Below are 57671 nucleotides of genomic sequence, written 5' to 3' on the forward strand. Positions count from 1 at the left end.
TCGGACAACACCTGCACCTGCGCAAAGCCGGTCTTGGCATCTTCGTCGGCCAGGGTGGCGCCGGCGGCCTTGAGACCACGCCGCAGCAACTTGGCCAGCTCGCTGTACTGCACTGCGGACTGCACCTTCACCGCGGGCGTGTCCGGCGGCAGCGCCAGCGAGTTGCGCAGATGGAAGCCGCAGGCGGTAAGGCTCGAGACGAGCACGAGGGACGCAGCGAAGGCAGTAGGAAATCGAATCATGGGCACAGTCTGGATGAGCGCCCCGGCGGCGGCAACAGGCGGCTAGCCTGCCCGACACCGCGTGAACGGGGCTTGAGAGGGCGCCGCGAAAAAACGCGGCGCCCAGAAATGAAAAACGCGTCGCCACGCGCCGGTGCAACACGTTGCCAACATCGCCGCAGCGACCTCGCACCGCGTCGCCACGCCGCTCCAGGACACTACCCGAACCGGCAATGGCGACCTAGCCGATCAGCGACGATCAACCCGCCACGATATTCACGATCTTGCCGGGCACGATGATGATCTTGCGCACGCTCAGCCCTTCCAGGAACTTGGCCGCGTTCGGCTCGGCCTGGGCCAGCGCTTCGATCTGCTCGCGTCCGACATCGGCGGCCACCTCGATGGTGCCGCGCAACTTGCCGTTGACCTGCACCGCCAGGGTCAGCGCGTCGCGCACCAGCGCAGCGGCATCGACCTGCGGAAACGCGACATCTTCCAGCAGCGTCTCGCCGTGGCCCAGCACCTGCCACAGGGCGTGGCTGGCGTGCGGGGTGATCGGGTTGAGCAACAGCACCATCGCCTCCAGGGCTTCCTGGCGCACCGCACGGCCCTGCGCACTGGCATCGTCGAACTTGGCCAGCGCGTTGGACAGTTCCATCACCGCAGCGATCGCGGTGTTGAAGCTGTGGCGGCGGCCATAGTCGTCGCTGACCTTGCCGATGGTTTCGTGGGTCTTGCGGCGGATCGCCTTCTGCTCGGCGCTCAGCGCGGCGGCGTCCAGTGCAGTGGCGACGCCCTCGCCCACATGCTTGTGCACCTGCACCCACAGCCGGCGCATGAAGCGCGCCATGCCATCGACGCCGGCCTCGTTCCATTCCAGCGACTGCTCCGGCGGGGCGGCGAACATCGAGAACAGCCGCACCGTATCGGCGCCGTACTTGGCCACCATCGACTGCGGGTCCACGCCGTTGTTCTTGGACTTGGACATCTTCTCGGTGCCGCCGATGTGCACCGGCTGGCCGTCGGCAATCAGTACCGCGCCGGTGACGCGGCCGCGCTCGTCGCGCTGGATCTCCACGTCGGCCGGATTGATCCAGTCCTTGCCGCCGTTATCGGCATCGCGATAGAAGGTGTCGGCGATGACCATGCCCTGGGTGAGCAGGTTGGTCACCGGCTCGTCGCTGTCCACCAGCCGCGCGTCGCGCATGAGCTTGTGATAGAAGCGGAAGTACATCAGGTGCAGGATCGCGTGCTCGATGCCGCCCACGTACAGGTCGGCCGGCATCCAGTAGTTGGCGCGGCGGTCGACCATGTCGCGTGCGTTCGGGCTGGTGTAACGCGCCACGTACCAGCTCGACTCCATGAAGGTGTCGAAGGTGTCGGTCTCGCGCTCGGCCGGGCCGCCGCAGTCCGGGCAGGTGGTCTGGCGCCAGGTCGGGTCGGTCTTGATCGGCGAACCGGTGCCGGCAAATTCCACGTTCTCCGGCAGCACCACCGGCAACTGGTCTTCCGGCACCGGCACCGCGCCGCACTTGGCGCAATAGATCACCGGAATCGGGCAGCCCCAATAGCGCTGGCGGCTCACGCCCCAGTCGCGCAGGCGGTAATTGACCCGGCGCTGGCCCTGGCCCTTGCGCTCGAAACGCTCGGCCAGTGCCTCGAAGGCGCCGCCGAAATCCAGCCCGTCGAACTCGGCCGAATTGATCAGCTCCAGCGGGCGGCTCTTGTCGGTGTACCAGTCGCGCCACTGGCTGGCCTCCCAGCTCTGCTCGTCGTCGTTGCGCGGCTCGCGCAGCTTGACCACCTGCACGATCGGCAACTTGTACTTGTTGGCGAATTCGAAATCGCGCTGGTCGTGGCCGGGCACCGCCATCACCGCGCCGGTGCCGTAGCCCATCAGCACGAAGTTGGCCACCCACACCGGCACCTGCTCGCCGCTGATCGGATGCACCGCGGTCAGGCCGGTGGCCATGCCGCGTTTTTCCTGGGTTTCCAGCTCGGCTTCGGAGACGCCGCCGTGCTTGAGCGTTTCCAGCAGCGCCGCCAGTTCCGGATTGGACCTGGCCGCATGCAACGCCAGCGGATGCTCGGCGGCGATCGACACAAAGGTCACGCCCATCAGCGTGTCCGGGCGGGTGGTGAACACGCGCAGCGGATCCAGCGCGGTGCCGTCGGTGTCGCGCACGTCGAACTGGATCTCCAGCCCTTCCGAGCGGCCGATCCAGTTGCGCTGCATGGTCTTGACCGAGTCCGGCCAACCCTCCAGCTGGTCCAGGCCGTCGAGCAGTTCCTGCGCGTAATCGGTGATGCGCAGGAACCACTGCGGAATCTCGCGTTTTTCCACCAGCGCGCCGGAGCGCCAGCCGCGGCCGTCGATGACCTGCTCGTTGGCCAGCACGGTCTGATCGATCGGGTCCCAGTTCACCACCGCATTGCGGCGATAGGCCAGGCCCTTGCGCATCAGCCGGGTGAACATGCGCTGCTCGTGCACGTAGTACTCGGGCGTGCAGGTGGCGAACTCGCGCGACCAGTCGATTGCGTAGCCCAGCGATTTGAGCTGGCCGCGCATGTGGTCGATGTTGGCGTAGGTCCACTTGGCCGGCGCGGTCTTGTTCTTGATCGCCGCGTTTTCCGCCGGCAACCCGAACGCATCCCAGCCCATCGGCTGCAGCACGTTGTGGCCGGTCATGCGCTTGTAGCGGCTGACCACATCGGAGATGGTGTAGTTGCGCACATGGCCCATGTGCAGCGCACCGGACGGGTACGGCAGCATCGACAGGCAATAGAACTTCGGCTTGTCCGAAGTTTCGTCGACCTGGAAGGCGCGGGTGGCATCCCAGAACTGCTGGGCGGAGGTTTCGACCTGCTGCGGGTCGTAGGCGTTCGGTTCGACGGTGGACATTGGGAGCGGATGCTCGGGCGGTGCAAAGCGGCACAGGGTACCGCAGTGCAGCAGGTGCTCCAAACGCTGGTCTCAGGTGGCGGGTCTGGCCGGCCAGCGCCAGGCCGCCACGGCCAGCCAGCCGACCCAGGCCAGGAATGCAAGGCGCTGGGCGATCGCCTGCCGCAGCAGGCCCGGCGGGCCGAACGCCAGCACCGCCACCAGCAGCCCCGCCGCCAGGCTCAGCCACGCCAGGACGCGGGTGTGGGGCTGGTTGAGCAGCGCGGCGGCGAGCAACAGCATGCCGGGCACGAAGGCCACCGCCCACAACAGCCAGGCGGTGGCGTGGGCCTGGCTGGCGCGCCCGTCCAGATCGGTGGGATCCAGCGGCAGCGCGCCCATGCCGAGAAAGGCCAGCCCGGCCAGCACGATCAACTGCCCGCCCACGCGCAGGCTCCAGCTGGACCTGGCCGGCATGCGCGCCAGCAGGCTGACCCCGGTGGCCATGCCGAGCGCACCGACCAGCACGAACGCCAGCAGGTTGAAGCCCAGCGCATGCGGCACGCCGTTGGCACCCAGCAATGCCACCGGATGGCTGGCCTGCAGGTAACCGGGCAGTGCCACCCCGAAGCCGGCCACCGCCAGCACGAACACGGTTGCCGCGACCAGGCCCAGGTAGCGCTGGGTGCCATCGATGCGTGTCATTGCCTTGCTCCAACGCCGGGCGCAGGCTGCGCCGCCAAGACGCGGCATTGTCGTGCCGGGCGCGCGTGGCGTGAACCCCTGCCGGCGTGACGGCCGGCCACGCGCCGTGCGCCCGGGCCGGCCAGCCTTGTGTCGGCCCGGTTTGCCACCACTACCTCCCACTGTTGCCGCAATCACTTCTGGAAGCCCATGTCCGACAAGCCGCACGTATTCGATGCCACCACCGACACCTTCGAGACCGAGGTCCTGCAGAAATCGTTGACGACACCGGTACTGGTGGACTTCTGGGCCACCTGGTGCGGCCCCTGCAAGTCGTTGACGCCGATCCTGGAAAAGCTCGCCGCCGACTACAACGGCGCCTTCGAGCTGGCCAAGGTCGATGTGGACAAGGAGCAGCAGATCGCCGCCGCGTTCCAGATCCGCTCGGTGCCGACGGTGTTCCTGGTCAAGGGCGGCGAGCTGGTCGACGGCTTCCCGGGTGCGATGCCGGAAGGCCAGGTGCGCGAATTCCTCACCCAGCACGGCGTGCTGCCGGCTGAGCCACAGGTTGCCGAAGAACTGCCGCCGGCGCCGCTCGAGCCGCAGGACCAGGTTGCCGCGCTGCGTGAGGCGATCGCCGCCGAGCCGGACAAGGACGAGCTCAAGCTGGATCTGGCACTGGCGCTGCTGAAGACCGGCGACACCACCAAAGCCGAGCAGTTGATCGACGCCCTGCCCGCCAACCTGGCCACCGACGACCGTGCGGTGCGCGCCAAGGCCCGGCTGGGCTTTGCCAATGTTCTCAAGGACGCGCCGGATGCCGACGCGCTGCAGGCCGCTGTTGCCACCAATGGCGCCGACCTGCGCGCGCGCCATCTGCTTGGCGTGCGTCACCTGCTCGACGGCAATGACGAGGCCGCGCTGGAACAGTTCCTGGAAATGCTGCGGCAGGACCGCGCCTTCGACGACAACCTGCCGCGGCGTAGCCTGATCGATGCGTTCCGGGTGATCGAAGACGAAGACCTGGTGGGCCGCTACCGCCGCAAGATGTCGTCGCTGGTGTTCTAAGCGCCGCCGGCACCACGGCGCCCGGTCTGCAGACCGGCCGGGCGCTGCCGTCACCGGCACAAGCTCCATACGCATGCGAATGGTATGCTGCAGGCCCGCCCTGCCATGGACCCTGGCCGCATGCGTGCTTCCCTGTTCAAGCTCGGTATCAACCTGTGGCCGCCGTACCTGTTCGCCGGTATCCACGTCACCATGTTGTCGGCAGATTACCGCCATGCACGCGTGGAGCTGCGCCAGCGGCCGTGGAATCGCAATTACGTCGGCACCCATTTCGGCGGCAGCCTGTTCGCGATGACCGATCCGTTCTGGATGCTGCTGACCATGCAGAACCTGGGGCGCGACTACTACGTGTGGGACAAGGCCGGCAGCATCGAGTTCGTCAAACCCGGGCGCGGCACGGTGAGCGCGGAGTTCGTCATCGAAGACAGTGTGCTGGCCGAGTTGCGCGCGGCCACCGCCAATGGCGAAAAACATCTGCGCTGGTTCGAAAACGCGGTGCACGACCACGAGGGCGAGGTGGTGGCGCGGGTGCGCAAGCAGTTGTACCTCAAGCGCAAACCGGCGCGCTGAACTGCGCCGCAGTGCATTGCCGGGTGGCCAGAACACTGCATCGGTTCGATGCGCGTCGGCTGGATGTGATCGCGGCGTGCGCAAGCCCGTCATCGTCACGCGCACGCTCACGCTCACGAGGCGTTGCGCGCGGCATGCGGACTCTGGGTCTCCCAACCCACACGGACTGTCTTCATGAAAACGATCAACGTCATCACCCTGGTGCTTCTTATCGTCGGCGGCTTGAACTGGGGGCTGGTCGGCCTGTTCCAGTTCGACCTGGTCGCCACGCTGTTCGGCGGCCAGGATGCCCTGCTGTCGCGTGTGGTCTACACGCTGGTCGGCATCTGCGCGTTGTGGCAGTTGGTCCCGCTGTTCCGCAACGACCATGGCGCCAACGTGCACCACACCAGCCCGCACGTGCGCAACACCCCGTAAGCGCGCAGCTGCGGCAGGCACGCGCGTGACCGCAGGACGCCGGCGCATTCCGCTGGCGTCCTGCTGTGCGTACATGCACGTTGTGTCCAAGCGCTTTGCGTCCAGGCGCGTGGTCGGCAAGAATCGGGCATCCCTCCCGCTGGCTGCCTTCATGCTTCTGCGCACTGTTGCTTCCGCCTGCCTGCTTGCCCTGGTGTTACCCGCTGCCGCCAACGCGGCCTATCGCAGCCCGCAACAGATCCTGGACGCCTCGCCGGCCAGCGCATGGCGCGTGCTCGACCCCGAGCGCACGCTGTACCTGGAGCTGGATGGCGGACGGGTCATCATCGAGCTGGCGCCGCAGTTTGCGCCGGCGCATGTGGGCAACATCCGCACCCTGGCGCACGAGCGCTTCTGGGACGGGCTCAGCATCTACCGTTCGCAGGACAACTTCGTGGTGCAGTTCGGCGACCCGGATGGCGAGACGCCGACCAAGGCCAAGTCGCTGGGCTCGGCCAAGACGCACCTGCCGGCCGAATTCGAACGCGCCTCGCAAGGCCTGGACTTCCAGCGCCTGCCCGACAGCGATGGCTGGGCAGCGCAGGTGGGCTTTGTCGACGGCTTCCCGGTCGGGCGCGACAGCGCCAGCGGCAAGACCTGGCTGGCGCATTGCTACGGCACCCTGGGCGCCGGCCGCAACAATGACGAGGACAGCAGCATCGGCGCCGAGTTGTATGTGGTCACCGGGCAATCGCCGCGCCAGCTGGACCGCAACATCACCGTGGTCGGCCGCGTGGTCAAAGGCATGGAGTTGCTCAGCGTGATCCCGCGCGGCCCGGACCCGATGGGTTTCTACGAAGACCCCACGCAGCGCGCGCCGATCCGCGCCATTCGCCTGGCCAGCGAGGTGCCCATGCCCGAACGCACGCCACTGCAGTTGCTGCGCACCGACAGCCAGACCTTCCGCGATGTGGCCGAAGCGCGCCGCAATCGCAAGGACGATTTCTACAAGCGCCCGGCCGGGCATATCGATCTGTGCAATGTGCCGTTGCCGGTGCGGGCGCCGCCTGCTGGTTGAATCGGGAATCGGGAATCGGGAATTGAAAAAGCAAAGGCGCGCTTGTTTTTAGCGGGTGCGCTGGCTGAAGGCGACGCTGCCGAGGATCAGCACCGCGGCCACCAGCATGGTCCAGGTCAACGGCTCGCCCAGCAGCGACCAGGCCAGCAATGCGCCGAACACCGGCACCAGGTAGGTCACCGTGGAGGCGCGTGCCGGGCCGATGCGCTGGATCAGGCGGTAATACATCAGGAACGCCAACCCGGTGCACACCACGCCCAGCGCGGTGGCGCAGGCCCAGGCCACGGCCGGCACCGGCGTGGTCGGCCACTGCAACCAGGCCAACGGCGCCAGCAGCAGCGCACTGCAGCCCAGCGTGGACGCGGCCGATGCGGCCGGTGGCAAGTCGCCCATGTGGCGCTTCACCAGGTTGTAGCCGATGCCATACAGCAGCGACGCGGTGGCACCCGCCAGTGCCGCCGGGCCCACGCTCAACCCGGCCGACTTGCCGGTGGCCAGCACCAGCACGCCGATGAAACCGATCAGCAAGGCCAGCGCGCGACGCGTGCCGATCTTCTCGCCGAAGAACAGGAAGGCGATCAATGCGGTGAACAACACCGTCATCGCATTGCAGATCGCACCAATCGCGGCCGGCGCGTGTTGCGCGCCCCAGGCAAACAGCAGGAACGGCAACGCGGAGTTGAGCACGCCGATCGCCGCCAGCATCGGCCAGCGACGCAGGGGGAAGCGTTCGCGCGCCAGCCACAGGAACGGCAACAGCACCAATGCACCGAGCGCCAGGCGGATTTCCACCAGCGCCACGGTGCCGAACCTGGGTGCGGCCACACGCATGAACAGGAACGAGCAACCCCAGACGATGCCGAGAAACCCCAGCTCCAGCGGGGTGCGCCATTCGCGTGCCGCAACCGCTGGTTGCGTCGCCGGTTGCGCGCTCATGGCTCCACCTGCGCACGCTGCCGTGATGTGCTGAAACCGCAAGAGACAACATCAGGCAGGCAGACGGACATGGCACGATCATCACGATGGGGTACTGCAGCATCGGTTGCAACCGCAGGCGCGACAAGCGCGTAGTATCGAGGCGAGCCACAAATCTCACTCATGCCTCGATGAACCTGCGCCCCACCCTGTTGCCCGCACTGGGCGTGTTCGCCGCCGCCGCGCGCCACCAGAACTTCGCGCATGCCGCCGAAGAACTGCATCTGACCGCCAGCGCGGTCAGCCATCACGTGCGCAAGCTCGAAGCGCTGCTGGGCGTGACCCTGTTCCAGCGCTTGCCGCGTGGGGTCAAGCTCACCGCCGAGGGCCGCCAGCTGGCCGACGCCGCCACCGCTGCGTTGGCCGACATCGCATCGGTGGCCGGCAACCTGCATCCGCGCGAAGATGCCATCCCGCTGCGCGTGACCACCTTGCGCTCGCTGTCGTACTGCTGGCTGTTGCCGCGGCTGCCGCGCTTCTGTCGCGCGCATCCGCATATCCGCATGGATCTGCAATCGGACGCGGCGTTTTCGCGCTTCGAAGAAGGCGGCCCGGATCTCGGCATCCGCTATGGCCAGGGCGCCTGGCCCGGATTGACCTCGCATCATCTGATGGACGACGAGCTGTTTCCGGTGGCCTCGCCGTCACTGCCGGAGGTCGCTGCGCTACGCACGCCGGCGCAGATCGCGCAATTGCCGCTGCTCACCGACATGTCGCCGCAGGGCTGGCGCGACTGGTTCCGTGCCGCCCAGGTGCGCGGCACCACGCTGCCGCCGATGCACACCTTCAACGACAGCACTGACGCAATGCGCGCGGCGGTCTATGGCCTGGGTGCGGTGCTGGCACGCAAACACATTGCTCAGCCCTACCTGCAGCGCTACGAACTGGTACGGCTGCCAGGCCCCACGCTCAAAGCCCGCTACGCGTATTACATCGTGCACCCCAGCCATCGCGTCCCCGGCCCTGCGGCAATGGCGTTTATCGATTGGCTCAAGCGCGAGGCGCTGGACGAGCGCACCCCGATGCCGGCACTGCCGGCGGAGCTGGTGGCGTTGCCGGCGAGCGAGACGTCGAGTACATCGCGCGCGCATCGACGACCGCGCAAAACGTCGGCAACGGAATGAGGTTGCGCAGGAATCGTCCTTGCCCCCTGCGCGCGCATTACCTCTGCGTTTCTGCCTCTGGGACATCGTCCCCTTCACGGAGAGAAGGTATCCGAAGAGATAGCAGCGAAGCCTGGAGCGGCTGTCTCTTCTCCCAGCGGGAGAAGGTGCGCCGAAGGGGCGGATGAGGGGACGAGCGAAGCCTGGCGGAGTTGTGAGTGCAAGTGGCTTCGCCTCGTACCCTCACCCCAACCCCTCTCCCGCAGGAGAGGGGCTTTTTGCTTGCGCCGGGGGATTTTGAAGACGCGCGCGTCAGTGGCGCGCAAGCGTTACCTTAGTCACCCCACAGGAAAGGGGCTTATCGCGAGCGGCAAGAGCGCTCGACGGCTTACCTACTCGATGGAGCAGCCAACGCACACCATCACCTCGTTTTGTCCTGTCGGTGCCTAGGCTTTAGCTCCCCAATCCCCAGGACACACCCATGCCTACTCTTCGCATGCGTATCACCGGCACCGACGACGACGCGCGTGCCATCGCCAACCTGCTGCAGAGCATCGAAGGCATCGAGCACGTGGAAGAAGTCGACGATCTGATGCCGCACCTGGACGACGACGATTCCAGCTCGGCCGGTCTGTCCGACGACGAAGGTCCGGGCAGCCACGAGTTCGAAGTGGAAGCCGGCAACGAGGCCACCGCGCAGAAGGTGCGCGACGCCGTGCAGGAACTGGCACTGCAGCTGGACGTGTTTGTCGAGTACGAATTCGACGAAGGCTGAGCCGGCTCCGTACCGACTGCGCTGCGCTTGCGCGCAGTCGGTGTCTGGAGAGGTTGCACACCACGCGCTGTACCGCGATCGCGGATCGCGTGCAAACAGCGCAACCAGGATCGACGTGTTACCGCGCGACGCGTCGAGTAACTGCCTGACGTAAGCGCCCTTTCTAAAACATGCGCAGCTAATACGGCATCGCCGACCAGCTATGCAGTCGATCACGACATCCGGCGCCGCCGCGCACGCCAGCGCCACGCCTGCAGCAGCAGCCAGCCCACGATCAGCCCCACCACCGCCACCGGCAGCAACGCCGCCACTGCGCGGATCACGAAAGCCACGCTGGACGCGAAGACCTGGCCGAACTCGGCGGCCGCCCCGGCAATCTCGCCCCTGCCCTGCTCGCCCCCGGTCCCGCGGAAATTGAGCGTCAACAGCTGCGTGCGCACGCGCCGTTGCTGCTGCGCGGCGTCCTGCTGGGCCTGTTGTGCCTCGGCCTCGATCTCCGCCAACCGCTTGGACAGGGCCAGCAGATCGGTCACGGCGAGGTCGCGGCGTTGCTGCAGTTCGAGCAGGCGCGCATGTTCCTTTTGCAGACGCGCCTGCGCCAGCCCGGTGTCGGCGATCTGCTGGGCCAGATCCTCCGCACGCGTGCTGCGCGCGGCGACGTCGCCGTGCTGGCCGGCCAGTTGTACCAGCGGCTCGATGCCGTCCGGCGCCACCCGCACGCTGACGCTGCCGCTGGGGTCGCGCCCACCGGTTTGCTCGACCGCCAGCAGCGCGCAGTCGCCGAACTGTGCCGACTGGCAGGCGGTGCGTACCGCCGCGATGCGTTGGTCGATCTGATCGGCCGGCAGCTCGATCCGCACATCGTGCTCATACGCCAGCGCGTTGCCTTGCGCGGCAGGCGGTGCCGGCGCCGGCGCGCCGCCGTCTGCCGCCATCTCACCCGACGGCCTGGCACACCCGCTCAGCGCCCAGCCCAGCAGCAAGCCGGCCGCATACCACTGCATCCTGCCCCTCATCGGCTGGCTCCATCGGCCACGTGCATGCTCTGCACGGCCAGACCCGGCGCGGACACACCGCGCAGCTTGACCGCCACACTGGCCTCGCCGGCCCTGCAACGCACGCCCGTGCTGAAAGGCGCACTACCGCGCTGTGGGCAGCGGTGCTGATCGGCATGCTGCCGGTTGAAGCGATGGATTCCCGGCACCTCGGGCGCCGCCTGCAGGCGCAATGGCGCGCACATGCCGGACCGCAGCAAGCCGCCACGGCGACGGCATGACGCACACGTGCGCTCGTACGCCTCGGGGTTCGGCGCATCGGTGTGCGGGTCGAAGGCGATGCGTCCGCAATGACAGCTGTGGGCGTCGTGCATGGTGATCCTCCTTGAAAGCGGCCACTCTAAACCAATGGCGGATGCGGACAAGCGCGCACATGCCTATGCTGGCGGATTGCTTCCATTGGAATCCACCATGCGTCAACGTCTGCTTGTCCTCGCCCTGCTCGCCGGCCTCGGCGCCTGCCAGCAGCAGCCCGAATCGCCGCGCGCCGGCACCCCCGATGCCGCGACGCAGGCTGCGCAGACGCCGGATGCGCGCTTTACAGCGCTGTCCAAGCGCGCGCTCGACACCTGGATGCAGCTGTCGCCGGTCACCGCCACCCAGACCGGCGATCACCGCTTCGACACGCAGATCGACGATCTGAGCAGCGCCGGCCGCCAGCGCAGCCTGGATGCCGGCAAGGCATTGCTGTCGGACCTGGATGCCATCGAAGTGGCCAAGCTGTCGCGCGAGAACCAGGTCGATGCGGCCATTTTGCGCAACCAGCTGCAATCGGAAATCTGGAACACCGAGGTGCTGCAGAGCTGGGCCTGGGACCCGCAGGTCTACAACGGCCTGGCCGGCAGCGCGCTGTATGGCCTGATGGCGCGGGACTTCGCGCCGCTGTCCGAGCGCCTGAGCTCCGCCACGCAGCGCATGGAGAAGATTCCCGGCATCTTTGCGCAGGCGCGCGAAAATCTGGACCCGGCCCGCGTGCCCAAGATCCATGCCGAAACGGTGGCCAAGCAGAACAAGGGCATCCTCAGCATCGTCGATACCTTCATCGCGCCCAATATCAGTCAGCTCGGCCCAATCGAAGCCGCCCGCGCGCAGGCCGCCATCGACGATCTGCGCAAGGCAGTGGCCGAGCAACAGACCTGGCTGGAGACCGTGCTGGTGCCCAATGCCAAGGGCGATTTCCGCGTCGGTGCGCAGATCTACGACCAGAAGCTGAAATTCGCGCTGCTGTCGTCGCTGTCGCGCGCCGAGATCAAGCAGCGCGCCGAGTCCGAGCTCAAGCGCGTCCGCAGCGAGATGTACGGCATTGCCCGCACGGTGCTCAAGGACAAGCCCGGTGCACCCAAACTGCCCGAGACGCCCAACGACGACCAGCAGCAGGCCGCGATCGAGGCGGCGCTGGAACTGGCCTATGCCGACAAGCCCGCGCGCGACAAGGTGGTGGACGACGCCAAGGCCGCACTGGCGCAGTCCACCGAGTTCGTGCGCCAGAAGGATCTGATGACGCTGCCCGATTCGCCGGTGGACATCATCCTGATGCCGGAATTCCAGCGCGGCGTGGCGGTGGCGTACTGCGATTCGCCCGGCCCGCTCGACAAGAATCTCAAGACCTTCTATGCGGTCTCGCCGATTCCCGACGACTGGAACGACCAGCAGGTCGATTCGTTCCTGCGCGAATACAACAGCCGCATGATCCACCTGCTCAGCATCCACGAAGGTACCCCGGGCCATTACCTGGAAGGCTGGCATTCGGCCAAGTTCCCGTCCACGCTGCGCGCGGTGCTGCGCTCGGGCATGTTCGCCGAAGGTTGGGCGGTGTACACCGAGCGCATGATGCAGGAGCGGGGTTATCTGGATAACGACCCGCTGTTCCACCTGGTGCAGCTGAAGTTCTACCTGCGCACCATCGCCAACGCCATCCTCGACCAGGGCGTGCATGTGGACGGCTGGGAGCGCGACAAGGCGATGCACCTGATGACCCACGACACCTTCCAGCAGGAAAGCGAAGCGGCGGGCAAGTGGGTGCGCGCGCAGCTGTCGTCCGCACAGCTGCCGACCTACTTCGTCGGCGTGCAGGAGCATCTGGACACGCGCAAGGCGGTGCAGGACAAGCTGGGCAAGGACTTCAACCTGAAGGCGTACCACGACCAGATGCTGTCCTACGGCGCCCCACCGGTGCGCTTTGCACGCGAGCTGATGCTGGATCAGCCGATCGAGTGACCGATCCTTCTCCCGTCGGGAGATCAAGTGCCCTTCTCCCCTCGGGAGGAGGTGCCCCGCAGGGGCGGATGAGGGTGCGGGCGAAGCCTCGTATGGCCGAACCAGCGAGTGGCTTCGACCCGTACCCTCACCCCACCCCTCTCCCGTATGCGGGAGAGGGGCTAGATCTCGAGGTTACTACGCCCGCCTGCGACCTCTCGCATCGAGCACTCAAGCACTCAAGCACTCAAGCACTCAAGCATCGTTCGCCTCACCCATCCGCCGCAACGAACCCGCCGGTTTGCCGCGCCCACAGGCGTGCGTACAGCCCACCCTGCGCGATCAGTTGCGCATGCGTGCCGGTCTCGACGATGCGTCCGGCGTCCATCACCACCAGCCGGTCCATGCGCGCGATGGTGGACAGGCGGTGCGCGATCGCGATGACGGTCTTGTTGCCCATCAGTGCGTCCAGGCTGTCCTGGATCGCCGCTTCCACTTCCGAATCCAGCGCCGAGGTGGCCTCGTCCAGGATCAGGATCGGCGCATCCTTCAGCAGCACCCGCGCAATGGCGATGCGCTGCCGTTGACCGCCCGACAGCTTGACCCCGCGCTCGCCCACGTATGCATCGTATCCGCGCCGGCCTTCGCCATCGACCAGCGTGTCGATGAAGCCTTCAGCGCGCGCCTTGCGCACCGCTTCCAGCATCTGCGCGTCGCTGGCCTGCGGCCTGCCATACAGCAGGTTGTCGCGGATCGAACGGTGCAATAGCGAGGTGTCCTGGGTCACCAGGCCGATCTGCCCGCGCAGGCTTTCCTGGGTGACCTGGGCGATGTCCTGCCCGTCGATGAGGATGCGCCCCTGCTCCAGGTCGTACAGACGCAGCAACACGTTGACCAGGGTCGACTTGCCCGCGCCCGATGGGCCGACCAGGCCGATCTTCTCGCCGGCACGCACCTGCATATCCAGCCCGGCGATCACCCCGCCGCGCTTGCCGTAATGGAAATGGATGTGCTCGAACTGCACCTGGCCCTGGGTCACCTGCAGCGGCACTGCGCCGGGCGCGTCCTGCACCAGCACCGGCTGCGAGATGGTCTGCATGCCGTCCTGCACGCTGCCGATATCTTCGAAGATGCCGTTGACCGTCCACATGATCCAGCCGGACATGTTGTGGATGCGGATCACCAGGCCGGTCGCCAGCGTGATCGCGCCCACGCTGATCTGGCCGCGGCTCCACAGCCATAACGCCAGCCCGCACGTACCGACGATCAGAAAGCCGTTGGCCACCGCAATGGCGGTATCCATGGTGGTCGTCACGCGCGTCTGCCCGCGATGTTTCACCGACAGCTCGTCGATCGCATCGCGTACATAGGCCTGTTCGCGGCCGGCATGGGCGAACAGCTTCAACGTGGAGATATTGGTGTAGCCGTCCACGATGCGCCCGGTGGCCTTGGAGCGCGCATCCGATGCGATCCACGCGCGCGCCTTCATGCGCGGCACGAAGAACGCCATCAGCGCGACGTACACCACCAGCCAGATCAGCAGCGGCAGCATCAGCCACGGGTCGGCCTGCGCAAACAACCACAGCGCGCTGCCGGTATAGACCACGATGTACCAGAGCGCATCGACCATCTGCACCGCCGATTCGCGCAGCGAGGTCCCGGTCTGCATCACCCGGTTGGCGATCCGGCCGGCGAAATCGTTATTGAAGAAGCCCAGGCTCTGCCGCACCACGTAGTTGTGCATCAGCCAGCGCGAGCGGTTGCTCAGGCCCGGCACGATCGCCTGGTTGACCAGCAGGTTGTGCAGCCCGGTGAACAGCGGGCGCGCCACCAGCGTGATCGCCGCCATCCAGAGCAATTCGCCGGCATGACGGCGGAAGAAGTCCGCTCCCGGTCGCTCGGCCAGCATGTCGACGATGCGGCCGAGGAAGTCGAACATCGCCACCTCCACCAGCGCCAGCAGCAATCCGGCGATCAGCGTGGCCAGCAGGATCGGCCACAACGGCCGCAGATAATGCAGATAGAACCGCCACACGCTACGTGGCGGCATGTCCCGCTCGATGGGCGGGAAGACATCGATCAGGGATTCGAACCAGCGGAACATCGCAGACACTTTCGGGAAAAACCGGGAGATCAGGCTAGCTGATCGCGCGTCAAGCTGCAGTGGCGTCGGTGCTGGATGGCTGCGTCATCAAGGATGACGGTCCGCTACATGGTGTCAGCCACGTCTAGTCGCGGACACGCGCCAGCAACCGGTTGACTTCGTCCAGATCGAAATGGCCTGGATCGAAGCGACCACCCAAAGTCGCCAGCACTTGCACGTGTTGCGCATGCGCCGGGTCGGCGACGATCTGCAGAAACTCCAGGTAGTCCTTGATGCCTTCACTGTTTTCCGGGGGGCAGGCATTGGCGCCGTCCACGCAGCGGGCCACACGCAGGCCCGCATCCGGCGGCAAAATCGCCTCGACCTGGAGGCGATGCTGCCAGCCCTCGCCGCTGCCGTAGAAATAGTCGAACCGCTCCAGTTCGCCCACTGCGCTTTCCAATCTGGCGCGGCCAGCATGCTTGAGCCGTGGCCGGTCCGGCACCTCCAACCCGGACTCGCCATAGCGGCCGCCGCCCAGGTCGAATTCGTACGGATGCGCACCGCTCCAGCCCATCGCCGGTTGCAGTACCCGATGCAGCGTGGCCAGGCGTAGCGACCCGGCCACCAGCAATCTGCGCCACACCAGCGGCGCGCTGCCCACCAACGACAGATGCAGCTGATACACCGGTACGGGCGCCTGCACCACCTGCTGTGCGGTTTTCTTTTTGTTCTTCGTCATCGTGTCTTGGCTACCTGTTTGCGGTGCAAGTATGCAGCGATGAGCCACCGGCTGCATCGCTGCATACTTGCAGCCGCCCAATTGCAGGTGGCTAATACCGATGACGCATGCAAGCGTACGCAGGTAGCAAACACACTTTCAGTACCTCGTAGCGTGGCGTGGCGAGCATCAAGTAATTCCACCGCAGCGCGACGCCAGTTTGTCCCTGCATCTACAGAATCTGCCAAACAACCTCAGCGCTGCTGCAGACCCGGCACCGCATCGGTCACGTTGGCATGGCGACGCATGATCCAGTTGAACAGCGGCGTGGCCATCAGCGTGGAGAGGATCGCCATCAGCACCAGCACCGAGAACAGGCCTTGTTCGATCACACCGGCCTGCAACCCGATGTTGATGATGATCAGTTCCATCAAACCGCGTGCATTCATCAGCGAGCCGATCGCCATCGCATCGCGGTTGTTCTCGCCGGTGATGCGTGCGGCAGCCCAGCAGGCCAGTCCCTTGCCGATGAACGATGCGGCCAGAATCGCCACGCCGGCCAGCATGATCTGCGGCTGCAGCAACACGCTGAGCTGGGTCTTGAGGCCGGAATAGGTGAAGAACAGCGGCAGCAGCAACACCACCACGAACGGCTGCAGCATCTCGCGCAGTTTTTCGGTCAACGCGCCCCTGGGCAGGCAGACGCCCAGCAGGAAGCCGCCAAACACGGCGTGGATGCCGATCGCATCCATCGCCCACGCGCTGAGGCAGAACAGCATCAATACCACCGCGAGCACGCCGTTACCGAGCGGCTGATTCGGCACCACGTAGGCGTCCAGACGACGCAGCAGATGCCGGCCGACAAAGATCATGAACAATGCATAGGCCACGCCACCGCCGATGGCCAGATAGGCGCTGCCCCAGCTGCCGCCGAAGCTGGCCAGGACCACGGCAAGAATGCACCACGCCGCCGCATCGTCGAACGCACCTGCAGTCAGTGCCAGCGTGCCCAACGGGCTATTGGTCAGCCCGCGCTCGTGGATGATGCGCGCAAGCATCGGGAACGCGGTGATCGCGATGGCCGCGCCCAGGAACAGCGAGGCCTCCATCAACTTGGCTTTTTCCGAGAACAGGCCGTCCACGTTGATCAACCACGGGCACATCGCAAAAGCCAATGCGAACGGCACCGCGATGCCGGCCATTGACACGCTCATCGCACTGCGATAGCGCGCGCGGAAATGGTCGCCGCGGAAGTCGGTGCCGACCAGGAACATGTACAGGCCCACGCCGAACTGGGCAAGCACGTAGAGCACGTCCAGCGTCTGCTTGGGAAACAGCGCCGCCTGCCCATCCGGCAGCAACATGCCGAACAGCGACGGACCCAACGCCACGCCGGCAATCATCTCGCCCACCACCTGCGGCTGCCCCACCCGCTTGGCCAGCAATCCCACCAGACGACAGATCAGCAGGATCACCGCAGCCTGCAAGAAGAAATACACCGACATCTGCGGAGTGGTCATGCGTTCGGCAACATCCCTGAGAAGTGCGCGGATCATAACGAGCCATGCCGGCCGGCGATAGCCATCGTGCAACTGGCACGCAGGCATCGCCGGGCGCAAGCATGCTGACCTGCACCGACAGGCCCTGCGACGTGGTGCCTGCGCGCTGAGCTCGGTTGCCTGCACGCAGTGATCAATGCCTTTCTGCAGCGCGTGTTGCTGGGCAGGTAGCTGCCCCAATGACGGGCTGTTCGTTTGGGATGGCGCGGGACGATCCGCCGACGCTGCCGCGATGACCAGCCACTGCACGCTCCGTACAGTGGCTGTGACCTGTCTCCAAGACTAACGACGGCTCACTTCTGCGCCGACTGCTCCGCCGCCACCGGCGTCAACACCAGATCCTGAAAATCGAAACTGAAATCGGTCAGCGGCGAGATCGCCTCCATCCGCATCTCGCGCACCGCGCCATCCGGGGTCAGCGCGAAATTGACGAAGGCATCGGCATTCAAGCTGCGGTCGTCCCAGCGCACGATAAAGCTGTCGTGCTGCCAATGCTCCAGCGTGCCGATCAGTTGCGCGGTCTTGGAAAACTGCAGGCGCAGGCGCTTGCCATCCTGTCGGATCACCACATCGCCGTACCACGGGTCGCGATAGGTCGCCGCATAGCTGCGCAACGGCAGCGACGGGGTGGAGCGCGCTGCACGTGCGTCCAGATGCTTCTTCCAGCTGGTGTCCGCATCGCCATCGGCCTTGGCCACGGACTTGGCATAGGCGGCGGTCCAATCGGTGGCCGGCACCTGCAAGAACGCATCCAGCACCTGCAGGGTCACCGCATTGAAGGCCGCACCGACCTCCTGATTGGTCAACACCACCACGCCCAGCTGCTGGTCGGGCACCAGGGTCAGCCGCGACACCATGCCCGGCCAGCCACCGGTGTGCCATACCAGCCGATGCCCACGATAATCACTCAGGCTCCAGCCTTCGCCGTAGCCGGCGAAATTGGGGCGTGCTGCCGCCAGCTCCGGCACGGCCGGGTCGGCAATCGCAATCGGCGTGATCATCGACCACATCTCCTGCTGCCGTTTGGCACTGAACAGCGGCGTGCCATCGGGCAGGACGCCGCCGGCCAGTTGCACCCTCATCCACAACGCCATGTCGTGCGCGCTGGAATAGATGCCGCCGGCACCGGAGTTGTTGGACCAGGTCAGCGGCGCGACCGTGCGCAACTCGGTGAAGTCGTACTTGGCATGGCCCACGGCCGCGTTGTCGCCCGGTTGCAGATGGTCGGCATTGAAGCGCGTACTGCGCATGCCCACCGGGGCGAAGATGCGTTGCTGCAGAAACGCCGCATAGGTCTGCCCGGAGACCTGTTCGATCACCTTCTGCGCCACCGCGTACAGGATGTTGTCGTAGGCGTAGCGATCGCGGAAACCGCCCTTCAACGGCACCTTGGACAGGCGCTGCACCACTTCGTCGGTGCTGTAGCTGGTGGTCGGCCAGAACAACAGATCGCCCGCGCCCAGGCTCAAGCCGCTGCGGTGTGCGAGCAGATCGCGCACGCGCATCTCGCCGCTGACATACGGGTCGGACATGCGAAACCACGGCAGGTGGTCGATGACCTTGTCGTCAAGCGATAGCTTGCCCTCGTCGGCCAGGATCGACAGCGAGGCCGCAGTGAAGGCCTTGGTGTTGGAGGCGATCGCGAACAGCGTATCGGCCTGCACCGGTGCAGGCTTGCCGATCTCGCGCACGCCGTAGCCACGCTCCAGCACCACCTGCCCATCCTTGACGATGGCCACCGCAATGCCGGGCACATCGAACTGCTTGCGCACGCGTTCCATCTGCGCGTCGAACTGCTGCATGCCGGCGGGAAGCTCGGCCGCCTGCGTTGTCGCCACCACGCCTGCCAGCATCAGCACGCCTCCACTCAGCCATCGGTTCAAGGTCACCGCAACGCCCTCACTTTCTTGATCAGATCGATCCGCCGGCACTGTCCAGCGACAGCGGCAGCGGTGCCACCAACACGCCGTTGCCATCGGCATACAGCCAATGGCCGGGCACGAAGGCCACGCCGGCAAAATTCACCGGCACATCCACCTCGCCCAGATCGCGCCGCTCGGTGCGGCGTGGACAGGCCCCCAGCGCCAGCACGCCCAGCGGCAGCGTGGCGAGGATCTCCACATCGCGCACGCAGCCGTGGATCAACACGCCGGCCCAGCCGTTGGCGACCGCCTGTGCAGCGATCTGGTCGCCCAGCAAGGCATGCTTCAGCGAGCCCTGCCCGTCCACCACCAGCACACGCCCGTCGCCGGGTGTGGCGGCCAGTTCGCGCACGCGCGAGTTGTCCTCGAAACAACGCACCGTGGTGATCGGCCCGGAGAATGCCCCACGTCCGCCGTAGGAGCGGAACAACGGTTCGGCGATGCTCACCTCGGGAAAACGGTCACACAGATCGGGCGTGGTCCAGGTCATCGCTGCGCTCCGGAAGTGGCGATCTCCGATGGTAGCGGCATGGCCGCGTCCGCGTAAGCCGCTGATCGCCGAGCCGCGGTTGGCCGGGCTGGGCCTGCCATCGATGTGCACGAGGCCTACATGCCGCCCCGGGCAACGGCCGCGCCTGCCTGACAGTACGCGCGCGCTTCGGCAACCGCACTGCGTCACTGCGAAGCCGGCGGGGCTATCATCCGGGTGGCTTGCCACATGTGCATGCACCCGACATGCCAGGCGCGCGCTCACGCCAACGTGGAATCCCTCATGACCGATCTGTTCGCTGCCCCCCCGCCCGCGCTCGATGGCATCCACGTCGGTATCGGCGGCTGGGTGTATGCGCCCTGGCGCGCGGGGATGTTTTATCCGCAAGGGCTGGTGCAGCGGCGCGAGCTGGAATACGCAAGCCGCCACGTCACCGCCATCGAGATCAACGGCACCTATTACGGGACGCAAAAGCCGGCGACCTACGCGAAGTGGCGCGACGAGGTGCCGCCAGGGTTCGTGTTCTCCGCCAAGGCACCACGCCGTATCACCCAATCACGCAAACTGGCTGGTACGAAGGCGCAGGTGGACGACTTCATCGGCGGCATTGTCGAGCTCGGCGACACGTTGGGTCCGCTGGTGTGGCAGTTCGAACAAGGGCATCGGCTCCAGACCGACGACCTGGACGCGTTCCTGTCGTTGCTGCCCAGACGCGCCGGCAAGCGCGTGCTGCGGCATGTGCTGGAAATCCGCGACCACGATGCGGTGGACGCGTCGCTGCTGGCGTTGGTGCGCCAGCATGGGGTGGCCACGGTATTCACCGACTCGGACGAGCATCCGTCCTTTGCCGATCTGTCCACCGACTTTGTCTATGCGCGATTGATGCGCAGCCAGGCGCGTCTCGCTGCAGGTTATCCGGCACCGGCACTGGCGCATTGGGCCGAGCGCATCCAGGCCTGGCGGCGTGGCGAGGACCCGGATGATCTGCCGCACATCGACGCGGCCACGCACGCCAAGGTCACACCGCGCGAAGTGTTCGTGTTTTTCATCAGTGCGGCCAAGGAGCGCAATCCGGCTGCGGCGATGGCGTTGTTGCAGGCGCTGGGGTCGCGCTAGCAGGGCGTCGCGGCGCGTCTTCGGCGACAATGGCGCATGCCCACGACCGACCTGCACAAGGCGCAACTGCAAATCCATTTCTGCGTCCTGCTCTGGGGCATCACCGCGATCCTGGGCAAGCTGATCACGCTGCCGGCATTGCCGTTGGTGTGGTGGCGCATGTTGATCGTGGTGGTGGCGCTGGCGCTGTTGCCGCGCGTGTGGCGCGGGCTGCGCGGCTTGTCCGCGCGGGTGGTGCTGGGCTATTGCGGCATCGGCGCCTTGGTGGCCTTGCACTGGCTGACCTTCTAGGGCGCGATCAAGCTGGCCAATGCCTCGGTGGCGGCGACCTGCATTGCACTGGCGCCGGTGTTCACCGCCGTGATCGAGCCATGGGTGACGCAACGCCCCTTCCGCCCGCGCGAACTGCTGTTCGGCCTGGCGGTGTTGCCCGGCGTGGCGCTGGTGGTCGGCGGGGTGCCGGATGGCATGCGTGCCGGCGTGGTGGTCGGCGCGATTTCGGCGGTGTTCGTCGGCCTGTTCGGCTCGCTCAACAAGCGCATGGTCGCGCATGCCGACCCGCTCACCGTCACCGCACTTGAGCTCGGCGCCGGCACGTTGACCCTGACCGTGCTGGCGCCGGCCATGCCGTTGTTGCTGCCGTCGCTGCATGGCGACCTGATGATCATCCCCAGCCTGCACGACGGCGTCCTGCTGCTGGTGCTGTCGCTGGCCTGCACGCTGCTGCCGTTTGCGCTGGCATTGGTGGCGCTGCGCCATCTCAGCGCCTACTCGGTGCAGCTGGTGACCAACCTGGAACCGGTCTACGCCATCGTGCTGGCGATCGCCCTGCTCGGCGAGCAACGCGAGCTGACCCTGCAGTTCTATCTCGGCGTGGCGATCATTCTCGGCGCGGTGTTCCTGCATCCGGTGCTGGAACGCCGGCGCAAGATCGTGCACCCGGAACTGCTCGGCACTGCCGAGGCGAAGAACATCGTCGACTGACTGCACAGCGCAACCAACAAACGTCACCGTCGCAGCGGCCCAGGCCGCGACCGGCCTTGTCGATGACGCACCCGCGTGCGCACGCCCCCTACCCCAACGCCACCACCTGATCGCGCCCGCCACGCTTGGCCGCATACAGGGCCTGGTCGGCGCGCTTGATCACAGCTTCCACGCTCTCCTGCGGATGCAGCGTGGCCACGCCGATACTCACCGTCACCGGCAGCGCGATCGTCATCACCGCCACGCTCTGGCGCAGGTATTCGCACTGCACGCGCGCCTGCAGCAGATCCACGTTGGGCAGCAGCAGCACGAACTCCTCGCCGCCATAGCGCGCAATGGTGCCGGCACCGGCCACATGCGCGCGCAGCAATGCCGACAGCTCGCGCAGCACCACATCGCCCTGATCATGCCCGTGCACGTCGTTGACGGTCTTGAAGTGGTCCACGTCCAGCAACGCCACCGACAACGGCTGGCCCGCCGCGCGCGTCTGTTCCATGGCCGCAGCCAGCGCGGCCGCAAACGCGCGTCGATTGGGCAACCCGGTCAGTGGATCGGTGCGGGTCTGCTCGACCAGATCGGCATTCAACGCATCCATTTGCGCGTAGTAACCGGCCAGCTGCTGCTCGTACCACTCACGCTCATGCAGTTGCTGGCGCAGGCGCTTGCCGGCCAGACGCAGTTCCAGCAGATGCGAGGCCTGCCGCGACAATGCCTGCAGGGCCTGCCGCTGCTCTTCGCGCAGATGCGCCGGGGTCTGGTCGAACACACATAGCGAACCCAGCGCCATGCCCTCGCTGGTCACCAACGGCGCGCCGGCATAGAAGCGCACCGCAGAGCTGCCAGTCACCATCGGATTGTCGTGGAAGCGCGGGTCGAGCAAGGTGTCGTCGACCATCATCACTTCGTCCGGGCGCAGGATCGCATGCGCGCAGAACGAGATATCGCGCGGGGCTTCACCGCGCGGCGCGCCATGTGCGGACTTGAACCATTGCCGGTCTTCATCCACCAGCACCACCGCCGCCATCTGCGTTTCGCACAACGTGGACGCAATCATGGTGAGGTCGTCGAAGGCACGCTCGGGCGGCGAATCCAGCACCTCGTACTGACGCAGCGCAGCCAGTCGTTCGGCTTCGTTGTCCGGCAATGTCGGTTTGATCACTCTGCCCGCTCCCCAGCTGGCTGTCAGCGGCGCAAGTATGACCGAGCCTGTCATGCGCGACCATCGGGCTGCACATGACACGCCGACGCACCGTGCCGCTGCCGTTCAGCCCAGCGCGCCTGAAAAGCTCACCAATCGGTGCGTTGCGGCAGCAAGCCGCGCAATTCCGCATCGCTCAGATTGCGCCACTGGCCTGGCTTGAGCGCAGCCAGCTTGATGTTGTCGATGCGCACCCGACGCAGCTGGGTTACGCGGTAGCCGAATTCGGCAGACATCAGGCGGATCTGCCGATTCAAACCCTGCTCCAGCACGATGCGGAAGCCGAACTTGGCGATGCGCGCGGTGCGGCACGGCAACGTGGTCTCGTTGTGGATGCGCACGCCGCGCGCCATGCCGCGCAGGAATTCGTCGGTGACCGGCTTGTTGACCGCGACCAGATATTCCTTCTGGTGGCGATTTTCCGCGCGCAGGATCTCGTTGACGATATTGCCGTTGCTGGTCATCAGGATCAGCCCCTCGGACTCCTTGTCGAGCCGGCCGACCGGAAAGATGCGCTGCTCGTGGCCGACGAATTCGACGATGTTGCCCTTGACCGAGCTTTCGGTGGTGCAGGTGATGCCCACCGGCTTGTTGAGCGCGATGTAGACGTGCTTGCGGCCACCGGGCTTGCTGGCAGCGCGCGTGCGCAGCGGCTGGCCGTCCACCAGCACGGTGTCGTCCTCGCCCACCACCGCACCGGTGCCGGCAGCCACGCCATTGACGGTGACCCGGCGTTCGCCGATCAGGCGATCGGCCTCGCGGCGGGAGCAGAAGCCGGTTTCGGCGATGTATTTATTGAGTCGGGTCGTCATCGGGCAATTATCGGCGATTTGGAGCGGCCCGCGCGCACTGCGCTATCCGGACACCGCCAATAGCGGTTGCCCGGCATGCAGCAGTTCGTCCAGCGGGCATGGGCGATGCAGGCTGAAGCCCTGCACCTGGCCCACGCCGGCCTCGCGCAGGCCGGGGATGTCCGCCTCCGACTCCACGCCCTCGGCCACCACTTCGATCCCCAGCGCCAGGCCCACCTGCGCGATCGAGTGCACTGCCGCGCGGTCCACCGCGTCATGCGCGTAGTTGCGCACGAAGCCGCAGTCGATCTTGAGGACATCCACGGTGAATTGCTTGAGATAGCCGAACGAGGCCAGGCCGCTGCCGAAATCATCCAGCGCCACATGGCAACCGCGCGCGCGCACGCTCTGCACGAAGCGCCGCGCGTGCTCCAGATCGCCGATGACGGCGGTCTCGGTGATCTCCATGCACAGCTTGGGCACCAGGCTCGGGTAGCGCTCGAACAAGGCCCACACGAAATCGAGGAAATCCGGTTGCGCAATCGACTGCGCAGACAGGTTGACGTGGCACATATCCAGGGTAGCCACGTGCAGCGGATTGGCCGCCAGCTGCGCACACAGCGTTTCCAGCACATGCACATCGACCATGCGTCCCAGCCCGTAGCGCTCCACCGCAGGCAGGAATTCGCCCGGACTCAGTACCCGCCCGTCGCGCGCGCGCATGCGCACCAGCACTTCGTACTGCAGGCGTCCCGGGTCGTTCAACACCTGGATTTTCTGCGCATACAGCAGCAGGCGGTCCTCGGCGATGGCCTGCTGCACTGCGCTGATCCAGCCGCCGTCGTGGCGGCGCCGCGCCAGCGCCAGATCGTTTTCGCCGAAACAGCGAATCCGGTTGCGCCCCTCTTCCTTGGCCGCGTAACAGGCCAGGTCGGCGGCGGTCATCAAGGCATTGACGTCGCTGGCGCCCTGGCGGATTTCCACCACGCCGAAGCTGCAACTCGGCGTCAGCGGCCGTCCGCCCTGATGACTCCATGGCTGACCCAGCACCGCATGCATGCGCTCGAGCACGGTTTGCGCCTGCGCCAGGTCGGTATTGGCCAGCAGGATCGCAAACTCGTCGCCGCCCAGCCGCCCCAGCCAGTCGCCGGGGCGCAACTGCATGGTGATCACGTCGGCGAAGTGACACAGGAATTTGTCGCCCACCGCATGCCCGAAGGTGTCGTTGACCAGCTTGAAGTGATCCAGGTCGACGAAGCACAGCGCATGGCAGAGCTGCGGCGATTGCGGGGGCTCGATCAGGCGCAGCAGCCGGCGTTCGATCTCGCGGCGGTTGATCAGGCCGGTCAGGGCATCGTGGCGCGCATGGAAGGCCACTTCGTCGGCCAGCTCGTGCGCATGCGAGACATCTTCGATCACTGCCAGCACCAGGGTCGGCTCTTCCGGGCCCGGCTCCACCAGCGAGGCACTCCAGCGCCCCCACATCACCCCGCCGTCGGCGCGCAGGAAGCGCCGCTCGCCGGACTGCAGCAGGGTCGGCCAGTCGATCAGGCCGCGGCTGTCCAGCGCGATGTCGTCCGGATGCATCACCTCGGCCAACGTGCAGGCCTGCAGCTCCTCCGGCCGGTAGCGCAGGATGTTGGCCATCGAGGCATTGGCATCGAGCACGCGGCCACGCAGGTCGAACTTGACCATGCCCAGCGCCGCCTGTTGAAACGCGGTACGAAAGCGGCCTTCGTGCGAGAGCAGATAATCACGGATGCGGCGCATCGCCAGCACGCAGGTAGTCAGCACCAGCAACAAGGTCGCCAGGCTGCAGATCACCATCACATCGTGCAGCAGCCGCGCGCAGCGGATCAGCAAGGCCTGAAACCGTTCGGCATCGCGGCGCATGCGCGCATCCAGCAGATGCAGGTCTTCGCGCAAGTTCTGTAACGCGCGCGGATCCGGCCGGCTGGTGGCTTGCGCAGATGCCGACCGGTCGGCCAGGACGCTCAGCTGCAAAATGTCGGCGTCGGTGTGTTTCCACAACGCGATCGCCTCGCTCAGATAGGGAAACACCTGGCCGTAGCGGTACAGCCGCACCATTTGCGGCATGTCCTGGCGGGCATTGCGCCCCGCCGCAAGACCGGCGTACACCGCGTCCCAGTCGATCACAGGCCGCTCGACCGCCTGGCGCGCCGCACGATCGCCCAACGGCACTTCCAGTGCGCGACAGGCGGCCTGCAGATCGGCCGGATCGCCGCTACTGAGATAGCGCTCCAACCAGTACACCGACTCCTGCTGGGCGTTGGACCAATGGCTTTGACCAACAATCCAGGCGGTGGAACCGGACTGCACCTCGATCATCAGCGCCGAGAGCACCGCCATGCTGATGGCCATGCCGATCAACAAGGTCAAGGGAAGCGTCAACCAGCCGCGCATCAGATGCATGGTCTGCCTACCGCTGTTGCCGCCCGCCATCTGCGCCATTGTCATCCTCGAACCCTGCCGCCGCCCAATGCGATTCAGGCGCCCAGTGGGCGCCTGAAGGCAGTAGCGGCCGCAACGGCGCAGTCTGTATGGCAGCGCCCGCTTGACCGCGGCCGGAGCAGAACTTAGCCCGGCTAACAGGACGCCGCCGGCAATCTCCGCGGTGTCAGCACATGATGCCTGCCCACCGCTATGCATCAAAGAACATAGCGGTCACGACGACCGGCAGTGTGGGCCGGACCGCCGCACGCCGCCGGGTTGTCAGCGACGCTTACTCGCCGCGGGGCTTGGGAGGACCCTTGCGATGCGGCGCGCCGGCACGGTCCATCGGACGGCTCGGACCATTCGGGCGACCGGACGGCTTGCCGCCCCGCGGGAAGCGCGGCCTGGACGGCGATGCGGCCGCCTCGCCTTCTTCCAGCTTGCGCATGTTGAGCTGCTGGCCGGACACCCAGACCTTTTTCAGGTGCGTCAGCAGCTCGCGCGGCATGTCGGCCGGCAGGTCCAGGATCGAATAATCGTCCTGGATGTCGATACGGCCGATGTAGCGGCTTTCCAGACCGGCTTCGTTGGCGATCGCGCCGACGATATTGGCCGGCTTCACGCCGTGGGTGTGGCCCACTTCGATGCGGTAGCTCTCCATGCCGAACTCCGGCTCGCCGCGCGGCGCAACCGGATCGCGACGCGGACGCTCGGCGCCAGCGCCGTCACTGGCGAACGCCGGACGTTCCGCACGCGGCGGGCGTGCCGCGCGCTCGCCATCGGCACGCGGGCCACGCTCGAACTTCGGCTCGAAGCGCGGACGCTCGCCGCGATCATTGCGGTCGCCGCGATCGTTACGCTCGCGCGGTGCGAATTCCTCGCGTGCACCACGCACCGGCGGGGTCAGCAGAAATGGCGCATCGCCCTGCAGCAACTTGGCCATCGCCGCGGCGATATCGATCGCCGGCACGTTGTTCTCGCTCTCGTAGCGCTGCAGCAGATCGCGATACATCTCGATCTGGCCGCCGGCCAGGGTCTCGGTGATGCGGGTCATGAAACGCGCCACGCGGGTGTCGTTGACCGCATCCACGCTCGGCAGCTGCATCTCTTCGATCGGCTGACGGGTGGCGCGCTCGATCGAGCGCAGCATACCCTTCTCGCGCGGGGTGACGAACAGGATCGCATCGCCATTGCGGCCGGCACGGCCGGTACGGCCGATGCGGTGCACGTAGCTTTCGGTGTCGTACGGAATGTCGTAGTTCAGCACGTGGCTGACGCGCTCCACGTCCAGGCCGCGCGCGGCCACGTCGGTGGCGACCAGGATGTCGAGCTTGCCGTCCTTGAGCTGGGCAATGGTCTTCTCGCGGGCGGCCTGCTGCATGTCGCCGTTGATGGCCGCCGCGGCCATGCCGCGTGCCTGCAGCTTCTGCGCCAGCTCTTCGGTAGCGGCCTTGGTGCGGGCGAAGATGATCATGCCGTCGAACGGTTCGACTTCGAGAATGCGGGTCAGCGCGTCCAGCTTGTGCAGGCCGCTTACCCACCAGTAGCGCTGGCGGATATTGGCCGAGGTGGTGGTCTTGGCCGCGATGGTGACTTCGGCAGGGTCCTTCAGATAGGTCTGCGCGATACGGCGGATCGCCGGCGGCATGGTCGCCGAGAACAGCGCCACCTGGCGCTTTTCCGGCAACTTCTTCAGCACCGCTTCGACGTCGTCGATAAAGCCCATGCGCAGCATTTCGTCGGCTTCGTCCAGCACCAGCGTCTTGAGCTGGGACAGGTCCAGCGTGCCGCGGTCCAGGTGATCGATCACGCGGCCGGGAGTGCCGACCACCACATGCACGCCGCGCTTGAGCGCGCTCAGCTGCTGGGCGTAGGGCTGGCCGCCGTAGACTGGCAGCACGCGGAAGCCGGGAATGGCTTCGGCATATTTCTGGAACGCCTCGGCGACCTGGATGGCCAGCTCGCGGGTCGGGGCCAGCACCAGCGCCTGCGGCTTGAGCTGATTGAGGTCGGCGTTGGACAGCACCGGCAGCGCGAACGCGGCGGTCTTGCCGGTGCCGGTCTGCGCCTGGCCGAGCACGTCGCGGCCGGCCAGCAGCGCGGGAATGGTGGCGGCCTGGATCGGCGACGGCGACTCGTAGCCGACGGCGGCAACGGCCTTCATCACAGCGTCTGAGAGGCCGAGGTCTGCAAACAGCAGCGGCGCGGGAGATTCTTGGGTCATTGGGTAACTCCGGAGGCGCCGCACGGAGCCGGCAGGCGCAAAGCAGCATAGTGTGCGCCTTCAGGCCCCCTGCTGTCGAAATTTCCGTGACAGTCCGTTCAGCTTGTGAGGATTTGCCCGCTGCGGCGAATCATCTCCTCGACCCTTGTCATCCACCCACCCGGCCGGAGCCATGTCCCTGGAAACAGACCTGCACACCCGCTTCAACGCCTTGCTGCAGCAGCACCGCGGCATCGTCCTGAAGGTCACGGCCAGCTATTGCTGGAACCCGGACGACCGCGCCGAGCTGGCGCAAGACATCACTGTGCAGTTATGGCGCGCATTTCCCGGCTACGACGCCGGCCGGCGCTTTTCCACCTGGATGTATCGCATTGCCTTGAACGTGGCGATCAGCGATCTGCGCGGCCGCAGCCGCGCGCCGCAGGACCCGCTCCCGCTGGAGGCAGTGGCCGACAGCATCGCCGACCCGCTGGCGCGCGACCCGGCACACGCGCAGCAGGTCGCCGCGCTCCACGGCTTCATCGCCCAGCTGCCGCCGCTGGAACGCGCCTTGATGCTGCTGTACCTGGACGCGCACAGCTACCGCGAGATCGGCGAGGTGCTCGGCATCAGCGAGACCAATGTCGCCACGAAACTCAGCCGCCTCAAGGCGCGCATCCGCGCCGAACTCTGACCACCCACTTCGCCCAAGGATCACTCGATGGAACTCGACGACATGCAACGCGCCTGGCACGCGATGGAACACCGCCTGGATCAGCACAGCACGCAGATCGGCCACATCGTCGGCCAGGTGCGTGGCCATGCGGCGCGCACCAGCCTGCGCCCGCTGTGGCTGAGCCAATCCGCGCAATTGCTGTTCGCCGTGGCGCTGCACATCGTGATCGCGCGCAGCTGGCTTGCCCACACCGATCAGGTTGCGGCGATCATCGGCGGCGTGCTGCTGCAGCTGTGGAGCATTGCACTGGCGATCTCCGCACTACGGCAGCTGCAGCTGCTGGCGCAACTGGACTTTGCCGGACCGCTGCTGCCGACGCAGCGCGCGCTCGCGCAGCTGCGGCGCTGGCGCACGCGGGTGGCCCCGTGGCTGGGCGTGGCGTTCTGGGTGCTGTGGGTGGCCGTGGCCGACGCCGGCTGGCGCGGGCTGAGCGGCCTGACCCTGCCGCACGACTGGCTGCTGCTCAATCTGCTGGTGGGCGTGCTCGGCGGCATCGGCACCTGGTTCGGCTATCGACGGCTGCAGCGCAAACGCCATCCGTGGCTGGAGCGCATCGACAACGCGCATGCCGGGCCCGGCGTCGTGCGCGCCGAAAGCATGCTGGACGAAATTGCACGTTTTCGACGCGAATAAGCGTGCCGCGCCGCACCGCGCCTCCGGCGTCGTGTCCGCCGCTGGCGCCTCTGCGTTGCGCTGTTGCCCCGACTCCACCTGCCGGGGCTGCGTTCGGCACGGTGGTGTTGTCGGCTGCGACGGGCGGATAATCGCCGTCTTCCTGTCACCGAGCGCACCATGCAATTTCTGGAATTCGACCTGGACGGCGAGTACATCGAACTCAACCAGTTGCTCAAGCTGGCCGGTATTGCCGACAGCGGTGGCCAGGGCAAGGCGATCGTCGCCAGCGGCGCAGTCAGCGTCGATGGCGTGCAGGAACTGCGCAAGACCGCCAAGATCCGCCCCGGCCAGCGCGTGCAGCTGGACGATGTGGAGATCCGCGTGCTGGCGCTGGACCCCGATGCGGAGCCGGCAGAATGAGCGTGGTGCAGGTCAGCTGGCGCAACAACGCGCCCTCGGCGGACGATCCGGACCACGATGTCTACATCTTTTCGATCGACGTCGATTCGGACACGCCGTTCTGGTTCGAGCAGTCGATCCGTGGTGGTCATGCCGAGCGCGGCGGTTGCAGCATGCTGGCCTTGCATGAGCTGGAAGGCTGGCCAGGCGGCTGGCGCGCAGACGTCACCAACGCCGGCTGCGCCTGGGTGATTCCACTGCTGGAAGACGCCTTGCGCAGCGGCGATGCGCGCACCGCGATCGATGCGATTGTTGCGCGGGTCAACGCGCCGGCCTGATTGCTGCATGCCTGACCGAGGCGCGCCTGATCAAAGCCGGCCTCATGTAAATCCGGCCTGATCGTCCCGCCTGATTGCCGCATGCGCACCTGCGAACGGGCCGATAACCGCATTGCACGCCCGCGCGTCGAACACCGTTGCAGGCCACTACGCATGGGGACCACAGCGCAGCGCTGCACGCACTGCGCCTCCCCGCTCCCACTTCAATACGTCAGACGCTGCGCTGGGTCAGATGCGCCGCAATCGCCTGCTTGAACGGCGCCACCGCATGCGCCGCACGCAAGGCGCCACGTCGTAGCAGGCGGGCCGGCGCACGGTCGTCGGTATACAGCGCGGCCAATGCATTGGTCGCTTCGTACAGCGGCCGCGTCGCCAGCCGGTGCGCCCGCTCGTAGCCCTGCAGCAGGGCCGCAGCCCCGATGTCGCGCCCAGCGGCGGCAGCCGCGCACACACGCTCGGCCAGGCGCGCCTGGCTCTGCAATCCGAAATTGAAACCATGCGCGGTGACCGGGTGCATGCCCACCGCCGCATCGCCGATCAGCGCGGCGCGCGCGGCCACAAAGCGCTGCGCATAGGCCGCCACCAGCGGATAGGCATGCCGGCTGCCGTCCTGCTGCATCGGTCCGAGCCGATGCTCGAACGCCTCAGTCACCGCCGCACTGAAGTCCGCCGCATCCATCGCCAGCAAGGCCTCCACCTGTCGCGGCGGCAGGGTCAGCACCGCACCGGCGCGATTGCCCTGCAGCGGCAACAACGCCAGCGTCTTGCCATAGCCAAACCACTCCCAGGCGGCATGCCGGTGCGGCAGCGCATGGCTCATCCGGCACACCAGCATGGTCTTGCCGAAATCGCGCAGCTGCGCGCCGATGCCGAGCAGGCGCCGGGTACTGGAAAAACGGCTGTCGGCCGCCACCAGCAGGCGCGCCGACACCGTTTCCCCATCGGATAACTGCAGCACCACGCGGTCGCGCTGCTGCTGCACGGCCTGCAGCGTGCAGGCACAGCGAATCTCCAACGCAGCTTGTGCCTGCACCGCCTGCCAGGCCGCGCGACGGATCAGATGATTGGGCACCAGCCAGCCCAGATCGCCGGCACCACGCGCGGCCGCGGCGAAGGTCAGTGCGAAGTGCGAATGTCCGTCCATGACGCGGGCGTCGCGCAGCGGCGAGATCGCATCGGCGGGAAACTGCGGCCAGATGCCCAGTTGCTCCAGCAATGCACGCGAGGCATGGGTCAGCGCGATCTCGCGCCCGTCGAAGGCCGGCTCGGCCAGCTGCGCGCGTGGCTGCTGGTCGACCACCAGCACCGACAGGCCACTGCCGGCCAACGACCGCGCAAAACTCAGGCCGACCGGTCCGGCACCAATGACTGCGATATCCACCGATTGCATGCCACGCTCCTTCACCACCAAGACCCAGAGGAGCTAACAAGACCTCGCATGCAATGGTCAGCTGGATGCGGTCGGCGCAGAGCAACCGGCATGTCCGCGTGGCACCTGCCGCATCGAGCACGCAAGCATGGCGGTAAGCGCAGCCGTCTTGGTAGCGGCTCTCAGTTTAACGGCAGTGGTGCTGGCCGGCCTTGATCAGGATCAAGCAACGACCGAGCAGGCGGACCACCGCAGTCACGGACGTGCGGCTTGTCGCTGCGTTTTCTCAGCCAATAACCACAGGCTACGCGCACGCAGCCCGGCCTGCGTCACCAGCCCAGCAACGCCCGCACCAGTTTGACGATGCCCCAGAACGACACCACCCAGATTGCGCTGCGCAAATAAGGAATGCCTGCCGCATACGCCGGCACGTAAGCCACGCGCGCCCACAGGTACAGCTGCACACCCAGTGCGGTATCTGCATTGGTACGGCCGGCAAAGCTCACCGCCAGTACCGCAGCAGCGAAGATCGGGAACGTTTCCTGATAGTTGCGAAATGCGCGATCCAGCCGCGCCGCGATGCCGGTCAAGGGCTTGGCGTCGCCATCGCGGGCGCTGGCATTCCACTTGGTCCCGCGCTGGGCGGTCATGCTGGCCGAAGCGACCAGTAGTTGCACCAGACCGAGCACCATGGCCCAGCCCAGCATCTGTAGTTCGATGGTCAGTTCCACGCTGGTCTCCCGATGCGCTGCAAGATCACTTGATCGACGCGCGCAGGCTGTAACCGGCGAGCCGCCAGGTCTTGTCCTCGTCCAGGCGGAACGACACCAGCTCGCGTACCGGCTGCTGGGCCTTGGCAAACCGGGTCGGGAAGCTGACGTTGACGTACAGGCCTTCGGGCACCTGCGCGCCGGCGGCGTATTTGACCCGCGTCACCGAGCCCTGCCCGCGTCCGACCACTGCACCCAGGCGTGCACGTTCGGCACCGATCTGGCTCACGAAGACATCGCGCTTGACCGCGGTCTTGGCGACGCTGGATGCGCCATCCCATAGCGAGGCCACCTGGTTGGCGTCGACCATCTGCGCCACCCGCAACGCCGCCTGGGTCATCTCGGTGTTCTGTTTGGTCAGCTGCGCCTGCTGCGCCGAGCTGGCCGCGGGTGCCGCCTGGGGAGCGGCGGCCGGACGTGCAGCGGTCTGCGGCTGTTGTGCCAGGACCAGCGAGGGAGCCAACAGCAGCGCGGCAAGCAGACGAGGACGGAACATGGGGCAGATGACCTTGTGCGTAGCAAACGGATGGGAACTACCGCAGGGTTCGCGGCGGGCGCGGCAGTTTAAGACCTGCGCTGCATGTTGAGGTGAGTGTGCAAACGACGCGCGAGCCGGGTACCGGGAACGCACGCCTTGACTCAAAAATCAGATGTCGCCGCCGGGCGGAACCACCGCGACACCGCGCGGCCGCCATAGCCGCCAGCTGATCCACAGCGCGCGGGCGATGGCCGCGATCAGCGCCACCAGGCTCAGCCACACTGCCAGCGTGGCCGGCCACTGCACCCGGCTGGCCGCAGCGATCACCTGCAGCAGTTCGGCCACGCCGAATCCGGCCAGCACCAGCAGAGCCGATGGCAGATACGCCAGCGCAACACCTTTCGTCTTTCCAAGCATGTCGCCCCCCGGCTCCGTGATATGCCGCGACCATAGGCAGCCGGCAGTGCGGTGCGCGTGAAGCTCAGCCGTCGCCCTGGGCGGGGCCCGGCGCTGGCTCGGCAGCGGCTGACGCGTCCGGTGCTGCATCCGGTGCCTCGGTTGGCGCGGCGGTCGATGCGCCCGGCGCTGCATCGACCGCCGCCGCGGCCTCCGGTGCGGCGGTCGCCGGCAACGCGGCGGCATCGGTCTCGGCCAACGGGCTTTCTTCCGGGCAGGCCGCATCCGGGAAACCAAAGCGCTGCTTCAAGGCCAGGCCGCAGGCATTGACCGCCTCCAGATCGGCGCCTTCGCCCTTGCACTTGTGATCGAAGGCGACCAGAAACGCGTCCTTGCGGCGCACGAAGGCGTCGCCGCACTTGCGCATCTGGCGGATGCGCTCCAGGTCGTCCTGCACCGCGTTGGTGCCATCCAGCCCGTACTCGCGCAGCTCGTCCATCGTCAGCAGGCGCAGGCTGCGGTTGGGCACGGTCATCATCAGGTCGGCCACCGCCACCGCCACGCCGTTGCGCTCCAGATAATCCTTGACGTTGCCGTAGACCTCGCGCAATTCGCGATTGAGTTCCGCGCGCGAGGTGGCCTTGGAACTGATCCGCATCATGCGGTGGATGCCGACCTTGCCAGCCACCAGGCGGTTGTCGCCGGCGGCCAGCACGAACACGCAGGCGCTGTGGCAGATCGAGCCCTCGCGCACCCAGATGGTCCAGTTGGATTCGCCGATGACATCGCCGGCGCGAATCGCCGCTTCCACCTGCCCGCCGCTGGAATCCAGGTCCAGGATGCGATGCGGCAGCCGCAGTTGCTCGGCCACCGCGGCCAGCCGCCACACCAACGCAGCGAAGCCGGCGTTGATCTTGCCGGCATAGCGCACCCGCAGCAGGCCGGTGTCGCGACACGGCGCCAGCGCTGCCTCCACGCTGGCGCGGTCCAGCGCCGGCAGCAGCGTGCCATCGCCGGCGTCGCTGCTGTAATCGGTGGCGCAACTGATCCAGGCCTTGCCCGCGGCCAGCTCCGCCTGCGGCCAGCCGGCTTCGCCCGCCTGTGCACGCGGCCGCGGCGGCGCCACCGGCTCGGGTGTATCCACCGACACCATATGGTCGCCATCGCCCTGCCCCGCGCCGCTTTGTTGCGTGGCGGCGGCATCGGCCGAGGTACCGGTGCGGTCGCAGGCCGCCAGCGCCAGGACACAGGAAAGGGACAGGCAGAGCAGTTTCAGCATGATGTCAGGCAACAGACCGCGACGGAGATCACCCTCAGTCTATGGCTGAACGGGCCCACCGTTTGACCCTGCCATGAACACACAGGCGCGGTGCAACCCTGTCCGAAAACGGCCAGCCGCGGCTGGAGTGAGCGCATAGACTGGCGCCATGCAGACCGCCACGCCCGACCGACTCCAATGCGACCGCGCCCGCCTGGCGCGCGATGCGCGCTTCGACGGGCTGTTCTTCACCGCGATGCGCAGCACCGGCATCTACTGCCGGCCGGTCTGTCCGGCGCCGCCGCCCAAGCCGGGCAACATCAGCTATTACCCCAGCGCGGCGGCAGCCAGTGCCGCCGGCTACCGGCCCTGCCTGCGCTGCCGCCCCGAACTGTCGCCGCAGGCGCAGCAGCATCTGGGCGAAGAGAGCGTGCAACGCGCACTGGCGATGATTGCCGACGGTGCCCTGCAGGAGCAGCCGGTGCAGACCCTGGCCGACGCGGTGGGCCTGAGCGCACGCCAGCTGCAGCGGCAGTTCGTGCAGCAGCTCGGTGCCACCCCGATCCAGGTGCATGGCACGCGCCGGCTGCTGCTGGCCAAGCAGTTGCTCACCGAGACCGCGTTGCCGGTCACCGAGGTCGCACTGGCGGCCGGCTTCAACAGCCTGCGTCGCTTCAACGCCGCGTTCCTGGAAGGCTGCGGGATGCCGCCGTCGGCGCTGCGCAAGCAGCGCGCGGAGGTCCCAGGCGGCGAGTTGACCCTGCGCCTGGGCTATCGCCCGCCGCTGGACCTGCCGGCGATGCTGGCGTTTCTGCAGCGCCGCGCGATTCCGGGTATCGAGCAGGTCGACGCCAGCGGCTACCGGCGCGTGATCGGCACCCCGGGCAACGCGACGCTGATCGAGGTCAGCGCGGCGCCGCAGCGTGCGGAGTTGCTGCTGCGCATCGGCGCGACCGACCCGCGCCAGATCCCGCAGATCGTGCGGCGGGTGCGCCGGCTGTTCGATCTGGATGCAGACCTGCAGGCGGTGCACGCCACGCTGGCGGCCGAGCCGCTGCTGGCCGAGGCGATCGCGCGCCGCCCCGGCCTACGCGTGCCGGGTGGCTGGGACGGCTTCGAAGTGGCCGTGCGCGCCGTGCTGGGCCAGCAGATCAGCGTGGCCGGCGCGGCGACGCTGGCCGCGCGGCTGGTCGATCGGCATGGCGGCCATCACGTGGAGATGCCGCCCGGCCTGGACCGCATCTTTCCGACTCCGGCACAGCTGGCCGAGGCGCCGCTGGAGCAACTCGGCCTGCCGCGTGCACGCGCCGCCACGTTGCGTGCGCTGGCCTCGGCGTGTGTGCAAGGGCGGCTGCATTTCGGCGCCGGCCAGCGCCTGCCCGAGTTCGTCGCCGCCTGCACGGCCTTGCCCGGCATCGGGCCGTGGACCGCGCACTACATCGCCATGCGTGCGCTCTCGCATCCGGACGCGTTTCCGGCCGGCGACCTGATCCTGCAGCAGGTGCTCGGCACGCCCGAGCGCCTGAGCGAGCGCGCCACCGAAGCCCGCTCGCAGGCCTGGCGGCCGTGGCGCGCCTACGCCGTATTGCACCTTTGGCATCTCGCTGTCGATCACAAGGACACCCGCCCATGAGCACATTGCAGTACGACACCTTTCCCTCGCCAATCGGCGCGCTCAGCGTGGCCGCCGATGCTGCCGGCGTGCACCACATCCTGTTCGCGCAGAACCGCTACGACGCGGTCGGCCGCGCGCGTTGGCAGCACGACCCTGATGCGCCGCTGGTGCGCGAGGCACGTGAGCAATTGCTCGACTATCTGTATGGCGGGCGGCGCAGCTTCGACCTGCCACTGGCACCGACCGGCACGCCATTCCAGCTGCAGGTCTGGCACACACTGGCGCAGATTCCGTTCGGGCAGACCTGGAGCTATGCGCAACTCGCGCACGCGGTGGGACGCCCGGCCGCCAGCCGCGCGGTCGGCGCTGCGAACGGCCGCAATCCACTCCCGATCGTGCTGCCCTGCCACCGCGTGATCGGCGCCAACGGTGCGCTGACCGGCTTCGGCGGCGGCCTGCCGACCAAGCAGGCCTTGTTGCAGCTGGAAGGCTGGTCGCCGCGCCAGAGCGCAGCGGCCGACGATCTGTTCCCCGCATCCGCCGCCGGCACGCGCTGACTTCGCGACGTCATTGCCAGGCCGTAAACTGCGGCGATGATCGATCGACGTTTTGTGTTCACCGCGACCGCGCTCGCGCTGCTCGCGGCCTGCAGTTCTCACGCCCCTTTGCGCAGTACGCCAGCGCCCGTCCCGGCGGCGCCCGCGTCGGCAGGCGTACCGCACAGCGATTTACCGCACAGCGTGCTGCTGATCTCCATCGACGGGCTGCGCGCGGACATGCTCGATCGCGGCATCACACCGACTCTGTCGCAACTGGCACACGACGGCGTGCGTGCGCGCTGGATGGCGCCGTCGTATCCGTCGCTGACCTTTCCCAATCACTACACGCTGGTCACCGGCCTGCGCCCGGATCACCACGGCATCGTGCACAACAGCATGCGCGATGCGACGCTGGGCAGCGTCTGGCTGAGCAAGCCGGAGGCCGTCGGCGATGCGCGCTGGTGGGGCGGCGAGCCGCTGTGGGTCGGCGCGGAAACGCACGGTCTGCATGCCGCGACCTGGTCGTGGCCCGGCAGCGAGGCGGCGATCGGCGGCGTGCGCCCCACGCGTTGGCGCCACTACGAAGAAGGCACCAGTCTGGACGCGCGCGTGGACGAGGTATTGGGCTGGCTGGCCGCCTCCGGCGCCGCCAGCAATCGCCTGGTCACGCTGTACTTCGAACACGTGGACGAAGCCGGCCATGACCACGGCCCGGAGTCGCGCGAATACGCCGACAGCGTGCGTGCGGTGGATGGCGCGATCGGCCGGCTGCTGGCCGGCATGCAGCGCAACGGCACCCGCGAGCGCACCAACATCGTCGTGGTGTCCGACCACGGCATGGCCGAGGTGGCGCCCGGGCATGCGATCAGCGTGGAAGACATGGCGCGGCCAGACATCGCCACTGCCGTGACCGACGGGCAGGTGATCGGCTTTGCGCCGTTGCCGGGACAGCAGGCCCGCGCCGAAGCCGGCCTGCTCGGCGCCCATGCGCAGTACGACTGCTGGCGCAAGGCGGCGCTGCCCGCACGCTGGCACTACGGTACGCATCCGCGCATTCCGCCGATCGTGTGCCAAATGCACGAGGGCTGGGATGCACTGTTCCCGGACAAACTGGCCAAGCGCCCGCGCGATCAGATGCGCGGTTCGCACGGCTTCGATCCGGCACTGCCGTCGATGCGCGCGGTGTTCCTGGCGCAGGGCCCGGATCTGGCGCAGGGCACGACCTTGCCGGGTTTCGACAACGTCGATGTGTATGCGCTGATGACCCGGCTGCTGGGCATTCCTGCCGCGCCCAATGATGGAAATCCCGCCACACTGCTGCCGGCCCTGCGCGTGCCGCCGGCCGCTGAGTGACGCGTCGCGGCCGCGCTGTGCGGATGCGACAATGGCGCCATGTCTGCTCCTGATCCCTCGCCGCGCCGGCTTCGGCTGCGGCCGTTGTTGTCCAGCCAAGGCTGGCGTCGCCGCGCCGCACTCTGGGGTGGCGCCATTGCAGTGGCACTGGTGGCGATCGTGTTCGCCAAGGCCAGCGACGCCGCCTTCCAGCTGTTCCAGCGCATCACCGCGCATTCGATCTGGTGGGCGCTGCTGCTGACGCCGGGCATCTTCGCCCTGCTGGCCTGGCTCACCTCCGGCGCGATGCGGCCGACGCGTGGCAGCGGCATCCCGCAGGTCATCGCGGCGCTGGAACATGACGACGCGGCATTCCGCCAGACCAATCTGTCGCTGCGCGTGTCGATCGGCAAGCTCGCCCTGACCACCTTGTCGCTGCTCGGTGGCGCCTCGGTCGGACGCGAAGGCCCCACCGTGCACGTCGGCGCCAGCCTGATGCATGTGTTCGGGCGCTGGTTCGGCTTCCACGATCCGCGCGAGCTCTCGCATTTCCTGCTGGCCGGCGGCGCGGCCGGTATCGCCGCGGCGTTCAACACGCCGCTGGCCGGGGTGGTGTTTGCGATCGAGGAATTGAGCGGGCGCTTCGAACACCGCTTCTCCGGCACCCTGCTGACCGCGGTGATCGTCGGCGGCGTGGTGTCGCTGGGCCTGTTGGGCAACTACACCTATTTCGGCAAGGTGGCGGTGGCCTTGCCGCTGGGCCAGGCCTGGCTGGCGATCGCGCTCTGCGGCGCCGTGGCCGGCCTGCTCGGCGGCATCTTTGCGCGCCTGGTACTGGCCAGCGTCAGCGGCAAGCCACGCTGGCTGGCGACGTTGCGCCAGCGCCATCCGGTGCTACTGGCCGCGCTGTGCGGGGTGGCCCTGGTCGGCCTGGCGCTGGTGTTCGGGCAAGGCGCATTCGGCACCGGCTACGAGCAGGCGCGTAGTCTGGTGCAGGGCCACGCGGTGGTCGGCCACGAATTCGGGCTGATGAAGCTGCTGGCCAACCTGGTCTCGTACCTGGCCGGCATTCCGGGCGGGCTGTTCTCGCCGGCGCTGGCGGTGGGCGCCGGCATCGGCCACAACCTGTCGGTGCTGATGCCGGGCGTGGATCCGCGCACCTTCGTGCTGCTGGGCATGTGCGCGTATCTGACCGGCGTGACCCAGGCGCCGTTGACCTCGGCGGTGATTTCGCTGGAACTGACCGACACCAGCCAGATGCTGCTGCCGATCCTGGCTACCGTGCTGATTGCGCGCGCCATGTCCGGGCTGGTGTGCAGGACGCCGATCTATCGCGGCCTGGCCGAACAGCTGCTGGCGCCGACGCCGTCCCGCACCTCGCCGGCTACGGCAACGACGCACTGAACACCGCACGCGGGAGAGCGGCGCAGGGTCGATCGACCGCAGTGTGCAGATGCCGGCCATGACCGCCGCGCACTGCGGCCGGCGCTGCCGTGCCGTGCGCAAACCGACGCCAGCGGCGCACACATCGCCGCTTCGACGCAGGCCGGTAGCGGCACGGCTGCTCGAGCACGCGCTGCAGCGCGCGTTTTCGCCGATGCCGGACATAAAAAAACGCGGCGCAAGCGCCGCGTTCTGGTGTCGCGAAGCGGGCTAGGGATCAGCCGGCCTTGGCAACGGTCTTCTTGGCGACAGCCTTCTTGGCCGGCGCCTTGACCACGCCCTTCTTGGCAACCGGGGCAGCTGCACCCACGACAACCTTGCTCACCGCGTGCGAACGCGAATTGCCGTAGCTGGAATTGTAGCGCTTGCCCTTGGCGGTCTTGCGGTCACCCTTACCCATGTTCGTCGACTCCTGAATGTGAATACTGAATACAAAATCCCCGCGCTGAACACGGGTCTGGCGAGGTTTACGCCGGCGGCGCCCTCGCGCAAGGCCGGCAAGCCTACCACGGAGGCCCCTGCCCGCGCAGCCTGGACTAGTGGGCGCAGCTGGCGTCGTGGACGTGGGCGTGCCCGTGGTTCAGACGCAGATTGACCAGATGGGCGATGCCGACCAGCGCGCCACCGAGGGTCATCACCACCGCATGCGGCACCAGCGCGTGGTGCAGCGGGTCGTACAGCAGGCCGGCCCACAGCAGCAGCAAGCCCGGCAGCAACAGCGCCAGCGCATGCAGCGCCTTGTGGCGGCGATAACCCAGTACCAGGCTGAACAAGCCCAGCAGCGTCACGAACACCACGATGGCCAGTTCGACCCCATCGCCCAGCCAGAACGACAGGCCCAGCGACGGCGCCAGGGCCAGCACCAGCGGCAGCACCGCGCAATGCACGGCGCACAGCAGCGAACCGGTCGCACCGAAGCGGTCAAGCACATGGCGAAGAGACGGTAGAGGCATGACTTCCAGCAGGGGCTCGCGGCGACGTGGAATAATATAACATCTTCCTCGTTCCAGACCCGCACCGCTGCATCGCGCAGGTGGGCGGGTCCCGCCGTCGGCGCAGTGGCCAAGCTGCGCCCTACCATTGATATAAAGTAACAATCACAGAGTCCGGCCCGCCATGCACCCTCGCCTCGCTTCCTCGTTCCGCCGCTCCACGCTCTCGCTGGCGTTGACCAGCCTGCTGACTCCCGCCCTGGCCATGGCCGCCGATGCGCCGGCAGTTGCCGACCCGCAGACCCCGCCCAGCTCGGACACGCGCCACGACGCCACCGCTTCCAGTGGCCGCCACATCAAGGACCTGGACAAGGTCGTCGTCACCGCCAGCCCGCTGCGCGATGCGGCCGGCGAGTTGAGCCGCCCGGTCGAGGTGCTGGCGGGCGAACGTCTGGACGAAGTGCGCAGTTCCAGCCTGGGCGAGACCGTGGCCAGCCTGCCCGGCGTGCAGAGTTCCAACTTCGGCCCCGGCGTCGGCCGGCCGATCATCCGTGGCCTGGACGGCCCGCGCGTGGCGGTGCTGCGCGATGGCCTGTCCACCCAGGACGTGTCCACGGTCAGCCAGGATCACTCGCCGGCGATCGAGCCGTTCCTGGCCAACCAGATCGAAGTGCTCAAGGGTCCGTCCACGCTGCTGTACGGCTCCGGCGCGATCGGCGGCGTGGTCAACGTGGTCGACGGACGCATTGCCGAAACGCCGGTGGACGGCTTCAGCGGCCGCGCCGAAGTGCGCTTCGACGGCGGCGACAAGGACGGCAACACCGACATGTTCCGCGTCGATGCCGGCAACGGCAGCGGCCTGTCGATCCATGCCGACGGCGTGTACCGCAACCAGAACGATTACGACACCCCGCAAGGACGCCAGGCCAATTCCTGGATCGACTCCAAGGTCGGCTCGGTCGGCGCCTCGCTGTCCGGCGACTGGGGCTTCGTCGGCCTGTCGGCCTCGCGCTTCCGCGACAACTACGGCAACCCCGGTGAGCCGGGCGATCTGTCGATCGGCGAGCGCGGGGTGTCGTTGAAGCTGCAGCAGGACCGCTACGACCTCAAGGGCGGGCTGACCGATCCCTGGGGCGAAGGCAGTGCGTTGCGCTACAGCTTCGGCCACACCGATTACGCGCATACCGAATTCGAAGGCGCCGAAGTGGGCACCGTGTTCACCAAGCGCGCCAACGAAGGCCGTGTGGAAGCGTCCTTCACCTTTGGCGGCGGCTGGCAGACCGCGTTCGGCCTGCAGGGCAGCGACACCACCTTCCAGGCAGTGGGCGAAGAATCCTTCGTCCCCAAGACCGACACCCGCTCGCTGGGCGTGTTCGGCGTTGCGCGCAACAGCTGGGACCGCGTCACCGCCGAAATCGGCGCGCGCGTGGACAAGGTCAAGTACCAGACCGACATCGGCGTGGACCGCGACTTCACCCCGACCAGCTTCTCGGCCAGCGGCGGTTTCCGCTTCAACGAACAATGGCGCCTGACCGCCAACCTCGACCACGCCGAACGCGCGCCGGCCGAGGAGGAGCTGTTCGCCAACGGCCCCCACATCGCCACCCTCGCCTACGAGATCGGCGATGCGGATCTGAAGACCGAAAAGGCCAACCAGGCCGAGCTGGGCCTGAACTTCCAGAACGCATGGGTGGATGCCAAGATCGCCGCGTACTACAACCGCTACAACGACTTCGTCTACATCGTCGATACCGGCGGCCAATGGTTCAACGAAGAGGACAACGACTTCCTGCCGATCCGCCAGTGGACGCAGAACGATGCGGTCTTCCACGGTTTCGAAGGCGAGGCCACCTTCCATCTGGCCGACAACGACACTGGCGCGTGGGACCTGCGCGTATTCGGCGACACCGTGCGTGCACGCCTGAAGGATGGCGGCAACCTGCCGCGCATCGCACCGGGCCGGGTCGGCGCGCAGATGCGCTGGAATGCCGATGCATGGCGCGCCTCGCTCGGCGCCACCCGTACCATGAAGCAGGACAAGGTGGCGGTGAACGAAACCCCGACCGATGGCTACACCTTCGTCGATGCGCATCTGGCCTACCACGTGGACCGCGGCAGCAATGCGTGGGAAGTGTTCCTGGACGGTAACAACCTGACCAACCAGGACGCACGCGTGCATACCTCCTTCCTCAAGGACGATGTGATGCTTCCCGGCCGCAGCGCCTCGTTCGGCGTGCGCATGTTCTTCTGACGGTGCCTCTCTCCCGCCGTCAAAAGCGAGGCCGCCTTCGGGCGGCCTCGTCATTTCTGCCGGCAGGACTGCCGGCCTGGGCCGTGCTTCAACTAAAAAAACCACGTTCTCCACGCACTTGCCAATACGTGCATATGCACGCAAAGTGCGAATGTCCTCGTGGAGCACCGCATGTCCGAGACCAGCCGCTGCACCTGCTTCCACTTGCGTCGCGCCGCACGGCGCACCTCGCAGCTGTACGACCATGCCTTGGCGCAGGTCGGGCTGAGCCTCAACGAATACTCGATCCTGCGCCGGCTGGTCAGCGCACAGCCGTTGGGTGCCTTGGCCCACTCGCTGGGCATGGATCGCACCACACTGACGCGCAATCTCAAGCCCTTGCTGGCGGCAGGCTGGGTGCAGGCACGCCGCGGCGACGATGCGCGCCAGAAAGTGCTGGTACTGAGCCGCAGCGGGCGCGGACTGCTGATGCGCGCGTTGCCGCATTGGCAACGCGCACAGACGCAGCTGGAAACACTGTTCGGCAGCACCTGCACCGAGCAGTTGCATGCCACGCTGATGCAACTGGATGCGGCGCTGGACGCGGGTGCAATCGCATGAGCACGTCTGCGAGCGCCCGCAGCAGCGCGCAGTGGGGATTGCTGCTCACCGCCTCGGCCATGCTGATGCTGACCATGGGCGCGCGCCAGACCACCGGCCTGTTCGTGGAGCCGATCCATCGCCAGACCGGGATCGGCATCGCGTCAATCAGCTTCGCGCTGGCGGTGGGGCAACTGGTCTGGGGCGCGGTGCAGCCGGTGTTCGGCGCGATTGCCGATGCGCGTGGTCCATTGCCGGTGCTGCTGTTCGGCGGCGTGCTGTTGTCGCTGGGCCTGGGACTGAGCCCGTGGATGGCCAGCGACTGGGGGTTGATCGTCTCGCTGGGCATCCTGGCCGCCGCCGGTGCGGGCGCCGGCAGTTTTTCGGTACTGATCGGCGCCACCGCCAGCCGTATCGCGCCGGAGCGGCGCTCGTTCGCGGCCGGGCTGATCAATGCCGGCGGCTCGCTCGGCCAGTTCGTGTTTGCGCCATTGGTGCAGCTGATGATCGGTGCCGCCGGCTGGGCCAGGGCGATGACCGGCCTGGCAGTGATCTCGTTGCTGACCTTGCCGCTGGCCTGGCCGCTGCGCCGCCGATCGCCGCCGCCGGACGCGCGCACGTCGATGGCAAACGACGACATCGGCCTGGGTGCGCAGTTGCGCCTGGCCGTGCGCGATCGCAGTTACTGGTGCCTGCACCTGGGCTTTTTCACCTGCGGCGTGCACATCGCGTTCCTGGTCACGCACCTGCCCGGCGAAATCGCACTGTGCGGCCTGCCCGCCAGCGTGTCGGCGGTATCGATCGCACTGATCGGCCTGTTCAACGTGGCCGGCAGCCTGGTCGCCGGCAAGCTCGGCGAACGCATCCGCATGAAGTGGTTGCTGTGCGCCTTGTATGCCAGCCGAGCGCTGCTGAGCGGTTTGTACCTGATCGCGCCGCCGACGCCGCTGACCTTCTACCTGTTTGCCGCAGCACTGGGCTTTACCTGGTTGGGCACGGTACCGCCGACGGCGGGCTTGATCGGCAAACTGTTCGGCCCGCGCTACCTGGGCACCTTGTTCGGCCTGACCTTGTTGTCGCATCAGATCGGCGGCTTCTTCGGTGCGTGGCTGGGTGGACTGGCGCTGGAGCGCTTCGGCGACTACAGCTGGATGTGGTACGCCGACATGCTGCTGGCGGTGGTGGCCGCACTGATCAACCTGCCGATCCGGGAAGCGGCACCAGTCCGCGCAGCAGCAGCGTAGAGCGGGCGCAAGCGCGCGCCTGCCTGCAGCCCTCCACCGTTGCATGGTGCTTGGCGTGACCTGCGCAAGGCCATCGTGCTGCCGCGATGGATCGCAGCATCGGTTGCCGCCATGGCGCGCGGAACAGCGCCACATGCAAGCCGACATCGACACGCGTGCGATGCGCACCTGCTGTTTGGCGCCTTGCCTCGATCAATGGCGAGTACGTCGCCTGCGCGGGTTGCCGCGGCGCACAACAGCTTTTGCCGGCAACTCCGTTAGAACAACACCGCGACGTGTGTCGTTGCGTTGCGCTACCGGCCTCTGTCACGTGCTGCCGGTCACTCTTTGGCCGCGCGTGCATGACTGCGCGCATTGCTGCCAGCTGCGACGCCATCTCAGGAGAGCTTTCATGACCTCATCGATGCCCCGCTATGCACTGTCCCTTGCCATCGGCGCACTGCTTGCGCCCGTTGCGCATGCGCAATCCTCAACCGCGGAGCCGCGTAGCGACGCCACCACGCTGGATGCGGTAATCGTCAGCGGCACCGCGCGCTTCAAGGGCCTGGCCAAGCGCGATGCCAGCTTCTCGATCACCACCGCCAGCCCGGAGCAGATCCAGCAGGCCGTGCCGCAGAGCACCGCGGACCTGTTGAAGATCGTGCCGGGCGTATGGGCCGAGCCCAGCGGTGGCGGCACCGGTGCCAACATCTTCGTGCGCGGCATGCCGTCCGAAGGCGATGCGCCGTTCGTGACCATGCAACTGGACGGCTCGCCGCTGTTTCCGCCGCCAAGCCTGTCGTTTCTGGAAAATTCCACGCTGTTCCGTGTCGACGACACGGTCGAGCGCATGGAGGTGTTGCGTGGCGGTTCCAGCCCGATCTTCTCCAACGGGCAGCCGGGGCTGACGGTCAATTTCATCCAGAAAAAAGGCCAGGACGAACCGGAAGGCAGCGTGCGCCTGACCGGCGGCAACAACGCCCTGCGCCGCATCGATGTGTTCAACAGCGGGCCGATGGGCAATGGCTGGTACTACAGCGTGGGAGGGTTCTTCCGCGAAACCGACGGCGTGCGCGACCCGCAGTTCGCCGCCGACAAGGGCGGCCAGTTCAGCGCCACGCTGAGCAAGCGCTGGGACAGCGGCGAGGTCGCGTTCTACGCGCGGCATACCGACGACAACAACGCCTTCTACACCGCCATTCCGCTGCTGTCGCGCAACAACGGCAACGACCTGTCCAGTTTCCCCGGCTTGAATGCGCAGACCGGCACCCTGCTCGGCCGCGACTTCCGCAATGTCGATCTGCTGGTCGGACCGAACGGGCAGACCATCCGGCGCGATCTGGCCGATGGGCGCGGCGTCAACATCGATGTGTTCGGCGGCGAATTGAACTGGGAGCGCGGCGACTGGACCATCGCCGACCGCTTCAACGTGATGAGCGGCAGTGCGCCGACCTATGCCCTGTTCACCGGGGATGCGCCGCAGCGGCTGGGCGACTTCATCGCCGGCTATGGCAGCGCTGGCAGCGGCCGCTTCACCAACGGCGGCGGCGCGGTGGATCCGAACCAGCAGGTGCTGGAAGCCGGCTGGTGGTCGGTGGACAAGCGCCTGAACTCGGTCACCAACGACCTGCGCCTGAGCCGCGAACTGTTTGCCGGCAATACGCTCACCGTAGGCACGTACTACGCCAGGTATTCCTCCGCAGATACTTGGTACCTGGGCAACACCATGCTGCTCACCGCGCAAAACAACGCGCGCCGCATCGACGTGGATCTGGCTGACGGGCGCCAGGCCACGCGGCAGGGCTTCACCAGTACCGCGTTCTTCAACCTGCGCGCCAACTACGACGGCGAGAACATCGCCGCCTTCGTCGCCGACGAATGGGAAATCAACGACCAGCTGCGTCTGGACCTGGGCGCACGCTACGAGCGCCAGAGCGTCACCGGTGACGTGCACGACACCGCCACGGTGGACCTGGACGGCAACCCGGCCACGCTGTACGACAACGCCACCTCGCTGGCGCTGGCCAGCACGCGCCGCATCGACCAGGACGATGAAGCGTTCTCGTGGACGGCGGGCCTGAACTTCAAGCTCAACGACAGCAACAGCCTGTTCGCCCGCGTCAACTCGGGGGTGAAGTCCCCCGGCTTCGACAATCTGCGCGATGGCCAGAATCGCGTGCAGGACGTGGATCAGTACGAACTCGGGCTCAAGTCCGGCGCCAGCAGCTACGACCTGTATCTCACCGCGTTCTACAACACCTTCAAGAATTCGCCATTCCAGGCGTTTCTGGCCAATGGCGAGAACTTCACCACCGTTGGGGATTCGCGCGCGCGCGGCCTGGAGGTGGAAGGCGCCATCCGCCCGTTCGGCGGCTTCGAGCTGGCCGGCACCGGCGTGTGGCTGGATGCGAAATACCGCAACTACCGCGAGTTCACCGGCAACCAGGTGATGCGCCAGCCCAAGCGGCAGTTCCGCGTGACGCCCAGCTACTACTGGATGCTGCCGTTCGGCGACCTCAAGCTGTTCGCCACCTACTCCTACATCGGCGATCGCTTCGCCGACCTGGCCAACAGCCAGCGCCTGCCGTCCTACGACATGGTGGATATCGGCGCCAACCTGCATGTGGGCGAGCATTGGGAAGTGACCGCCAGCGGCAGCAACGTCACCGATACGCTGGGGCTGACCGAAGGCAATGTGCGCGTGCCCGGTGCGGCCACCGGCGGCGTGTTCATGGGCCGGCCGATCGCCGGGCGGCAGTACCAGATGTCGGTGGCCTATCGCTGGTAAGCAAGCCAAGGCGTTATCCCGCGCGGCAGTCCAGGACCGTCGCGCGGTCGACATGTGGGCGCGCCGCCGAGTCCTTGAACGTGCAAAGCGGAAACGCAGGCACGGCATATGCCTGCCTCTGGCAGCTGATCAGCCGTTACGCCTTCGCGGCCATTCGATCGCGGCGGTTGTCAGGGCCGGCCCGAGATGCCCCGGAATGCGAAGACAACCCGCATCTCACGATTGTTTTTGCATATCGCAATTACAGAAACCAGCGGACGCAAACACGATTTCGCGTCCGCCCACTTCGCTTTGGATGCGCGATTGCGCAGAACTGACGCGAAGTGCGTGATCGGTCACGCACGCTGCATTGATTGCTCGCCTTGCGAGCAGGACGCACCCCACTTTTAATCGAGGTGCTGCCGGTGCTTTCTCATCGCCAGCATCGGCTGCGCAGGCGCGCACAGGGGAGCCGATCGATGACCTGTCGCATCCACCATTCAACACGGATGCGCTCTTCCGGCTCTTTCGAGACACATGGACATGACGCCTGTTGCCGCCTTCCTGGATTCGCCCGCTTCCAGCAAACGCCACCGGATGCCTTGCGTGCATCCAGCACACCGCCGCGCCACATAGCCGCGGGCTGATCTTCCTCACGCGGCCGGCCGCGCGAACGCATGACACCGACACCAACGTCGCCACCGCGGGCCTGACGGCCGAACTACCTGTGCGATTGAGCCGCATCTGACCGATTACCGATCGGCCGGATGGGTGTCTGTGTCACTTGACTCTGCCATCTCTTTGATTGGAGCGACTCTCAATGAAATTACGTCGTAGGCGACACCTCGCGCTGATCATCAGCGCATTGGTGGGCGGAACGCTTCCCATGCTGGCCGCCGCCGTGCAGCCGATAAACCTTGCGCGTACCGGCGAGGCCAAAGGCGATCCATTGCTGCGTTATCAGTGGCATCTCTCCAACGAGGGGCAGGCGGTCATCGGCGACCGTCGCCCCGTGCCCGGGGTCGATATGGATGTGGATCTGCTGCATGCGTTGGGCATTCGCGGGCGTAACGTGCGCGTGGCCGTGGTGGACAACGGCCTGGAGATCGGCCACGAAGATCTCGCCGACAACATCATCCCGAATGGCTCGCACAATTTTGGCAACGGGTCGCACGACCCTACCCCAACTGACGCGGATTTCGGTCACGGCACCTCGGTCGCAGGCATCATCGCTGCGGTTGGATGGAATGGCCGTGGCGGTCGCGGCGTCGCACCCGAGGCGTTTTCAGGCGTTTTCGTACCCGCGATGCAGAGGGCAACATTGTCAATCTCTGCAGCGACTTGTCACGCACCTTGAATGTCGGATGCGTGCTCGCCAATGTCGATCCACTCAACAATGTTCCTGCCACCATCGTGGTTGCCAGCGTGGACGCCACAGGCAAGCACGCTTCCTACTCGTCGTCCGGTTCGGCGTTGTGGATCTCCGGCCTGGGCGGAGAGTTTGGATACCAGCGCAAGTTCTCTCCCAACGCGGCTCAGACCTCCTCCCCCGAGACCGCACCGTTCGTCTACGACCCGGCCATTGTCACCACCGATCTCAGCGGTTGCAGCGCTGGTGACAATATCAATGGGGTGACACCAGAGAACGCGCTTAGCGGTAGCGCCTCAACGATCGATTCCTCCTGCAACTACAACGCCGTCATGAACGGCACATCGGCAGCAGCGCCCACCGTCTCCGGCGTCGCGGCACTGATATTGAGCGCCAACCCGAGCCTGACCGCGCGCAATGTCAAATACATCCTGGCCAAGACCGCGCGCCAGATAGATCCCTGGCAGCCCGCCGCGGTCTACCAGGGCAGTGTGATCGATCCAGGCTGGATCACCAATGCGGCCGGGCATCGCTTCAGCAACTGGTACGGATTTGGCCTGGCCGATGGCGCTGCAGCCGTTTACGAGGCCCGGTATTTCAAGCCACTGCCTGCGGTGCGCGATACCCAATGGGTTGCATCTACCGTCGCCCCGAGCCAGATCGGAGGCCCCGCGCGACCGGCCAAACAACGCATTCGCATCACTCAGGCAATGAAGGTGGAAGGCGTGCAACTGTCGCTTGCCACATCACATCGCAATCCGACCAATCTGCGCGTGGTACTGGAGTCTCCCAGCGGAACGCGTAGCTACGTCGTCACCCCATTCTCGGTACTGGATCCCGCCGCGTACGCGAAGACCGGGTTCTATATCGATCTCACCTCCACCAACGCTTTTCTCGATGAGCGCGCGCAAGGCGTGTGGACTCTGGAAGTCACCGACATGAGCGAGCCGGGGACCACCGCGGCGCTGCAGAATTTCAAACTTCGCATCCTGGGACACTGACATGAAAAGCATCCTCCTTACTTCGTTACTTGTTGCGTCCTTGGCCGCGTGCGGATTCGCGCATGCCGGCCAGTACATGGATGCCCAGGCGCTCAGTGCAGCGGCCACCGGCGAGCGATTCAAATCCGGAAACGATACCTATCGCATGCTGCCTGGCGTTGTGGTCTCCGAACCAGTGCCGAACGACCGGTTAAACGCTGCTCCCGCCTCTGCCGCCAGGGTGCGCGTAAGCAGCACAGCAACAATCGATGGCAAGGTTGCCGCACGAATCGGCCCCTATGCCGTTGTACTTCCGTCAACCAGCGCTGCACGTGGCGCGTCCAGGCTTGCGTCCACACCTACGGCCTCGGCAGAACGCGCCATTGCCGCAGCGGTGAACGAACGCAATGGACGCGTCGTGCTGGTCCAGCCACAGCTCAAGTTGACCGACACCACGCCAAACACCGCCAGTGCGCTGGCAAGCAGCTCCGGTGGGCGCATCGTCTACGCCTCGACGATCGACAACAGCGCAGTGATCGCCTATCCGTCGATCGAAAAGACGCAGCAGGCCTTGACCCGTCTGCGCGCCAACATGCCCGGCACGCAGGCGGCGCTGGTGGTGCAACAGTCGGTTGTGCAACCGATGTAGCAGACATCCGGCCAGCCCTGGAGCAAGCACGCGGCGGACCACTCCCCGGACGCATCCGTCCACCGCGCGGCAATCGAGCGGAGAGCCCATCTGCCAGTCACTCCCCTTGCTCGCTCCCACGCATTCGGCCATCGATCGGAGAACAGCATGAGCTTTGTTCGCAAGCATCACCGCGGGGCCATGGTTGGCGCGCTGCTGATCGGCGCCCCACTGTACACGGCAGTGGCCGCCGCTCCGGCCACCGCGTCGCGTACGAGCGCCGACGATCCGCTGGTGCGGTATCAGTGGCACATATCGAATCAGGGACAGCAGGTCATCGGCGACATCCGCCCGGTCGCAGGCGTGGATATGGATGTGGACGCCCTGCATTCCCTTGGAATTCGTGGCAAAGGCGTCCGTGTCGGCGTGGTGGATGACGGATTGGAACTTGGTCATGAAGATCTGGCTGACAACATCATTCCGAACGGCTCGTACAACTTCGAGACCGGCTCCCATGACGTGACCCCCACCGACCCTTTCATGGCGCATGGCACTGCGGTCGCGGGCATTGTCGCGGCCGTTGGTTGGAACGGGCGTGGTGGCCGCGGCGTGGCGCCTGAAGCCAGGCTTGCAGGGTTTGACTTCGACGCCCGCGACTCGTCCAGGAACCTGGCCAGCGTGCGTTATGCCTGGGGCGATGGGCCGGAAGGTCGAAACATCGATATCTTCAACAACAGCTGGGGCCAGCCGGTCTCGTTCTATGTGGATTTCCCGCAACAGGAGCAAGAGTCGTGGGCGGCACTGATGCGCTCGACCCGCAGTGGACTGGGAGCCGTTTACGTCAAGATCGGGGGCAACGATTTCCTCAGTCTGCAGATGCCGGATCAGGACGGGAACGTACGCGACCTCTGTGGACCACGCGCCCGCGCGGCAGGGGTCGGCTGCGGGCTGGCCAATCTGGACCCACTCAACAACCTGTTCGACACCATCACCGTCGCAAGCGTCGATGCCAGCGGCAAACGCGCAGCGTATTCTTCCCCCGGTTCCGCGCTATGGGTGTCCGGCCTTGGCGGCCTGATCGGAATGCAACGCGCCTTCGTCCCTGACCCGAGCGGACGCGTTCCCGCTGAAGCAGTGCCCTTTGCGTATGGCCCCGCACTGGTCACGACCGACCTGAGCAGTTGTTCCGCGGGCTACAACCAGGATCGCGGCGTTGATCCGGCCAATGCGCTGGACACCAGCAGCTCCAGGATCGACCCCAGCTGTACCTACACTGCCCGCTTCAACGGCACCTCCGCCGCCGCGCCGACCGTGTCCGGCGTCGCCGCCCTCATGCTGGGCGTCAATCCCGGCCTCAGCGCCCGCGACGTGAAATACATCCTGGCCACCACCGCGCGCCAGGTCGACCCACAACAACCGCGCGCCACCTATCAGGGCAGCGTGATCGATCCGGGCTGGATCACGAATGCGGCTGGGCATCGCTTCAGCAACTGGTATGGATTCGGCCTGACCGATGGTGCCGAAGCAGTCTACAAAGCGAGCTACTTCAAGCCACTTCCTCCAGCGCGAGACTCTCATTGGATTGCGTCTACTGCCGCCCCAAGCCAGATTGGCGGACCGTCGCGGCCGGCGAAGCAGCGCATTCGCATCACGCAGGCCATGAAGGTGGAAGGCGTGCAGCTGTCGCTTGCCACATCGCATCGCAACCCGACCGATCTACGCGTGGTACTGGAATCTCCCAGCGGCACACGCAGCTATGTGCTCACGCCCTTTTCAGCACTCGATGCTTCGGCGTACGCAAAGACCGGCTTCTATATCGACCTGACGTCCAGCAATGCCTTCCTGGATGAAACGGCGCAAGGCGTGTGGACGCTGGAAGTGACCGACATGACCGAGCCGACGACCACTGCGGCGCTGCAAGACTTCAAGCTTCGCATCCTGGGGCACTGACATGAAGACCATGTTGCTTACTTCGGCGTCACTTGCCTGCTTGGCCGCATGCGGCCTGGTGCACGCCAGCCAGCACAGGGATGCCCAGGTGTCCAGCGCAGCGGCCAGACCCGCAACTCAACCAGGCGACGACCCGCTGTTCCGCTACCAATGGCATCTGCTCAATCAAGGCCAGCCGGTGTTCGGCGACGGACGCCCGCTGCCCGGCGTGGACCTGGACGTGGACATCCTGCATGCGCAGGGTATCCGCGGCGCGGGCGTCAACGTGGCGGTGATCGATAACGGCCTGGAGATCGCGCACCCGGATCTTGTCGACAATATCCTGCGCAACGGTTCGCACAATTTCTTGAACGGTTCCAACGATCCCACGCCACCGGCAAGCGACATCGACGGCGATCACGGCACCGCGGTGGCCGGCATCATTGCCGCGCGGGGATGGAACGGCATCGGCGGACGCGGCATTGCCCCGGAAGCAAAGCTGGCCGGTTTCAACGCCGGTGACACCACCGATGGCAGCACCCAGTACGTCAACAACCGCTACGCCTGGGGCGATGGGCCGGAAGCCCGGGTGATGGATGTCTTCAACAACAGCTTCGGTGTCTCGGCCGCGGCCTATCAATACAGCGACCTCGACGAACAACGCTCTCTGGAAAGACTGATGCAGGCCCAGCGCGGCGGCAAGGGCGGCATCTACGTCAAGTCGGCAGGCAATGATTTCAACACGTTGATCGATGTGGACGCACAGGGCAAGCTGATCGACCGTTGCAGCGACCAGACCCGGCAGCTCGGCGTTGCCTGCAGCAGTGCGAACATCGACAACATCAACAGCCTGGCGACCATGATCGTAGTCGGTGCGGTCAACGCCAACGGCGTACGTGCCAGTTACTCATCGCCCGGGTCTGCATTATGGGTGTCCGGGCTCTCCGGCGAATTTGGATTCCAACGCAGATTCGATCCGCATCCGGAGACCTTCAAGGCATCGTATGGGCTGCTCGCTGCAACCGGGCCGCAGCCGTTCTATTCGCCGGCGATCGTCACTACCGATTTGAGCGGCTGCAAGGCCGGCAACAATCGTGACCGCACACGCGCGATGCAGAATGCGCTGGATACCAGCAGGTCCAAGATCGATGCCTCATGCAATTACACCGCACGCATGAACGGCACCTCGGCCTCCGCACCCACCGTCGCAGGCGTTGCGGCCTTGATGCTGAGCGCCAACCCGCAACTGACGCTGCGCGACGTCAAGTACATCCTGGCGACCACCGCGGTGCAGGTCGACCCCAAGCAGCCAAAGGTGTTCTACAACGGCAGCGTGATCGAGCCTGGCTGGATCACCAACGCGGCCGGCCACCGTTTCAGCAACTGGTACGGATTCGGCCTGGTGGACGCCGCCGAGGCGGTGGAACGCGCCGTACATTTCACCTCGCTACCGGCGATGAAAGACACCGAGTGGAAGAGCTATGAGGGGAACAGCAGCACCATCGGCGGTGCCGGCGCACCCGCAAGACTGGCGATCGACATCAGTCAATCCTTCAAGGTGGAAGGCGTGCAGCTGTACTTCGCCGGCACGCACAAGGATCCCCGCAACCTGCGCGCGGTGCTGGTCTCGCCCAGCGGCACCCGCAGCACCCTGATGACGCCGTTTTCCACGCTCGACAGGAGCAACGAAGGCGTGGTGGTGTTCCTGACATCGAGCAACGCCTTCCTGGACGAGCCATCGGCCGGGCGCTGGACCCTGGAGGTGGACGACATGCTCGCCGACAACGGCAAGCAACAACTGGAGGAATTCGAGATGCGTGTGGTGGGCCACTGACATGAAGATATCGCTGATCGCCCTGCTGGGTGTCGTTGCAGCCTGCGTTTGCGCTCCCGCGTCGGCACAAGTGATCGACAGCGCACGTCTGCGCGCTGCGGCGACCGGGCAGAGCGTTGTGGTGGGTCATGCCAGTTTCCGGCTGATTCCCGGTGCGGTGGTACAGGTAGCCGACGCGGCGCGCGCCGCTGCCGGCACGCAGTCGCTGCAGAGCATGCAGACCAGCGCAGATGCGCCCTTTGCGCGCTTCGATCGCTACGCGGTGTATCTCGACAACGCGAGCGCCGCACGCGCGGCATCACGCGCCACGCGGGCCGACCAACCGGCGACCGTCGCGGCAGCACTGGAAACCCGCAGCGGCCAGCTGGCGTTGCTGGGCGCTTCGATCAAGTTGTTCGACACCACCCCTGTCATCGCACGCGCATTGGCAACGCGCACCGGCGGCAGGTTGATCTATGCATCAGCCAGCGATGGCAGCGCGATGATCGGCTACGACTCCGTGACAACTGCATTGGACAACTGTGCACAGTTGCAGGGCAGCCAGGGCGTGGGAGCGATCAAGCCCGAGGTGATTCCGCGCGTGGCGCGACCGCTGTGATGCGGACGTTGTGATGCCACTGTCTTGATGCAGTGCGGTGATACGCGCCACGGCGGTCGCCATCGGGTGGCCGCATGGCGCAATGATGCAGCCAGCGTTACACAGGCAGCGGGCTGCGTTCGGCAAAATGCCCGCGCCAATACGGGTAATACGGATACGGCGGCTCCACTGCGCTCACCGCATCCAGGCGTGTGCGCTGCTCGGCCGTCAGCGACCAACCCACCGCACCCAGGTTCTGTCGTAGCTGTGTTTCGTCGCGCGCGCCGATCAGCACCGTGCTGACCGTGGGTCGCTGCAGCAGCCAGTTGATGGCAATCTGCGGCACGCTGCGCCCGGTTTCCTCGGCGATGGCGTCCAGCACATCGACGATGTCGAACAGGCGCTCATCGCTGATCGCAGGGCCCGCGGCCGCCGTTGTGTGCAGGCGGCTGGTGTCCGGCAGCGGTTGGCCGCGCCGCAGCTTGCCGGTCAGGCGGCCCCAACCCAGCGGACTCCACACCACGGCGCCCACGCCCTGGTCGATGCCCAGCGGCATCAGCTCCCATTCGTAGTCGCGCCCGGCCAGCGAGTAATAGGTCTGGTTGGCAACGAAGCGGCTCCAGCCATGCGCGTCCGCCACAGATAACGACTTCATCAACTGCCAGCCGGCGTAGTTCGACGCGCCCAGATAGCGCACCTTTCCTGCACGTACCAGGTCGTCCAGCGTGGACAGGGTTTCCTCCATCGGCGTCATCGCATCGAAGGCATGCAGCTGCAGCAGGTCGATATGGTCGGTACGCAAGCGTCGCAACGAGGCATCCACCGCACGCAGCAGGCGAAAGCGCGATGCCCCGGCATCGTTGGGCCCATCGCCCAGGCGCAGGCCGGTCTTGGTCGACAGAATCACCTGATCGCGGCGGCCCTGCAGCGCCTGGCCGAGAATCTCTTCAGAGGCGCCGTCCGAATACACATCGGCGGTGTCGAACAGGTTCAGGCCCGCCTCCAGGCACAGATCGATCATGCGCCGCGCCTGCGCCACATCGGTATCGCCCCAGGCAGAAAACAGCGGCCCCTTGCCGCCAAAGGTACCTGCACCCAGACCGAGCACCGGCACCTTGAAGCCGGAACGGCCAAGAAAACGTGTGTCCATCGCAATACTCCCTGAAACCGAAAGAAAATCCACGCGCAGTGCCGGTGGATCCGGCAACGCGCGACGCCAGGCGCGACGATCCGCTCGCCGGCTACATGCATCGGTGGCGCGGGTCTGACGATTGCGCAGCCACTGCGCACTGCGCCCGAAGGGATCGAATCAACCCGCCTGCACGCACACGCCCGGCGCAGCGGTACGCCGGCGTTGCAGGTGCACGCTCCACAAGGCGATCCCCAGGCCGAGCGCGCTCAACAGCGCGGCGACCCACGGGGTGGCGGCCAAGCCGGCGTGCGTGGCAATCACCACCCCGCCCAGCCAGGCGCCCACGGCGTTGCCCAGATTGAACGCGGCGATATTGAGACTGGAGGCCAGGTTCTGGCCGGCACCGCGCGCATGTTCGAGCACGCGCAATTGCAGCGGCGCCACGGTGGCGAAGGCGGCCACGCCCAACAGCCCGACGAACACCACCATCGCGGTCTTGTTGTGCAGGATCAGGCCCATCGCAGCCAGCACCACCACCAATGCCGCCAGGCTGCCCAGCAAGGCAGCAGTGGGGCGCCGGTCGGCCAGACGCCCGCCCAGCAGATTGCCAACGATCATGCCGACACCGAAGACCAGCAACACCGGCGACACCGCCGCCTGCGCAAAACCGGTCACGTCCACCAGCAACGGCTGGATATAGGTGAACACCGCAAACACGCCGGCATAGCCCACCACCGTCATCGCCAGGGCCAGCAACACCTGCCCGCGCCCCAGCACCGCCACTTCCTGCCGCCACGACACCGGCGCGGCCGCGCCTGCATTCGCCGGTACCCATAGCGCTACCGCGGCCGTTGCCAGCACGCCGACGATTGCAACCGCCCAGAACGTTGCCCGCCAGCCCAGCTGCAGGCCCAGCCAGGCGCCGGCCGGCACGCCCAGCAGGGTCGCCACGGTCAGCCCGGCAAACATCAGCGAGATCGCCGAGGCGCGGCGCTCGGCCGGGACCAGCGAGGTCGCCACCACCGCGCCCACGCCGAAGAAGGTGCCATGCGCCAGCGAGGTCAGCACACGCGCAACCATCAGGCTGGTGTAGTCCGGCGCCAGCGCGCAGGCCACGTTGCCCAGGGTGAAGATCGCCATCAACCCGACCAGCACCGCCTTGCGCGGCAACCGCGCACTGGCCAGTGTCAGCACCGGCGCCCCGACGAACACGCCCAACGCATAGCCGCTGATCAGCAGGCCGGCGGCGCTGAGCGACACGCCCAGATCGGTGGCCACCTGTTGCAGCAGGCCCATGATCACGAACTCGGTGGTGCCGATGCCAAAGGCACCGATGGTCAGCGCCAGCAGCGCTGGCGGAAAGCGGGAAGAACGCGCGGAAGCGGACATGGGCATGGACCAGGGAAGACGACCCACAGCCTGCGCTCCGGCGTCTTAAGCAAAAACCCCTGCTATCCTGATTCACTATCAACCAATCATTGAGAATCGCATGGACCGCCTCGGCGATATCGCCCTGTTCCTGCGCGTACTCGATTCGGGCTCGATCACCGCCGCTGCGCGTAGCCTGGACCTGTCGGTGGCGGTCGCCAGCCAGCGCCTGAAGCGGCTGGAACGTCACCTGGGCGTGCGCCTGCTGCACCGGACCACGCGTCGGCTGCA

49 protein-coding genes, 1 other RNA gene and 2 pseudogenes (2 of these 52 cut by a window edge) are annotated in these 57671 nt (G+C 66.5%); 27 read left to right on the forward strand and 25 right to left on the reverse strand.

Features of this window, described 5'->3' with window-relative positions:
* From lptE to LL972_RS06000, 3 genes are all read right to left on the reverse strand, one after another.
* Positions 1-242 carry the start of an LPS assembly lipoprotein LptE gene (lptE, locus tag LL972_RS05990; RefSeq protein WP_228326797.1) on the reverse strand. Its footprint begins 400 nt before the window's first position, so the window shows 242 of its 642 coding nt (coding positions 1-242); its start codon is at positions 240-242; the stop codon falls past the left edge of the window.
* 238 nt (positions 243-480) lie between these two features.
* Positions 481-3123, reverse strand: coding sequence for a leucine--tRNA ligase (leuS, locus tag LL972_RS05995; RefSeq protein WP_228326798.1), 2643 nt, complete (start codon positions 3121-3123; stop codon positions 481-483).
* A 72-nt stretch (positions 3124-3195) separates the two neighbouring features.
* A complete protein-coding gene (locus LL972_RS06000) occupies positions 3196-3807 on the reverse strand; it encodes a DUF998 domain-containing protein (protein WP_228326799.1) in 612 nt (203 codons plus the stop codon).
* Positions 3808-3996: 189 nt separating this feature from the next.
* On the opposite strand from LL972_RS06000, the gene trxA reads away from it, so the two are divergent.
* The 4 genes from trxA to LL972_RS06020 all read left to right on the forward strand — a co-directional run bounded on the left by trxA (position 3997) and on the right by LL972_RS06020 (position 6898).
* Positions 3997-4854 carry a thioredoxin gene (trxA, locus tag LL972_RS06005; RefSeq protein WP_228326800.1) on the forward strand — a complete coding sequence of 286 codons (858 nt, stop codon included), beginning with the start codon at positions 3997-3999 and terminating at the stop codon, positions 4852-4854.
* Positions 4855-4974: 120 nt separating this feature from the next.
* The gene (locus tag LL972_RS06010) at positions 4975-5424 is read left to right on the forward strand and encodes a DUF4442 domain-containing protein (protein WP_228326801.1); all 450 of its coding nucleotides are present in this window, start codon (positions 4975-4977) and stop codon (positions 5422-5424) included.
* Positions 5425-5598: 174 nt separating this feature from the next.
* Positions 5599-5841, forward strand: a complete 243-nt coding sequence (locus tag LL972_RS06015) for a DUF378 domain-containing protein (protein WP_228326802.1) — start codon at positions 5599-5601, stop codon at positions 5839-5841.
* Between the two features lie 151 nt (positions 5842-5992).
* Positions 5993-6898: a peptidylprolyl isomerase gene (locus tag LL972_RS06020; protein WP_228326803.1), complete on the forward strand. Its 906-nt coding sequence runs from the start codon at positions 5993-5995 to the stop codon at positions 6896-6898.
* 48 nt (positions 6899-6946) lie between these two features.
* On the opposite strand, the gene LL972_RS06025 is transcribed toward LL972_RS06020, so the two are convergent.
* Complete coding sequence (locus LL972_RS06025) at positions 6947-7834, reverse strand: DMT family transporter (RefSeq protein WP_228326804.1); 888 nt, start codon at positions 7832-7834, stop codon at positions 6947-6949.
* 170 nt (positions 7835-8004) lie between these two features.
* Here LL972_RS06025 and LL972_RS06030 point away from each other — a divergent pair, with 170 nt between their 5' ends.
* Together LL972_RS06030 and LL972_RS06035 are read left to right on the forward strand one after the other, a co-directional pair.
* Positions 8005-8997, forward strand: coding sequence for a LysR substrate-binding domain-containing protein (locus LL972_RS06030; protein WP_228326805.1), 993 nt, complete (start codon positions 8005-8007; stop codon positions 8995-8997).
* A gap of 460 nt (positions 8998-9457) precedes the next feature.
* Entirely contained in the window at positions 9458-9751 is a 294-nt protein-coding gene (locus LL972_RS06035) for a hypothetical protein (RefSeq protein ID WP_046964921.1), read from the forward strand.
* Between the two features lie 212 nt (positions 9752-9963).
* Here LL972_RS06035 and LL972_RS06040 read toward each other — a convergent pair whose 3' ends face one another.
* Together LL972_RS06040 and LL972_RS06045 are read right to left on the reverse strand one after the other, a co-directional pair.
* Complete coding sequence (locus LL972_RS06040) at positions 9964-10767, reverse strand: DUF4349 domain-containing protein (protein ID WP_228326806.1); 804 nt, start codon at positions 10765-10767, stop codon at positions 9964-9966.
* On the reverse strand, positions 10764-11120 hold the full coding sequence (locus tag LL972_RS06045) for an aldehyde-activating protein (protein WP_228326807.1): 357 nt from the start codon (positions 11118-11120) through the stop codon (positions 10764-10766). Before LL972_RS06045 ends, LL972_RS06040 begins: the two co-directional genes overlap by 4 nt.
* Positions 11121-11217: 97 nt before the next feature.
* Between LL972_RS06045 and LL972_RS06050 the strand changes: the two genes are divergently transcribed.
* Positions 11218-13023, forward strand: a complete 1806-nt coding sequence (locus LL972_RS06050; protein WP_228326808.1) for a DUF885 domain-containing protein — start codon at positions 11218-11220, stop codon at positions 13021-13023.
* A 250-nt stretch (positions 13024-13273) separates the two neighbouring features.
* Here the strand turns inward: LL972_RS06050 and LL972_RS06055 are convergent, their stop codons facing one another.
* The 5 genes from LL972_RS06055 to rraA all read right to left on the reverse strand — a co-directional run bounded on the left by LL972_RS06055 (position 13274) and on the right by rraA (position 19777).
* Positions 13274-15106, reverse strand: a complete 1833-nt coding sequence (locus tag LL972_RS06055; RefSeq protein ID WP_228326809.1) for an ABC transporter ATP-binding protein — start codon at positions 15104-15106, stop codon at positions 13274-13276.
* Positions 15107-15230: 124 nt separating this feature from the next.
* Entirely contained in the window at positions 15231-15827 is a 597-nt protein-coding gene (locus LL972_RS06060; RefSeq protein ID WP_228326810.1) for a plasmid pRiA4b ORF-3 family protein, read from the reverse strand.
* A gap of 233 nt (positions 15828-16060) precedes the next feature.
* A complete protein-coding gene (locus LL972_RS06065) occupies positions 16061-17326 on the reverse strand; it encodes a cation:proton antiporter (RefSeq protein ID WP_228326811.1) in 1266 nt (421 codons plus the stop codon).
* 332 nt (positions 17327-17658) lie between these two features.
* Complete coding sequence (locus LL972_RS06070) at positions 17659-19254, reverse strand: serine hydrolase (protein ID WP_228326812.1); 1596 nt, start codon at positions 19252-19254, stop codon at positions 17659-17661.
* Between the two features lie 22 nt (positions 19255-19276).
* Positions 19277-19777, reverse strand: coding sequence for a ribonuclease E activity regulator RraA (gene rraA / locus LL972_RS06075; protein ID WP_228326813.1), 501 nt, complete (start codon positions 19775-19777; stop codon positions 19277-19279).
* Between the two features lie 282 nt (positions 19778-20059).
* On the opposite strand from rraA, the gene LL972_RS06080 reads away from it, so the two are divergent.
* Both LL972_RS06080 and LL972_RS06085 read left to right on the forward strand, forming a co-directional pair.
* Positions 20060-20893, forward strand: a complete 834-nt coding sequence (locus LL972_RS06080; RefSeq protein WP_228326814.1) for a DUF72 domain-containing protein — start codon at positions 20060-20062, stop codon at positions 20891-20893.
* Between the two features lie 36 nt (positions 20894-20929).
* Positions 20930-21877, forward strand: a pseudogene (locus LL972_RS06085) (DMT family transporter).
* 88 nt (positions 21878-21965) lie between these two features.
* Here LL972_RS06085 and LL972_RS06090 read toward each other — a convergent pair.
* The 4 genes from LL972_RS06090 to LL972_RS06105 form a co-directional block, all read right to left on the reverse strand.
* Positions 21966-23090, reverse strand: a complete 1125-nt coding sequence (locus LL972_RS06090; RefSeq protein ID WP_429002120.1) for a diguanylate cyclase — start codon at positions 23088-23090, stop codon at positions 21966-21968.
* A gap of 74 nt (positions 23091-23164) precedes the next feature.
* Positions 23165-23887: a pseudouridine synthase gene (locus LL972_RS06095; protein ID WP_016903964.1), complete on the reverse strand. Its 723-nt coding sequence runs from the start codon at positions 23885-23887 to the stop codon at positions 23165-23167.
* Between the two features lie 42 nt (positions 23888-23929).
* Complete coding sequence (locus LL972_RS06100; protein WP_228326816.1) at positions 23930-26338, reverse strand: putative bifunctional diguanylate cyclase/phosphodiesterase; 2409 nt, start codon at positions 26336-26338, stop codon at positions 23930-23932.
* Between the two features lie 271 nt (positions 26339-26609).
* Positions 26610-28544 (reverse strand): DEAD/DEAH box helicase, encoded by a 1935-nt coding sequence (locus tag LL972_RS06105; protein ID WP_228326817.1) that lies wholly within the window; start codon positions 28542-28544, stop codon positions 26610-26612.
* Between the two features lie 172 nt (positions 28545-28716).
* Between LL972_RS06105 and LL972_RS06110 the strand changes: the two genes are divergently transcribed.
* The 4 genes from LL972_RS06110 to LL972_RS06125 all read left to right on the forward strand — a co-directional run bounded on the left by LL972_RS06110 (position 28717) and on the right by LL972_RS06125 (position 30611).
* Positions 28717-29217: an RNA polymerase sigma factor gene (locus LL972_RS06110; protein WP_228326818.1), complete on the forward strand. Its 501-nt coding sequence runs from the start codon at positions 28717-28719 to the stop codon at positions 29215-29217.
* Positions 29218-29244: 27 nt separating this feature from the next.
* The gene (locus LL972_RS06115) at positions 29245-29892 is read left to right on the forward strand and encodes a hypothetical protein (protein WP_228326819.1); all 648 of its coding nucleotides are present in this window, start codon (positions 29245-29247) and stop codon (positions 29890-29892) included.
* A 159-nt stretch (positions 29893-30051) separates the two neighbouring features.
* Complete coding sequence (locus LL972_RS06120) at positions 30052-30294, forward strand: RNA-binding S4 domain-containing protein (protein WP_104535850.1); 243 nt, start codon at positions 30052-30054, stop codon at positions 30292-30294.
* Positions 30291-30611 (forward strand): hypothetical protein, encoded by a 321-nt coding sequence (locus LL972_RS06125; protein ID WP_228326820.1) that lies wholly within the window; start codon positions 30291-30293, stop codon positions 30609-30611. The genes LL972_RS06120 and LL972_RS06125 overlap by 4 nt, the downstream gene beginning before the upstream one ends.
* Positions 30612-30822: 211 nt before the next feature.
* Here LL972_RS06125 and ubiM read toward each other — a convergent pair whose 3' ends face one another.
* The 6 genes from ubiM to LL972_RS06155 form a co-directional block, all read right to left on the reverse strand.
* Positions 30823-32001 (reverse strand): 5-demethoxyubiquinol-8 5-hydroxylase UbiM, encoded by a 1179-nt coding sequence (gene ubiM / locus LL972_RS06130; RefSeq protein ID WP_228326821.1) that lies wholly within the window; start codon positions 31999-32001, stop codon positions 30823-30825.
* 31 nt (positions 32002-32032) lie between these two features.
* A non-coding RNA gene (locus LL972_RS06135) (sX9 sRNA) lies at positions 32033-32108 on the reverse strand.
* A gap of 201 nt (positions 32109-32309) precedes the next feature.
* On the reverse strand, positions 32310-32711 hold the full coding sequence (locus tag LL972_RS06140) for an MAPEG family protein (RefSeq protein WP_228326822.1): 402 nt from the start codon (positions 32709-32711) through the stop codon (positions 32310-32312).
* A 25-nt stretch (positions 32712-32736) separates the two neighbouring features.
* Positions 32737-33246, reverse strand: a complete 510-nt coding sequence (locus LL972_RS06145) for a DUF4019 domain-containing protein (protein WP_228326823.1) — start codon at positions 33244-33246, stop codon at positions 32737-32739.
* 150 nt (positions 33247-33396) lie between these two features.
* Entirely contained in the window at positions 33397-33645 is a 249-nt protein-coding gene (locus LL972_RS06150; RefSeq protein ID WP_228326824.1) for a hypothetical protein, read from the reverse strand.
* 64 nt (positions 33646-33709) lie between these two features.
* The gene (locus LL972_RS06155) at positions 33710-34903 is read right to left on the reverse strand and encodes a hypothetical protein (protein ID WP_228326825.1); all 1194 of its coding nucleotides are present in this window, start codon (positions 34901-34903) and stop codon (positions 33710-33712) included.
* Positions 34904-35051: 148 nt separating this feature from the next.
* Here LL972_RS06155 and LL972_RS06160 point away from each other — a divergent pair, with 148 nt between their 5' ends.
* The 4 genes from LL972_RS06160 to LL972_RS06175 are packed head-to-tail and all read left to right on the forward strand — an operon-like array spanning position 35052 to position 39772.
* Positions 35052-36515, forward strand: coding sequence for an AlkA N-terminal domain-containing protein (locus LL972_RS06160; protein WP_228326826.1), 1464 nt, complete (start codon positions 35052-35054; stop codon positions 36513-36515).
* Complete coding sequence (locus LL972_RS06165) at positions 36512-37054, forward strand: methylated-DNA--[protein]-cysteine S-methyltransferase (RefSeq protein WP_228326827.1); 543 nt, start codon at positions 36512-36514, stop codon at positions 37052-37054. The genes LL972_RS06160 and LL972_RS06165 overlap by 4 nt, the downstream gene beginning before the upstream one ends.
* Positions 37055-37090: 36 nt before the next feature.
* On the forward strand, positions 37091-38389 hold the full coding sequence (locus tag LL972_RS06170) for an ectonucleotide pyrophosphatase/phosphodiesterase (protein ID WP_228326828.1): 1299 nt from the start codon (positions 37091-37093) through the stop codon (positions 38387-38389).
* Between the two features lie 39 nt (positions 38390-38428).
* Positions 38429-39772, forward strand: a complete 1344-nt coding sequence (locus LL972_RS06175; RefSeq protein ID WP_228326829.1) for a chloride channel protein — start codon at positions 38429-38431, stop codon at positions 39770-39772.
* A 256-nt stretch (positions 39773-40028) separates the two neighbouring features.
* On the opposite strand, the gene LL972_RS06180 is transcribed toward LL972_RS06175, so the two are convergent.
* Both LL972_RS06180 and LL972_RS06185 read right to left on the reverse strand, forming a co-directional pair.
* The gene (locus LL972_RS06180; protein WP_016904806.1) at positions 40029-40211 is read right to left on the reverse strand and encodes a 30S ribosomal protein THX; all 183 of its coding nucleotides are present in this window, start codon (positions 40209-40211) and stop codon (positions 40029-40031) included.
* Between the two features lie 136 nt (positions 40212-40347).
* Entirely contained in the window at positions 40348-40764 is a 417-nt protein-coding gene (locus LL972_RS06185; RefSeq protein ID WP_228326830.1) for a MerC domain-containing protein, read from the reverse strand.
* Positions 40765-40927: 163 nt separating this feature from the next.
* Here LL972_RS06185 and LL972_RS06190 point away from each other — a divergent pair, with 163 nt between their 5' ends.
* The 9 genes and pseudogenes from LL972_RS06190 to LL972_RS06230 all read left to right on the forward strand — a co-directional run bounded on the left by LL972_RS06190 (position 40928) and on the right by LL972_RS06230 (position 54901).
* Entirely contained in the window at positions 40928-42994 is a 2067-nt protein-coding gene (locus LL972_RS06190; RefSeq protein WP_228326831.1) for a TonB-dependent receptor, read from the forward strand.
* A gap of 171 nt (positions 42995-43165) precedes the next feature.
* The gene (locus tag LL972_RS06195; RefSeq protein ID WP_228326832.1) at positions 43166-43594 is read left to right on the forward strand and encodes a MarR family winged helix-turn-helix transcriptional regulator; all 429 of its coding nucleotides are present in this window, start codon (positions 43166-43168) and stop codon (positions 43592-43594) included.
* On the forward strand, positions 43591-44817 hold the full coding sequence (locus tag LL972_RS06200) for an MFS transporter (protein WP_228326833.1): 1227 nt from the start codon (positions 43591-43593) through the stop codon (positions 44815-44817). Before LL972_RS06195 ends, LL972_RS06200 begins: the two co-directional genes overlap by 4 nt.
* Positions 44818-45208: 391 nt before the next feature.
* Positions 45209-47584, forward strand: coding sequence for a TonB-dependent receptor (locus tag LL972_RS06205; RefSeq protein WP_228326834.1), 2376 nt, complete (start codon positions 45209-45211; stop codon positions 47582-47584).
* 832 nt (positions 47585-48416) lie between these two features.
* A pseudogene (locus LL972_RS06210) lies at positions 48417-49933 on the forward strand (S8 family peptidase).
* A gap of 1 nt (position 49934) precedes the next feature.
* Positions 49935-50561: a hypothetical protein gene (locus LL972_RS06215; protein ID WP_228326835.1), complete on the forward strand. Its 627-nt coding sequence runs from the start codon at positions 49935-49937 to the stop codon at positions 50559-50561.
* 180 nt (positions 50562-50741) lie between these two features.
* Positions 50742-52490, forward strand: coding sequence for a S8 family peptidase (locus LL972_RS06220; protein WP_228326842.1), 1749 nt, complete (start codon positions 50742-50744; stop codon positions 52488-52490).
* 1 nt (position 52491) lies between these two features.
* Positions 52492-54303, forward strand: a complete 1812-nt coding sequence (locus LL972_RS06225; RefSeq protein WP_429002121.1) for a S8 family serine peptidase — start codon at positions 52492-52494, stop codon at positions 54301-54303.
* A 1-nt stretch (position 54304) separates the two neighbouring features.
* On the forward strand, positions 54305-54901 hold the full coding sequence (locus LL972_RS06230) for a hypothetical protein (protein ID WP_228326836.1): 597 nt from the start codon (positions 54305-54307) through the stop codon (positions 54899-54901).
* 97 nt (positions 54902-54998) lie between these two features.
* Here the strand turns inward: LL972_RS06230 and LL972_RS06235 are convergent, their stop codons facing one another.
* Complete coding sequence (locus tag LL972_RS06235; protein WP_228326837.1) at positions 54999-56030, reverse strand: aldo/keto reductase; 1032 nt, start codon at positions 56028-56030, stop codon at positions 54999-55001.
* Between the two features lie 159 nt (positions 56031-56189).
* Positions 56190-57401 carry an MFS transporter gene (locus LL972_RS06240; RefSeq protein WP_228326838.1) on the reverse strand — a complete coding sequence of 404 codons (1212 nt, stop codon included), beginning with the start codon at positions 57399-57401 and terminating at the stop codon, positions 56190-56192.
* A gap of 100 nt (positions 57402-57501) precedes the next feature.
* On the opposite strand from LL972_RS06240, the gene LL972_RS06245 reads away from it, so the two are divergent.
* Positions 57502-57671 carry the 5' end (the start) of a LysR family transcriptional regulator gene (locus tag LL972_RS06245; protein WP_228326839.1) on the forward strand. 745 nt of this gene lie beyond the right edge of the window, so the window shows 170 of its 915 coding nt (coding positions 1-170); it begins with the start codon at positions 57502-57504; its stop codon lies off the right edge, out of view.

The organism is Xanthomonas campestris pv. asclepiadis (assembly GCF_020784175.1).
GTDB lineage: Bacteria > Pseudomonadota > Gammaproteobacteria > Xanthomonadales > Xanthomonadaceae > Xanthomonas > Xanthomonas campestris_D.

Bases quoted from the DNA above. Each gene is read 5' to 3' on its own strand.
- LL972_RS06000 (WP_228326799.1), bottom strand. From the start codon at position 3,807: ATGACACGCATCGATGGCACCCAGCGCTACCTGGGCCTGGTCGCGGCA.
- LL972_RS06095 (WP_016903964.1), bottom strand. From the start codon at position 23,887: ATGACGACCCGACTCAATAAATACATCGCCGAAACCGGCTTCTGCTCC.
- LL972_RS06040 (WP_228326806.1), bottom strand. From the start codon at position 10,767: ATGAGGGGCAGGATGCAGTGGTATGCGGCCGGCTTGCTGCTGGGCTGG.
- LL972_RS06115 (WP_228326819.1), top strand. From the start codon at position 29,245: ATGGAACTCGACGACATGCAACGCGCCTGGCACGCGATGGAACACCGC.
- LL972_RS06155 (WP_228326825.1), bottom strand. From the start codon at position 34,903: ATGCTGAAACTGCTCTGCCTGTCCCTTTCCTGTGTCCTGGCGCTGGCG.
- rraA (WP_228326813.1), bottom strand. From the start codon at position 19,777: ATGACCTGGACCACGCCCGATCTGTGTGACCGTTTTCCCGAGGTGAGC.
- LL972_RS06030 (WP_228326805.1), top strand. From the start codon at position 8,005: ATGAACCTGCGCCCCACCCTGTTGCCCGCACTGGGCGTGTTCGCCGCC.
- LL972_RS06230 (WP_228326836.1), top strand. From the start codon at position 54,305: ATGAAGATATCGCTGATCGCCCTGCTGGGTGTCGTTGCAGCCTGCGTT.
- LL972_RS06105 (WP_228326817.1), bottom strand. From the start codon at position 28,544: ATGACCCAAGAATCTCCCGCGCCGCTGCTGTTTGCAGACCTCGGCCTC.
- LL972_RS06080 (WP_228326814.1), top strand. From the start codon at position 20,060: ATGACCGATCTGTTCGCTGCCCCCCCGCCCGCGCTCGATGGCATCCAC.
- LL972_RS06240 (WP_228326838.1), bottom strand. From the start codon at position 57,401: ATGTCCGCTTCCGCGCGTTCTTCCCGCTTTCCGCCAGCGCTGCTGGCG.
- LL972_RS06065 (WP_228326811.1), bottom strand. From the start codon at position 17,326: ATGACCACTCCGCAGATGTCGGTGTATTTCTTCTTGCAGGCTGCGGTG.
- LL972_RS06195 (WP_228326832.1), top strand. From the start codon at position 43,166: ATGTCCGAGACCAGCCGCTGCACCTGCTTCCACTTGCGTCGCGCCGCA.
- LL972_RS06110 (WP_228326818.1), top strand. From the start codon at position 28,717: ATGTCCCTGGAAACAGACCTGCACACCCGCTTCAACGCCTTGCTGCAG.
- LL972_RS06015 (WP_228326802.1), top strand. From the start codon at position 5,599: ATGAAAACGATCAACGTCATCACCCTGGTGCTTCTTATCGTCGGCGGC.
- LL972_RS06090 (WP_429002120.1), bottom strand. From the start codon at position 23,090: ATGACAGGCTCGGTCATACTTGCGCCGCTGACAGCCAGCTGGGGAGCG.
- LL972_RS06170 (WP_228326828.1), top strand. From the start codon at position 37,091: ATGATCGATCGACGTTTTGTGTTCACCGCGACCGCGCTCGCGCTGCTC.
- ubiM (WP_228326821.1), bottom strand. From the start codon at position 32,001: ATGCAATCGGTGGATATCGCAGTCATTGGTGCCGGACCGGTCGGCCTG.
- LL972_RS06220 (WP_228326842.1), top strand. From the start codon at position 50,742: ATGGTTGGCGCGCTGCTGATCGGCGCCCCACTGTACACGGCAGTGGCC.
- LL972_RS06215 (WP_228326835.1), top strand. From the start codon at position 49,935: ATGAAAAGCATCCTCCTTACTTCGTTACTTGTTGCGTCCTTGGCCGCG.
- LL972_RS06235 (WP_228326837.1), bottom strand. From the start codon at position 56,030: ATGGACACACGTTTTCTTGGCCGTTCCGGCTTCAAGGTGCCGGTGCTC.
- LL972_RS06190 (WP_228326831.1), top strand. From the start codon at position 40,928: ATGCACCCTCGCCTCGCTTCCTCGTTCCGCCGCTCCACGCTCTCGCTG.
- LL972_RS06055 (WP_228326809.1), bottom strand. From the start codon at position 15,106: ATGTTCCGCTGGTTCGAATCCCTGATCGATGTCTTCCCGCCCATCGAG.
- LL972_RS06145 (WP_228326823.1), bottom strand. From the start codon at position 33,246: ATGTTCCGTCCTCGTCTGCTTGCCGCGCTGCTGTTGGCTCCCTCGCTG.
- LL972_RS06100 (WP_228326816.1), bottom strand. From the start codon at position 26,338: ATGGCGCAGATGGCGGGCGGCAACAGCGGTAGGCAGACCATGCATCTG.
- LL972_RS06205 (WP_228326834.1), top strand. From the start codon at position 45,209: ATGACCTCATCGATGCCCCGCTATGCACTGTCCCTTGCCATCGGCGCA.
- LL972_RS06060 (WP_228326810.1), bottom strand. From the start codon at position 15,827: ATGACGAAGAACAAAAAGAAAACCGCACAGCAGGTGGTGCAGGCGCCC.
- LL972_RS06185 (WP_228326830.1), bottom strand. From the start codon at position 40,764: ATGCCTCTACCGTCTCTTCGCCATGTGCTTGACCGCTTCGGTGCGACC.
- LL972_RS06200 (WP_228326833.1), top strand. From the start codon at position 43,591: ATGAGCACGTCTGCGAGCGCCCGCAGCAGCGCGCAGTGGGGATTGCTG.
- LL972_RS06120 (WP_104535850.1), top strand. From the start codon at position 30,052: ATGCAATTTCTGGAATTCGACCTGGACGGCGAGTACATCGAACTCAAC.
- LL972_RS06045 (WP_228326807.1), bottom strand. From the start codon at position 11,120: ATGCACGACGCCCACAGCTGTCATTGCGGACGCATCGCCTTCGACCCG.
- LL972_RS06050 (WP_228326808.1), top strand. From the start codon at position 11,218: ATGCGTCAACGTCTGCTTGTCCTCGCCCTGCTCGCCGGCCTCGGCGCC.
- LL972_RS06175 (WP_228326829.1), top strand. From the start codon at position 38,429: ATGTCTGCTCCTGATCCCTCGCCGCGCCGGCTTCGGCTGCGGCCGTTG.
- LL972_RS06010 (WP_228326801.1), top strand. From the start codon at position 4,975: ATGCGTGCTTCCCTGTTCAAGCTCGGTATCAACCTGTGGCCGCCGTAC.
- LL972_RS06020 (WP_228326803.1), top strand. From the start codon at position 5,993: ATGCTTCTGCGCACTGTTGCTTCCGCCTGCCTGCTTGCCCTGGTGTTA.
- LL972_RS06035 (WP_046964921.1), top strand. From the start codon at position 9,458: ATGCCTACTCTTCGCATGCGTATCACCGGCACCGACGACGACGCGCGT.
- LL972_RS06025 (WP_228326804.1), bottom strand. From the start codon at position 7,834: ATGAGCGCGCAACCGGCGACGCAACCAGCGGTTGCGGCACGCGAATGG.
- LL972_RS06160 (WP_228326826.1), top strand. From the start codon at position 35,052: ATGCAGACCGCCACGCCCGACCGACTCCAATGCGACCGCGCCCGCCTG.
- LL972_RS06150 (WP_228326824.1), bottom strand. From the start codon at position 33,645: ATGCTTGGAAAGACGAAAGGTGTTGCGCTGGCGTATCTGCCATCGGCT.
- trxA (WP_228326800.1), top strand. From the start codon at position 3,997: ATGTCCGACAAGCCGCACGTATTCGATGCCACCACCGACACCTTCGAG.
- LL972_RS06165 (WP_228326827.1), top strand. From the start codon at position 36,512: ATGAGCACATTGCAGTACGACACCTTTCCCTCGCCAATCGGCGCGCTC.
- LL972_RS06180 (WP_016904806.1), bottom strand. From the start codon at position 40,211: ATGGGTAAGGGTGACCGCAAGACCGCCAAGGGCAAGCGCTACAATTCC.
- LL972_RS06225 (WP_429002121.1), top strand. From the start codon at position 52,492: ATGAAGACCATGTTGCTTACTTCGGCGTCACTTGCCTGCTTGGCCGCA.
- leuS (WP_228326798.1), bottom strand. From the start codon at position 3,123: ATGTCCACCGTCGAACCGAACGCCTACGACCCGCAGCAGGTCGAAACC.
- LL972_RS06125 (WP_228326820.1), top strand. From the start codon at position 30,291: ATGAGCGTGGTGCAGGTCAGCTGGCGCAACAACGCGCCCTCGGCGGAC.